52 protein-coding genes and 2 pseudogenes (1 of these 54 running past the window's edge) are annotated in these 56,024 nt (G+C 69.8%); 30 read left to right on the forward strand and 24 right to left on the reverse strand.

Annotated elements, in window-relative coordinates; genetic code table 11:
* Positions 1-184 precede the first annotated feature (184 nt).
* From ACFYR3_RS40175 to ACFYR3_RS40200, 6 genes are all read left to right on the forward strand, one after another.
* On the forward strand, positions 185-1,366 hold the full coding sequence (locus ACFYR3_RS40175) for an acyl-CoA dehydrogenase family protein (RefSeq protein WP_355854027.1): 1,182 nt from the start codon (positions 185-187) through the stop codon (positions 1,364-1,366).
* A gap of 412 nt (positions 1,367-1,778) precedes the next feature.
* Positions 1,779-2,819, forward strand: a complete 1,041-nt coding sequence (locus ACFYR3_RS40180) for a vWA domain-containing protein (protein ID WP_356785104.1) — start codon at positions 1,779-1,781, stop codon at positions 2,817-2,819.
* A 774-nt stretch (positions 2,820-3,593) separates the two neighbouring features.
* Positions 3,594-6,956: a S8 family serine peptidase gene (locus ACFYR3_RS40185; protein ID WP_389287062.1), complete on the forward strand. Its 3,363-nt coding sequence runs from the start codon at positions 3,594-3,596 to the stop codon at positions 6,954-6,956.
* 827 nt (positions 6,957-7,783) lie between these two features.
* Positions 7,784-8,776 carry a dihydroxyacetone kinase subunit DhaK gene (gene dhaK / locus ACFYR3_RS40190; protein WP_355854033.1) on the forward strand — a complete coding sequence of 331 codons (993 nt, stop codon included), beginning with the start codon at positions 7,784-7,786 and terminating at the stop codon, positions 8,774-8,776.
* 190 nt (positions 8,777-8,966) lie between these two features.
* Positions 8,967-9,566: a dihydroxyacetone kinase subunit DhaL gene (dhaL, locus tag ACFYR3_RS40195; RefSeq protein ID WP_389287064.1), complete on the forward strand. Its 600-nt coding sequence runs from the start codon at positions 8,967-8,969 to the stop codon at positions 9,564-9,566.
* Entirely contained in the window at positions 9,559-9,975 is a 417-nt protein-coding gene (locus tag ACFYR3_RS40200; RefSeq protein ID WP_355854039.1) for a PTS fructose transporter subunit IIA, read from the forward strand. Before dhaL ends, ACFYR3_RS40200 begins: the two co-directional genes overlap by 8 nt.
* Positions 9,976-10,069: 94 nt before the next feature.
* On the opposite strand, the gene ACFYR3_RS40205 is transcribed toward ACFYR3_RS40200, so the two are convergent.
* Entirely contained in the window at positions 10,070-10,735 is a 666-nt protein-coding gene (locus ACFYR3_RS40205) for a TetR/AcrR family transcriptional regulator (protein ID WP_355854042.1), read from the reverse strand.
* Positions 10,736-10,895: 160 nt separating this feature from the next.
* On the opposite strand from ACFYR3_RS40205, the gene ACFYR3_RS40210 reads away from it, so the two are divergent.
* Positions 10,896-11,660 carry a glucose 1-dehydrogenase gene (locus tag ACFYR3_RS40210; RefSeq protein ID WP_355854045.1) on the forward strand — a complete coding sequence of 255 codons (765 nt, stop codon included), beginning with the start codon at positions 10,896-10,898 and terminating at the stop codon, positions 11,658-11,660.
* Positions 11,661-12,028: 368 nt separating this feature from the next.
* Here ACFYR3_RS40210 and ACFYR3_RS40215 read toward each other — a convergent pair whose 3' ends face one another.
* Positions 12,029-12,739, reverse strand: a complete 711-nt coding sequence (locus ACFYR3_RS40215) for a glycoside hydrolase family 75 protein (protein WP_355854159.1) — start codon at positions 12,737-12,739, stop codon at positions 12,029-12,031.
* Positions 12,740-13,104: 365 nt separating this feature from the next.
* Between ACFYR3_RS40215 and ACFYR3_RS40220 the strand changes: the two genes are divergently transcribed.
* Both ACFYR3_RS40220 and ACFYR3_RS40225 read left to right on the forward strand, forming a co-directional pair.
* Positions 13,105-14,094: a fibronectin type III domain-containing protein gene (locus tag ACFYR3_RS40220; protein ID WP_355854048.1), complete on the forward strand. Its 990-nt coding sequence runs from the start codon at positions 13,105-13,107 to the stop codon at positions 14,092-14,094.
* Positions 14,095-14,394: 300 nt separating this feature from the next.
* Positions 14,395-14,949: a hypothetical protein gene (locus tag ACFYR3_RS40225; protein WP_355854051.1), complete on the forward strand. Its 555-nt coding sequence runs from the start codon at positions 14,395-14,397 to the stop codon at positions 14,947-14,949.
* Positions 14,950-15,005: 56 nt separating this feature from the next.
* Here ACFYR3_RS40225 and ACFYR3_RS40230 read toward each other — a convergent pair whose 3' ends face one another.
* From ACFYR3_RS40230 to ACFYR3_RS40245, 4 genes are all read right to left on the reverse strand, one after another.
* Positions 15,006-15,551, reverse strand: a complete 546-nt coding sequence (locus ACFYR3_RS40230) for a PadR family transcriptional regulator (protein WP_355854054.1) — start codon at positions 15,549-15,551, stop codon at positions 15,006-15,008.
* Between the two features lie 98 nt (positions 15,552-15,649).
* Positions 15,650-17,665: an NADPH-dependent 2,4-dienoyl-CoA reductase gene (locus ACFYR3_RS40235; RefSeq protein WP_355854057.1), complete on the reverse strand. Its 2,016-nt coding sequence runs from the start codon at positions 17,663-17,665 to the stop codon at positions 15,650-15,652.
* 280 nt (positions 17,666-17,945) lie between these two features.
* Positions 17,946-18,749 (reverse strand): alpha/beta hydrolase, encoded by an 804-nt coding sequence (locus ACFYR3_RS40240; RefSeq protein WP_355854060.1) that lies wholly within the window; start codon positions 18,747-18,749, stop codon positions 17,946-17,948.
* 110 nt (positions 18,750-18,859) lie between these two features.
* Positions 18,860-19,654 carry a putative protein N(5)-glutamine methyltransferase gene (locus ACFYR3_RS40245; RefSeq protein WP_355854063.1) on the reverse strand — a complete coding sequence of 265 codons (795 nt, stop codon included), beginning with the start codon at positions 19,652-19,654 and terminating at the stop codon, positions 18,860-18,862.
* Between the two features lie 387 nt (positions 19,655-20,041).
* On the opposite strand from ACFYR3_RS40245, the gene ACFYR3_RS40250 reads away from it, so the two are divergent.
* Positions 20,042-20,473, forward strand: a complete 432-nt coding sequence (locus ACFYR3_RS40250) for a MarR family winged helix-turn-helix transcriptional regulator (protein WP_389287101.1) — start codon at positions 20,042-20,044, stop codon at positions 20,471-20,473.
* Between the two features lie 111 nt (positions 20,474-20,584).
* Here the strand turns inward: ACFYR3_RS40250 and ACFYR3_RS40255 are convergent, their stop codons facing one another.
* Positions 20,585-21,355: a GNAT family N-acetyltransferase gene (locus ACFYR3_RS40255; protein WP_355854065.1), complete on the reverse strand. Its 771-nt coding sequence runs from the start codon at positions 21,353-21,355 to the stop codon at positions 20,585-20,587.
* Positions 21,356-21,663: 308 nt separating this feature from the next.
* Between ACFYR3_RS40255 and ACFYR3_RS40260 the strand changes: the two genes are divergently transcribed.
* Both ACFYR3_RS40260 and ACFYR3_RS40265 read left to right on the forward strand, forming a co-directional pair.
* The gene (locus ACFYR3_RS40260) at positions 21,664-22,269 is read left to right on the forward strand and encodes a sulfite oxidase-like oxidoreductase (RefSeq protein WP_356785096.1); all 606 of its coding nucleotides are present in this window, start codon (positions 21,664-21,666) and stop codon (positions 22,267-22,269) included.
* Positions 22,262-23,029, forward strand: a complete 768-nt coding sequence (locus tag ACFYR3_RS40265) for a ferredoxin reductase (protein ID WP_389287069.1) — start codon at positions 22,262-22,264, stop codon at positions 23,027-23,029. The genes ACFYR3_RS40260 and ACFYR3_RS40265 overlap by 8 nt, the downstream gene beginning before the upstream one ends.
* Positions 23,030-23,195: 166 nt before the next feature.
* Here ACFYR3_RS40265 and ACFYR3_RS40270 read toward each other — a convergent pair whose 3' ends face one another.
* Positions 23,196-24,080 carry a universal stress protein gene (locus ACFYR3_RS40270; protein WP_389287071.1) on the reverse strand — a complete coding sequence of 295 codons (885 nt, stop codon included), beginning with the start codon at positions 24,078-24,080 and terminating at the stop codon, positions 23,196-23,198.
* A 408-nt stretch (positions 24,081-24,488) separates the two neighbouring features.
* Between ACFYR3_RS40270 and ACFYR3_RS40275 the strand changes: the two genes are divergently transcribed.
* The 9 genes from ACFYR3_RS40275 to ACFYR3_RS40315 all read left to right on the forward strand — a co-directional run bounded on the left by ACFYR3_RS40275 (position 24,489) and on the right by ACFYR3_RS40315 (position 30,976).
* On the forward strand, positions 24,489-25,073 hold the full coding sequence (locus tag ACFYR3_RS40275; RefSeq protein WP_355854077.1) for a hypothetical protein: 585 nt from the start codon (positions 24,489-24,491) through the stop codon (positions 25,071-25,073).
* Positions 25,074-25,256: 183 nt separating this feature from the next.
* The gene (locus tag ACFYR3_RS40280) at positions 25,257-26,222 is read left to right on the forward strand and encodes an acetylxylan esterase (protein WP_355854079.1); all 966 of its coding nucleotides are present in this window, start codon (positions 25,257-25,259) and stop codon (positions 26,220-26,222) included.
* A gap of 8 nt (positions 26,223-26,230) precedes the next feature.
* A complete protein-coding gene (locus ACFYR3_RS40285; protein WP_355854082.1) occupies positions 26,231-26,632 on the forward strand; it encodes a nuclear transport factor 2 family protein in 402 nt (133 codons plus the stop codon).
* Positions 26,633-26,934: 302 nt separating this feature from the next.
* The gene (locus ACFYR3_RS40290; RefSeq protein WP_389287074.1) at positions 26,935-27,495 is read left to right on the forward strand and encodes a DUF6817 domain-containing protein; all 561 of its coding nucleotides are present in this window, start codon (positions 26,935-26,937) and stop codon (positions 27,493-27,495) included.
* Between the two features lie 291 nt (positions 27,496-27,786).
* Positions 27,787-28,104: a DUF1905 domain-containing protein gene (locus tag ACFYR3_RS40295; RefSeq protein WP_355854088.1), complete on the forward strand. Its 318-nt coding sequence runs from the start codon at positions 27,787-27,789 to the stop codon at positions 28,102-28,104.
* A 433-nt stretch (positions 28,105-28,537) separates the two neighbouring features.
* Positions 28,538-28,987 (forward strand): SRPBCC domain-containing protein, encoded by a 450-nt coding sequence (locus tag ACFYR3_RS40300; RefSeq protein WP_355854091.1) that lies wholly within the window; start codon positions 28,538-28,540, stop codon positions 28,985-28,987.
* Positions 28,984-29,322 carry a helix-turn-helix domain-containing protein gene (locus ACFYR3_RS40305; RefSeq protein WP_355854093.1) on the forward strand — a complete coding sequence of 113 codons (339 nt, stop codon included), beginning with the start codon at positions 28,984-28,986 and terminating at the stop codon, positions 29,320-29,322. The genes ACFYR3_RS40300 and ACFYR3_RS40305 overlap by 4 nt, the downstream gene beginning before the upstream one ends.
* A gap of 54 nt (positions 29,323-29,376) precedes the next feature.
* A complete protein-coding gene (locus ACFYR3_RS40310; RefSeq protein ID WP_355854096.1) occupies positions 29,377-30,186 on the forward strand; it encodes an SDR family oxidoreductase in 810 nt (269 codons plus the stop codon).
* Positions 30,187-30,193: 7 nt separating this feature from the next.
* Positions 30,194-30,976 carry an isocitrate lyase/phosphoenolpyruvate mutase family protein gene (locus ACFYR3_RS40315; RefSeq protein ID WP_389287077.1) on the forward strand — a complete coding sequence of 261 codons (783 nt, stop codon included), beginning with the start codon at positions 30,194-30,196 and terminating at the stop codon, positions 30,974-30,976.
* 212 nt (positions 30,977-31,188) lie between these two features.
* Here the strand turns inward: ACFYR3_RS40315 and ACFYR3_RS40320 are convergent, their stop codons facing one another.
* The 6 genes and pseudogenes from ACFYR3_RS40320 to ACFYR3_RS40345 form a co-directional block, all read right to left on the reverse strand.
* The gene (locus tag ACFYR3_RS40320; protein ID WP_355854102.1) at positions 31,189-32,268 is read right to left on the reverse strand and encodes a HAMP domain-containing sensor histidine kinase; all 1,080 of its coding nucleotides are present in this window, start codon (positions 32,266-32,268) and stop codon (positions 31,189-31,191) included.
* Positions 32,261-32,977, reverse strand: a complete 717-nt coding sequence (locus ACFYR3_RS40325; protein ID WP_355854105.1) for a response regulator transcription factor — start codon at positions 32,975-32,977, stop codon at positions 32,261-32,263. Before ACFYR3_RS40325 ends, ACFYR3_RS40320 begins: the two co-directional genes overlap by 8 nt.
* Before the next feature lie 139 nt (positions 32,978-33,116).
* A complete protein-coding gene (locus ACFYR3_RS40330) occupies positions 33,117-33,827 on the reverse strand; it encodes a VanZ family protein (protein ID WP_356785081.1) in 711 nt (236 codons plus the stop codon).
* 166 nt (positions 33,828-33,993) lie between these two features.
* Positions 33,994-34,249, reverse strand: a pseudogene (locus ACFYR3_RS40335) (IS5/IS1182 family transposase); the annotation flags it as partial.
* A 48-nt stretch (positions 34,250-34,297) separates the two neighbouring features.
* Positions 34,298-34,432 carry a hypothetical protein gene (locus tag ACFYR3_RS40340; protein WP_355854111.1) on the reverse strand — a complete coding sequence of 45 codons (135 nt, stop codon included), beginning with the start codon at positions 34,430-34,432 and terminating at the stop codon, positions 34,298-34,300.
* Positions 34,433-34,713: 281 nt separating this feature from the next.
* On the reverse strand, positions 34,714-34,899 hold the full coding sequence (locus ACFYR3_RS40345) for a hypothetical protein (RefSeq protein WP_355854114.1): 186 nt from the start codon (positions 34,897-34,899) through the stop codon (positions 34,714-34,716).
* 26 nt (positions 34,900-34,925) lie between these two features.
* Between ACFYR3_RS40345 and ACFYR3_RS40350 the strand changes: the two genes are divergently transcribed.
* The 4 genes from ACFYR3_RS40350 (at position 34,926) to ACFYR3_RS40365 (ending at position 38,034) form a co-directional block, all read left to right on the forward strand.
* Positions 34,926-35,267, forward strand: a complete 342-nt coding sequence (locus ACFYR3_RS40350; protein WP_389287080.1) for an ArsR/SmtB family transcription factor — start codon at positions 34,926-34,928, stop codon at positions 35,265-35,267.
* A gap of 3 nt (positions 35,268-35,270) precedes the next feature.
* A complete protein-coding gene (locus tag ACFYR3_RS40355; protein WP_355854120.1) occupies positions 35,271-35,777 on the forward strand; it encodes an SRPBCC family protein in 507 nt (168 codons plus the stop codon).
* Positions 35,777-36,412, forward strand: a complete 636-nt coding sequence (locus tag ACFYR3_RS40360; RefSeq protein ID WP_389287082.1) for a dihydrofolate reductase family protein — start codon at positions 35,777-35,779, stop codon at positions 36,410-36,412. Before ACFYR3_RS40355 ends, ACFYR3_RS40360 begins: the two co-directional genes overlap by 1 nt.
* A gap of 1,352 nt (positions 36,413-37,764) precedes the next feature.
* A complete protein-coding gene (locus tag ACFYR3_RS40365) occupies positions 37,765-38,034 on the forward strand; it encodes a hypothetical protein (protein ID WP_355854126.1) in 270 nt (89 codons plus the stop codon).
* A gap of 869 nt (positions 38,035-38,903) precedes the next feature.
* Here the strand turns inward: ACFYR3_RS40365 and ACFYR3_RS40370 are convergent.
* A complete protein-coding gene (locus ACFYR3_RS40370; RefSeq protein ID WP_355854129.1) occupies positions 38,904-39,509 on the reverse strand; it encodes a TetR/AcrR family transcriptional regulator in 606 nt (201 codons plus the stop codon).
* 104 nt (positions 39,510-39,613) lie between these two features.
* Here ACFYR3_RS40370 and ACFYR3_RS40375 point away from each other — a divergent pair, with 104 nt between their 5' ends.
* The gene (locus tag ACFYR3_RS40375; RefSeq protein ID WP_355854132.1) at positions 39,614-41,128 is read left to right on the forward strand and encodes an MDR family MFS transporter; all 1,515 of its coding nucleotides are present in this window, start codon (positions 39,614-39,616) and stop codon (positions 41,126-41,128) included.
* Positions 41,129-41,528: 400 nt separating this feature from the next.
* On the opposite strand, the gene ACFYR3_RS40380 is transcribed toward ACFYR3_RS40375, so the two are convergent.
* From ACFYR3_RS40380 to ACFYR3_RS40400, 5 genes are all read right to left on the reverse strand, one after another.
* The gene (locus ACFYR3_RS40380; protein WP_355854135.1) at positions 41,529-43,949 is read right to left on the reverse strand and encodes a SpoIIE family protein phosphatase; all 2,421 of its coding nucleotides are present in this window, start codon (positions 43,947-43,949) and stop codon (positions 41,529-41,531) included.
* Between the two features lie 938 nt (positions 43,950-44,887).
* Positions 44,888-45,580, reverse strand: a complete 693-nt coding sequence (locus ACFYR3_RS40385) for a response regulator transcription factor (protein ID WP_355854138.1) — start codon at positions 45,578-45,580, stop codon at positions 44,888-44,890.
* Between the two features lie 4 nt (positions 45,581-45,584).
* A complete protein-coding gene (locus ACFYR3_RS40390) occupies positions 45,585-46,814 on the reverse strand; it encodes a histidine kinase (RefSeq protein WP_355854165.1) in 1,230 nt (409 codons plus the stop codon).
* Positions 46,815-46,843: 29 nt separating this feature from the next.
* The gene (locus ACFYR3_RS40395; protein WP_389287086.1) at positions 46,844-47,722 is read right to left on the reverse strand and encodes a CPBP family intramembrane glutamic endopeptidase; all 879 of its coding nucleotides are present in this window, start codon (positions 47,720-47,722) and stop codon (positions 46,844-46,846) included.
* Positions 47,723-48,454: 732 nt separating this feature from the next.
* Positions 48,455-48,871 carry a hypothetical protein gene (locus tag ACFYR3_RS40400; protein ID WP_389287088.1) on the reverse strand — a complete coding sequence of 139 codons (417 nt, stop codon included), beginning with the start codon at positions 48,869-48,871 and terminating at the stop codon, positions 48,455-48,457.
* Positions 48,872-49,217: 346 nt separating this feature from the next.
* Between ACFYR3_RS40400 and ACFYR3_RS40405 the strand changes: the two genes are divergently transcribed.
* From ACFYR3_RS40405 to ACFYR3_RS40415, 3 genes are all read left to right on the forward strand, one after another.
* On the forward strand, positions 49,218-49,775 hold the full coding sequence (locus tag ACFYR3_RS40405) for a TetR family transcriptional regulator (RefSeq protein WP_355854147.1): 558 nt from the start codon (positions 49,218-49,220) through the stop codon (positions 49,773-49,775).
* A complete protein-coding gene (locus ACFYR3_RS40410) occupies positions 49,772-50,665 on the forward strand; it encodes an aldo/keto reductase (RefSeq protein ID WP_389287090.1) in 894 nt (297 codons plus the stop codon). Before ACFYR3_RS40405 ends, ACFYR3_RS40410 begins: the two co-directional genes overlap by 4 nt.
* A 90-nt stretch (positions 50,666-50,755) precedes the next feature.
* A complete protein-coding gene (locus ACFYR3_RS40415) occupies positions 50,756-51,775 on the forward strand; it encodes an NADPH:quinone reductase (protein ID WP_389287092.1) in 1,020 nt (339 codons plus the stop codon).
* Positions 51,776-52,161: 386 nt separating this feature from the next.
* Here the strand turns inward: ACFYR3_RS40415 and ACFYR3_RS40420 are convergent, their stop codons facing one another.
* From ACFYR3_RS40420 to ACFYR3_RS40430, 3 genes and pseudogenes are all read right to left on the reverse strand, one after another.
* Entirely contained in the window at positions 52,162-52,752 is a 591-nt protein-coding gene (locus ACFYR3_RS40420; RefSeq protein ID WP_389287094.1) for a DUF899 family protein, read from the reverse strand.
* A 139-nt stretch (positions 52,753-52,891) separates the two neighbouring features.
* Positions 52,892-53,071: pseudogene (locus tag ACFYR3_RS40425) on the reverse strand (DUF899 family protein); the annotation flags it as partial.
* A gap of 671 nt (positions 53,072-53,742) precedes the next feature.
* Positions 53,743-54,027, reverse strand: a complete 285-nt coding sequence (locus tag ACFYR3_RS40430; RefSeq protein ID WP_355858746.1) for a hypothetical protein — start codon at positions 54,025-54,027, stop codon at positions 53,743-53,745.
* A 283-nt stretch (positions 54,028-54,310) separates the two neighbouring features.
* Here ACFYR3_RS40430 and ACFYR3_RS40435 point away from each other — a divergent pair, with 283 nt between their 5' ends.
* Positions 54,311-54,904, forward strand: a complete 594-nt coding sequence (locus ACFYR3_RS40435) for a DUF4291 domain-containing protein (protein WP_355858749.1) — start codon at positions 54,311-54,313, stop codon at positions 54,902-54,904.
* Positions 54,905-55,133: 229 nt separating this feature from the next.
* Here the strand turns inward: ACFYR3_RS40435 and ACFYR3_RS40440 are convergent, their stop codons facing one another.
* Positions 55,134-56,024, reverse strand: partial view of a hypothetical protein gene (locus ACFYR3_RS40440; RefSeq protein ID WP_355858752.1) — the 3' portion only. It continues 213 nt past the right edge of the window; the window shows 891 of its 1,104 coding nt (coding positions 214-1,104); its start codon lies off the right edge, out of view — the gene reads right to left on this strand; the stop codon is at positions 55,134-55,136.

Below are 56,024 nucleotides of genomic sequence, written 5' to 3' on the forward strand. Positions count from 1 at the left end.
ACACCCCCCAGGTCATCCGTACGACAGGGGGCACACAGCCATACCGGACCCGGGGGCCAGGCGCCCCATTGCGGGGCCACGGAAAAGGTAACGGGACCATGGCCTGACGGTACCAAAAACGATACTGTTGTATCGCCTGGCGTATCAAAATCGTCCAGCGAACTGCCACCACCGAGGACATGCCATGCCCGCGACCCGCACGCTCCCCACGCCGGAAGCCGTCGACCTGATCGCTCTCACCCGCGAGCTCGCCGAGAAGGAGCTCGCCCCGCGCGTCGCCGAGGCGGAGGCCGCGGAACGCTTCCCCCGCGAGGTCTTCCGCACGCTCGGCCGGGCCGGGCTGCTGAGCCTGCCCTACCCCGAGGAGTTCGGCGGCGGTGACCAGCCCTACGAGGTCTACCTCCAGGCTCTCGAGGAGATCGCCGCCGTGTGGGCGAGCGTGGCGGTGGGCGTCTCGGTGCACGCGCTGTCCTGCTTCGCCCTCGCCTCGTTCGGCACCGAGGAGCAGAAGAAGGAATGGCTCCCTGACATGCTCGGCGGCGAGCTGCTCGGCGCCTACTGCCTGTCCGAGGCCCATGCCGGTTCCGACCCGGGCGCGATGCGCACCCGGGCGGTCCGGGACGGCGACGACTATGTGCTCAACGGCGCGAAGGCCTGGACGACACACGGTGGGCACGCGGACTTCTACACGGTCATGGCACGCACGTCCGACGCCGGCTCGCGCGCCATCTCCTGCTTCCTCGTCCCGGCCGACACCCCGGGCGTGGTGGCCGATCCCCCGGAGCAGAAGATGGGCCTGACCGGGTCCGCCACCGCCACCGTGCGCCTGGAGAACGTACGCGTCCCCGCCCACCGCCGGCTCGGCGAGGAGGGCGACGGGCTCAGGATCGCCTTCGCCGGACTGGACTGCGGACGCCTCGGTATCGCGGCGGTGGCCACGGGCCTGTCCCAGGGGGCGCTGGACCACGCGCTGCGCTACTCGCGGGAGCGGGAGACGTTCGGCCGGCCCATCATCGAGCACCAGGGACTGGCCTTCGTCCTCGCCGACATGGCCGCGGCGGTGCAGGTCTCCCGGGCCACCACGCTCGCCGCCGCCCGCCTCAAGGACGAGGGACTCCCGTTCCAGTCCGAGGCGTCGATCGCGAAGCTGATATCCACCGACAACGCAATGAAGGTCACCACCGACGCGGTCCAGGTGCTGGGCGGCGCCGGCTACACCCGCGACTTCCCGGTCGAGCGCTATATGCGCGAGGCCAAGGTCATGCAGATCTTCGAGGGCACCAACCAGATCCAGCGCCTGATCATCGGCCGCGCGCTCAAGGAGAACGAGCGCGGCAGCCTCCGGGTGCAGAACGCGGGGAAGTAGTACACCCGCGTCAAGTGGAACCGGTGAGTGCGGCACGCGCACTCACCGATGGCGGTCCGCGCACGTGACCATCACCGTCCGAGCGCCGATACCTCCCAGTGCCGGCTTGTCGCACGGCCGATCCGGTCGCAGGCCGGGCAGGCCGGCCGTTCGTTCACGTTCGCTCACGTTCGCGACAGACGGCGACGGTCCCTGTCGGCCGCCGCTCCGAAGCGGCGCCGCGCCGCGGTCGACGCCCGGCCGGCCCCGCTCCCGACGTGGGCACTTCCCGACAACGGCCCGGCGGCTCTTCTCACCAGGAGGTCGCGAACAAGCCCGGACGCCATGGCCGTTCCGTCTCCGGGAGCCAAGATCGATTGTCAGTGCTGGGTGACACAGTAGAGGCATCGAGTCGGAACGAGGGGGAGCTGCCATGGGCGGAAGCCAGAACTACATCAATCACGTTGCCCTTGTGCTGGATGCCAGTTCGTCCATGTCGCATCTGAGCCGCAAGGTCGTCGAAGTCGCCGACCAGCAGATTGCGTATCTTGCTCGCCGGTCGAGGGAGCTGGACCAGGAAACCCGTGTCACGGTGTACGTCTTCGCGGACAAGGTGGAGTGCGTCATCTATGACAAGGACGTGCTGCGGATGCCGTCGCTGAAGCAGTCGTACCGGGTCGGTGGAATGACGGCTCTGCTCGCAGCCGCGCTGAAGTCACAGCAGGAGCTGGCACAGACGGCCCAACTGTACGGCGACCACAGCTTCCTGACGTTCGTGCTTACGGACGGGCAGGAGAACGCGAGTCATCGCTGTCCGGATGCCCCTGTCAGGAATCCGCGTGAACTGGTCAAGGCCGTTGCCGAGATGATCGCGACGCAGGAGGACAACTGGACGCTGGCCGTCCTCGTGCCGGACCAGATGGGCAAGCGCGAGGCCATGCAGTGCGGTTTCCCGAGGGACAACATCGCCGTCTGGGACGCCACGAGCACACAGGGTCTGGAGGAGGCCGGGCAGGTCATCCGGGAGGCCACCGAGAAATTCATGGTGGGCCGCACCCAGGGCATCCGGGGATCGCGGGCAGTGTTCTCCGTGGGTGCGGAGGCGGTCAACAAGGACACCATCCAGGCGGCCGGCCTCGCTGCGGTCGATCCGTCGGGGTACCGGCTGATCCCGGTGACCCGTGACGCGGCGATACGGGACTGGGTCGTCGAATGCGGGCACACCTACCGTACCGGTGGCGCGTTCTACCAGCTGAGCAAGTCCGAGAAGATCCAGGCGCGGAAGCAGATCGCGGTGCTGGAGAAGAAGACGGACCGGGTGTACTCGGGACCCGAGGCCCGAGCCCTGCTCGGCCTGCCGGACGTGGAAGTGCGCGTCAAGCCCGACCACAACGACGACTTCACGATCTTCGTGCAGAGCACCAGCGTGAACCGGAAGCTCGTACCGAACACGCGATTGCTGCTTATGCTCTGACACCTTGTCGGCCCGTCGGATCCGGGAGCGCTCAAAAGCCGGCCACCGTGACCGGTCTCCGCCCGTAGCCCCGGCTCCCGGGTCCACCGTTTCCCCCCAGGGCTCTCGCTCGGATCACGCGGCGCCCACGCCGAGGGTGCCGCGCCACAGCTGCCTGACGCGACCTGACCGCGGCGGCACGTTCTGGCTGCCGGACCTGTGGCACGGTGGCGCGCCCGCTTCCAGGCCCGCCCGGAGGACGGCCGCGGGTCACGACGGCGCTCCCGTGCCCGAACGGCGACAGGCTCCACGCAGGTGACGATCCGGCCAATCGGAAGAGCATGCTCCGTCCGCGGATGTGCTGGTGTCCGAGGACGCACGGGCGCTCGCCGACTGGGCCCGGTACGGGCGAGAACGCCGATCCGGTACGGGGCGAGAACGCCGATCCGTTCTCGAACGCGATGGCGGTGCACCTCGGAACGCGATGGCGGTGCACCTCGGTTGGCTGCACCCCGCACCGAGCCGCTCGCGGTAGATCACGACCACGCAAGGGGTGGGCCGCCACATGGATGAGGGCCCGGCACGGCCGTCGGTCGTGCAGCCCCAGCTCGCCTGAAGGTCAACACTTCCAAAGGTGTCTTGAAGTCATGTCCTCGATTCTTCACTCCTGGCACGCCGTTGATCACGTATCCCTCACATCACATACTGCGCTGACCGGCGAGGGACGTTCCGCCCACGGCCGGAAACGACCACTCGCCTTCATCCCAAGCTCCTGGGGGAGACTTGCGCTCAACAGTGAAGAGGGCACCCGCCTTCACCATCGCAGCGGCCACGTCGGTGGCCCTCGTGGCAGGCATGACCGGCCCCACGACAGCGATCGCCGCGAACACGACGACCAGACCGAACACCACGCGCTTCGACGGCAATCAGCGGATCCAGCTCATCACGGGCGACCGTGTGGTGGTCGGCACCAAGGACCAGGTGGTGGGCTTCGAGCCCGCCAAGGGCCGTGAGCGCATACCCGTACAGGTGCAGCGCATCAAGGACCACACGCTGGTGGTGCCCAGCGACGCGCAGCGCCTCATCGCCACGGGGAAGCTGGACCAGCGGCTCTTCGACATCGGCGACCTCACCGACCCGCTGCTGCGCAAGAGCCAGCGCGACGGGCTCAAGCTGATCGTGCAGTACGCCGGGGGCGCCGCCGGCGCCGCACGGGCCGAGGTGCGTTCCGCCGGTGACACCCAGCTGCGGCGCACGTTCCCGACCATCGACGCCGACGCCATCAGTACGTCGCGGGACGACGTGGCCAAGGTGTGGGAGGCGCTGACCGACCAGCAGAAGAGCGGCGTGCGCGCCACCGCCTCCGGCATCCGCAAGGTCTGGCTGGACGGGGTGCGCAAGGCAAGCCTGGACCGCAGCGTCAAGCAGATCGGCGCCGACAAGGCGTGGGAGGCCGGGTACGACGGCACAGGCGTCGAGATCGCAGTCCTCGACACCGGCGTCGACAAGACCCACGACGACCTGAAGACCCAGGTCGTCGAGGAGAAGAACTTCTCCGGCTCGCCCGACACCGTGGACCGCGTCGGGCACGGCACGCACGTCGCCTCGATCGCCGCCGGAACCGGTGCCGAGTCGGGTGGCAAGTACAAGGGCGTCGCACCGGGTGCCAAGGTGATCAGCGGCAAGGTGCTGAACGACGAGGGATTCGGGGACGACTCCGCCATCATCGCGGGCATGGAGTGGGCCGCCGACGAGGGCGCGGACATCATCAACCTCAGCCTGGGCGGCTCGGACTCCCCGGGCGTCGACCCCATGGAGGAGGAGGTCAACAGGCTGTCCGCCGAGAAGGGGGTCCTGTTCGCCATCGCGGCGGGCAACGACGGCGAGTACGGCGCGTCGACGGTGGGCTCGCCGGGCAGCGCGGACGCCGCGCTGACCGTCGGCGCCGTCGACAAGGACGACAAGCTGGCGTCCTTCTCCAGCATCGGGCCGCGGGTCGGTGACGGTGCCGTCAAGCCGGACGTGACCGCCCCCGGCGTCGCCATCACCGCGGCCGCCGCCTCCGGCAGCTTGTTCGACACCGACCCCGGTATCCCGCACCCGGCCCCCGGCTACCTGCAGCTCGACGGCACCTCCATGGCCACCCCGCACGTCGCGGGCGCTGCGGCGATCCTCAAGCAGCAGCACCCGACCTGGAAGGCGGCCGAGCTCAAGGGCGCGCTGATCGCGTCGGCCAAGGGCGGCGACTACACCGTCTTCCAGCAGGGCTCGGGCCGCATCCAGGTCGAAAAGGCGCTGGCCCAGAGCGTGATCGCCGATCCGGTCTCGCTGAACATCGGCACCGCACAGTGGCCGCACACCGACGACCAGCCCCTCAGCCAGAAGATCGGCTACCGCAACCTCGGGAGCAGCGACGTCACCCTCGACCTGTCGGTGTCCGCGCTGGACCCGGCGGGAAAGCCGGCCCCGGCCGGGTTCTTCGCGCTCGGCGCCACCCAGGTGACCGTGCCCGCCGGCGGCAGGACCGAGGTCGACCTGACCGCCGACACCAGGATCGGTGACGCCGACGGCACCTACTCGGGCTACGTCAGCGCCACCGGCGCGGGCCAGTCCGTCCGCACGGCCGTGGCAGCCGTCCGCGAGGCGGAGTCCTACGACGTCACGCTCAGGACCATCGGTCGCGACGGCACCGACGCACGGAACTTCTCCAACAGCCTGATCGGCGTCGCCGGCCTCGCCAAGGGCTACCAGACCCGCATCGACAACGAGCCGGGCACGCACACCATCCGCGTGCCCAAGGGCACGTACACGTTCAACACGGCCGTCTACCAGGACCCGTCGGACCTCACCAAGGGCACCGACTGGATCGCCCAGCCGAAGCTGGACATCTCCGGCGACACCACCGTCACCGCCGACGCGCGCACCACCAAGCCGGTGGACATCACCGTGCCCGGCCTCGACACGGTGGACTACGGGGGGACGTACTACGAGCTCGCGACCGACATCGGCCGCGTCGGCAACGGCTGGGTCCTCAGAGGGTTCACCGGGTTCCGCACCGCACACCTGGGTCCGGCCGTCACGGACGGCTCGCTCCTGCAGACCTGGGACGCGCACTTCGTCAGGGACGCCACCACTCAGTACTCGGTGGCCTACGGCGGCAAGACGCAGGAGGTCGCGACCGGATACACCAAGCACGTGAAGGCGGACGAGCTGGCGACACTGAGGGTGAACGTCGGTGCTTCCGCTGCAGGGAAGACCACTCTCGCCTCCCCGTTCCCCCATCTGCCGGGTGCGCCGGAGGGCAACGGGTTCACGGCGCCACAGGCGGCCCCCGGCACGCGCACCTTCTACGTCTCCACTGCCGACGGCGTGAAGTGGCTGACCAAGGTCGATCAGCTGGGCGAGCCCGACAAGTGGGGCTACCCGGCCTTCGACGCAGGCTACGAGATGGCCGCGCCGAAGCGCTACGAAGCCGGCAGGACGTACCGAGAGACGTTCAACACCGGCGTGTTCGGCCCGCTTCTGGGCGAGAACATGGGTGTCTTCCGCACCGCACCGGACCCGGCCACGGGCGAGCAGCAGATCATCGGCTCCCTGCCGCTGGTCGCCGACGGCAAGGGCCACTTGGGTTCCTCTACGTACACCTCGGCCACGTCGGCGCTGTACCGCGACGGCGTCAAGGTCGGCGACAACGACGACCCGCTGAGCGGCGGGAAGCCCTTCACGGTCGACTCCACCGACGCCGAATACCGGCTGACGACCTCCGTCGAGCGCTCGGCGAAGGTCGCCGCGGCCTCAACCCGCATCGACACCAGCTTCACGTTCCGCTCCAAGGAGGTCTCGGCCACCACGGCGCTGCCGGTGTCCACCGTCCGCTTCGCGGCCCCCGTCGACCTCGCCTCGCGCGCCCCGGCGGGTAAGTCGGTCCAGGTCCCGGTGACCGTGCAAGGCTCGGCGGCCGGGAAGAACCTCAAGTCGCTCGTCGTGTCCGTGAGTTACGACGACGGAACGACCTGGCAGCTCGTTAAGGTCGAGAGCGGCAAGATCTCCGTGAGGAACCCGGCGAAGGACGAGGGCATCTCGTTCCTCGCCGATGTCACGGACAAGCAGGGCAACGAGTCGACGCTGACGATCCACAACGCGTACTACGGCAAGTGACGTCGCCCCGGTGACGAATTTCGCGTGACGACGTGCTGGAAAGCGTTCAAGGACGCTTTCCAGCACGTTCGTTCACCGATCCTTGTCAGACGGCCGCCCGGCCGCGACCTCACACCAACCGGGCGAACGGTCAACCACGCACTGTCCGCGGCGCGGACACCAGTGGAGCGCGGGTCGCCGACTGAAGTCATGGTGGATCTTCCGCGGTTCCCGATCCAGGCCGAATCGAATGACGTCAATCGCCACTGCCGCCTTCACCCTGTAGCTGCAACGATGACAGTGCTCTGTGTTCCCGAAGCGATCCTGCCTGCGGAAGCCGCTCTACCACGAGCAGACGAAGGACTCGCCGACGAACTCATGGCAGCTCGGTGTGGGTCCATTTGCCGCCCTCCACCGGTAGCTGGCCGAAGATCGGCACAAAGTACAAAAGGGCGCTTTGTCCACGGTATCGAGAGGATCGGGATCCCGCGCGCCGGACAGAGCGTCGGTAGGCAGGGGAAAGCTGGTGCCGACGTGCTGCGCCCTGCCCTCACACGTGGACGGCAGAGAGCGGTTCCAGTACGCGCGCACCTCCCCGAGCGTCCGCGCGCGTGACCTTCGCTGGCGCAAGGTCGATACTGGGGATGACAGCACTCCCGCCGGCCCACATCCAATCGTCCCGCGAATCTGACAGGCCGCCACGAAAGTCGGCATCGGGTCAGCATCAGTACCGCCGCAGTCCGACGACGAGCGCCACGAAGCGCCACGATCAAGAACCATCCACACCAGGCTTGACCAGGGAAAACGCAGGTCAGAAGCTCGACTGTCAATCTCGCCGGGAGGTTCCCATGAAGATGCTCATCAACGTGGCGGAAACGGTGGTGGCGGACGCGCTGCGGGGCATGGCGGCAGCGCATCCGGAGCTGACGGTGGACGTCGAGAACCGCGTGATCGTACGCAGGGACGCCCCGGTCGCGGGAAGGGTGGGCCTCGTCTCCGGCGGCGGATCCGGACACGAGCCGCTGCACGGCGGATTCGTGGGCCCCGGAATGCTGTCGGCGGCCTGCCCCGGCGAGGTCTTCACCTCACCGGTGCCGGACCAGATGCTGCGGGCGGCGGCGGCCGTGAACAGCGGCGCGGGCGTCCTGTTCATCGTGAAGAACTACACCGGCGACGTCCTCAACTTCGACATGGCGGCGGAGCTGGCCGAGGACGAGGGCATCCGGATCGCAAAGGTCCTAGTCAACGACGACGTGGCCGTCACCGACAGTCTGTACACGGCCGGGCGGCGCGGAACCGGCGCGACGCTGTTCGTGGAGAAGATCGCGGGCGCCGCCGCCGAGGAGGGCGCGCCCCTGGAGGCGGTCGAGGCACTGGCCCGGCAGGTCAACGAGAACTCCCGCAGCTTCGGCGTGGCGCTCAGCGCCTGTACGACTCCGGCCAAGGGCAGCCCGACGTTCGATCTGCCGCCCGGGGAGCTGGAGCTCGGCGTCGGCATCCACGGCGAGCCGGGCCGGGAGCGGCGCGCGATGATGACCTCGCGCGAGATCGCCGACTTCTCCGTGCACGCCGTCCTGGAGGACCTCGCACCGCGCAATCCGGTGCTGGTCCTCGTCAACGGCATGGGCGCCACCCCTCTGCTGGAGCTGTACGGCTTCAACGCGGAGGTGCAGCGGGTGCTGACCGAGCGGGGCATCCCCGTCGCGCGGACCCTGGTCGGCAACTACGTCACCTCCCTCGACATGGCCGGGGCGTCGGTGACCCTGTGCCAGGTCGACGAGGAACTGCTGCGTCTGTGGGACGCGCCGGTGAAGACGCCGGGGCTGCGCTGGGGCGTGTGAACCCGGTCGACGGGCCCGGCCGTACGTGAACGGGTCGACGAGCCCGCGTACGTGAACGGGTCGACGGGCCGGGGTAAGTGATCCCGGCCCGTGGACGGGTGCAGGTGAGCCCGGTCGACGGGAGGTCGGCTGCCGCCCGGCGTCCGCCGAACGGCACCAGGTCAACTTTCTTACCACGCAAGGAGATTCCGTGCTCGACGCCGATTTCTTCCGCCGTTGGATGACGGTGACCGCCGCGTCCGTGAACCGCGAGGCGGAGCGACTCACCGACCTGGACTCGCCCATCGGTGACGCCGACCACGGCAGCAATCTGCAGCGCGGTTTCGCCGCCGTGACCGCCACCCTGGAGAAGGAGGCTCCGGACACCCCCGGCGCCGTCCTCACACTCGCCGGGAGGCAGCTGATCTCGACGGTCGGCGGCGCGTCCGGGCCGCTGTACGGCACCCTGCTGCGCCGGACCGGCAAGGCACTCGGGGACGCCGCCGAGGTCACCGATGAACAGTTCACGGACGCGCTGCGCACGGGCGTCGACGCGGTCATGGCGCTGGGCGGAGCCGCGCCCGGCGACAAGACGATGATCGACGCCCTGGTGCCCGCGGTCGACGCGCTGGCCGAGTCGTTCGCCGCGGCGAAGTCCGCCGCCGAGTCGGGCGCCGTCGCGACGACGCCCCTGCAGGCCCGTAAGGGCCGGGCGAGCTATCTGGGCGAGCGCAGCATCGGGCACCAGGACCCGGGCGCCACGTCCTCGGCGCTGCTGATCGCGGCACTCGTGGAGGCGGCCGGTGAGTGACACCGAGGAACGACTCGTCGGCATCGTGCTGGTCTCGCACAGTGCCGCCGTCGCCGCGTCCGTCGCCGAGCTGGCGACGGGCCTGGCCGGTGGCGGCGCGATCGCTCCCGTCGCCCCGGCGGGCGGCACCCTGGACGGGGGCCTCGGCACCAGCGCCGAGCTGATCGCCGCCGCCGCGGCCTCCGTGGACCAGGGCGCCGGGATCGCCGTGCTCACCGACCTGGGCAGTGCCGTGCTCACCGTCAAGGCGCTGCTCGCCGAGGGCGACGAACTCCCGGACAACACGCGGCTGGTGGACGCCCCCTTCGTCGAGGGGGCGGTGGCCGCGGTCGTCACGGCCTCGGCGGGCGCCGACCTCGCGGCGGTGGAGGCGGCGGCCGCGGAGGCGTACACCTATCGGAAGGTATGAGGACCGAAAGCTCCGAGGCCCGGGAAGGGTCACGGCAGGCCCGGGGAGCGTGCGGACCAGGAGGCATGCGGACCAGGAAGCATGCGGACCGGGATCAGGAGATCCCGTTCGCCGCGACGGTCAGAGCCGATCGGATGGTCGCCGCCAGCTCCGACTGGGCCGTCGCGGGGTCGGGCTCCTCTTCGTCGGTGCGCCACGCGTAGTTCTCGACCGCCGCGCGCAGAGCCGCGTTGAGCATGGCGGCCTGGATCTCGGAGCGCAGATCGACGGCGCCAAGACCGGCGCGGTCGGCGAGAGCGCGGGCGAAGACCGGCTCGGCCTCGTCATGGGCCTGGAGCCAGACGGCGCGCAGTCCCGGCTCGGTGCGGGTGAGCCTCAACAGTGTGCGGACCCTCGGCGGCTGCGGTTTCGCCAGCGGGCCCTCGGCGCTCGTGGACGCCCGCTCCAGGGCGTCCTCCAGTGGACCGTCCGCCGGCCAGGCGCGCAGCGCCGCGGCGATCGCGTCGATCCCGGCCGCGAACAGCGGGCTGACGCAGCTTTCCTTGCTCGGGAAGTAGCGCCACAGGGTCCGCCCGGACAGGCCGACGGCCTGGGCGATCTGATCCCCGGTGGTGGCGGCCACGCCCTGGTCCACGAAGAGTTCCACCGCGGCGCGGGCGATCTCCAGCCGGATCTCGGCCCTGCGCTCGTCGGTCAGCGGTGGCCGCCCGGTACGGCCGCGGCCCCGGCCTGGGTGTTCGCCGATCGCGCCGTCCGGCACTGGTGACTCCTTGGTCCGTCTGCGGATCCTGCCCGGGACTGCGGTGATTCTAGCGATCTCCGTCACCACTCCGGGGGCTTTCTGTCATTCAGCGACATTAAGTCGTACTGTGGCGGCGCAGCACCTCGGCTGCACCCGTGCGCATCTCTGGGAGAACGTCATGACCACCACTGGACTGGACGGCCGCAGCGTCATCGTCACCGGCGCGGGCTCGGGCATCGGCCGTGCCACCGCCCTCGCCTTCGCGGCCGAGGGCGCGCGGGTGGTCGTGGCCGATCTCAACGCCGATGGCGCCGCGGGGGTCGTCGAGGAGATCGAGGCGGCCGGCGGCAGCGCCGTGGCCGTCACGGGCGACCTGAGCGAGCAGGCGGTCGTCGACCGGGTGGCCGCGACCGCCGTGGAGCGGTTCGGCGGAGTGGACGTGCTGGTGAACAACGCCGGGATCATGGACCGTATGTCGGCGGTGGCCGAGGTCAGTGACGCGGAGTGGGAGCGGGTCATCCGGGTCAACCTCACGGCCCCGTTCCTGCTCACCCGGGCGGTGTTGCCGCACATGCTCGCCGCCGGCAAGGGCGCCGTCGTGAACACCGCCTCGGAAGCGGGCCTGCGCGGCAGCGCCGCCGGCGCCGCGTACACCGCCTCGAAGCACGGCATCGTGGGGCTCACCAAGTCCCTCGCCGTGATGTACCGGGACAAGGGCATCCGCACCAACGCCATCGCTCCGGGCGGCACGGCGACCGGCATCGCCGTGGACATAGAGGCGGGCTCCCAGGGCCCCGCCGTCCTCGGCGCGTACATGGGCAACGTCGGCCGGCTCGCCGAGGCCGCGGAACAGGCCGCCGCGATCGTGTTCCTCGCCTCGGACGCCGCGAGCAACATCAACGGCGTGATCCTGCCCGTCGACAACGGCTGGGCAGCGGTCTGACGGCCGGTCCGGGCTCTGGCCGCGGACCGGAATGGGCAGCCGGAACGGGGACCGACGTCCGGGCCGCGGCCTGGCGGCGGACCGGGGACCGACGTCCGGGCCAGGATCGGACAACCAGACCCGGATCGGACTGCCGGACCGAGATCGGACGGCCGCACTGGGTCCGACGACCGGTCCGGGGACGGATGGCCGGACCGGGAACGGACGGCCGCACTGGGTCCGACGACCGGTCCGGGGACGGATGGCCGGACCGGGAACGGACGGCCGCACTGGGTCCGACGACCGGACAGGGAACGGATGGCCGGACCGGGGCGGCCAGGGGACCGGCCGTTCTGCCGTCGCGGCGGCCCTGCGCCGGGCCTCGGCGGCTATCCCTCGTCCAGGAGCTTTCGTGCCAGCCGCTCCCCCGCCGCCACAGCGGCGGCATGGTCCTCGATGGGTGACACCCGCGAGTTCTTGAACACGATGTAGGTGACCCCGGAGGGTGTACCGCCGCCGCGCGGATCGGGGCGGATACCGAGCGCCGCGGCCGTCGCGTACGAGGCCTCGCCGATGATGTCCTGCGGGCCGGTGTCACCGACGACGGCGTACTGGACGCGGTCCTGGTAGATCACGGCCGCCACCGAGCCGGGCTCGATGCCGTGGTCCCGGTAGTCCCAGATGTCGCCGGCAGCCGGGACGACGATGTAGGGCAGGGTCTCGGCACTCAGATAGCGGCCGTCGGACTGTTGGAAGGCCGTGGACTCGGAGAAGAGCGGGTCTGTACGGCTGTTGCACAGGAGGCCCGGTCTGCCGTCGCAGTCGATGTCCATGTCCGCCTTCCAGAAGACGGCCCCCTGGGTTCCGCAGACCGGGATCTCGGCACGCGTGCCGTCGTCGCTGCGGTAGCGCCCGTTCGAGACGGCGGCACAGGCCCCGAGCTTCGCCAGCAGGTCGGCGGCCCGGACGGAACCCTCCCGCACGGGCACGACGGGGCTTCCGGGGCGGCCCGTGGTGGGGGTGGTGGACAGGATCGCCGGGGCCGACGCGAGCAGGGCGGCTACCGCGGCCGCGGCCAGCGTCAGCGACTGGACACGCACGATGGGAGACCCTCTCCTGGGGGACATGGACGCTCATTTGGCCAAATCTGGTGGGCGTCCGACAGTGCGTCCACCGGGAGGGGGCCGGACGGTGCACGGCCACTTCCCCGGGCGCCGTACGGCCGAGGGCCCGAGCCACAGCCGGCTCCGGCCACTCGACCGCACGCGCCGGCGCGGGATCAGCGACGACAGCGTTCCGCGCCGTGGGCAGGAACTCCCCTGAAAGTGGGGCGAGTTCACACCGCGTCAGGGATCAGCATACGTACCTCCGGAACAGTGCGGCCAACGGCGTCCACCCTCTTGATGTGGCCGCGTCACCCGTGTCTTATAGGTACAGACCAATCCCGTCGAGGGAGGGCAGACCCGTGCGACGCGTTCCCCCCACCGTCCTGCGCGCGCTGCTGTGCGGCGCGCTGCTCGCGCTCGCGTCGTCCTGTGGCTGGGGCGCCGGGACGTCCGGCCAGGGCGAACGGCTACCCGCCGCGCCCATGGGCGTGACCGCCGCCGCGGGGAGCGCGACCAGCGTGCACGTCATGTGGAACCTGGCCTCCGAGAGCCCGAGGATCACCCGCTACGAGGTATATCGCGGCACCACCAAGGTCAAGGAAGTGCCCGGTTCGGAGCACATGGTGGACATCACCAGGCTCGAACCGTCCACTCCGTACGTCTTCACGGTCCGGGCCCGGAGCGCCGCCGGCGTGCCGGGGCCGCCCAGCAAACCGGTGCGGGCCACCACGCCGGCGGTGGTCGCCGCCGACGGCACTCCGCCCACCCGCCCCGGCCACCCGCACGGCAGGGCGGTCGGCGGCCGGGCGGTCCAGCTGTCCTGGGCGAGGTCGTCCGACGCGCGGGGCGTGGCCTCGTACGACATCTACCAGGGCACCTCGAAGATCCACAGCGTCGGCGGAGCGCAGACGGCCACCGTCGTCACCGGGCTGCGGCCCGGTACGGCGTACGCCTTCACCGTGCGGGCCCGTGACGCCGCGGACAACGTCTCGCCGCCGAGCAGCACGGTCCGGATCACCACCGCCCCGGGCTCGGACGACGGCCGGGGCACGGCGCCGACCGGCTTCCGGGCGACGACCCACCGGAGCGACGGGGCGTACTACATCGACCTGTCATGGACCGCGCCCGAGGTCGACGGAGTGATCACGGAGTACCGGATCCATCTCGACGGGCATGCCGTGACCTCGCTCGTCTGGGGCGACAGCCCACCCCGCGGCACCTGCACCTACAGCTTCTTCATCGGCCGAAAGGCGAACGTGACGCACCGGGTGCGGATCCTCGCGAAACTGCCCGACGGAACCTGGGGCGGTTTCTCCGCGGAGCGCTCTGTGACGACGGGCAGGCGGTGAAACATCCGGCAGCGGCCGGTCCGGCGGTGAAGGTCGCGGCTGTGACGGATCCAGCAGGCTGGTGAACGTCACGACCCGCACGCGCTCGACCCGCACGCGGCGACGGTGAACCCGCCGAGGAAGCGGGCCGCCGGCCGCGCCGGCAGTCCGCCGGACGATGGAATTCATCACCTGCCCGGTCCCCGTCCGCATGCGGGCCCGGCCCGGGACGCATTGGCTCGCACTGAGGCAGCACGGGCCCTCCGATCCTCGGCGGCGCATGGGATGTACCGCCAACCGTGCCGCTGGAGGGCAGTTCCTATGCGTACCACTCAGACACTTCTCCGCTCCGGCCTGACCGTGGCCGCCACCGCTGCGCTTCCGCTCGCCCTGGCCGCCCCGGCGGCCGTCGCGTGGGGTTCCGGGATCTCCGTGAGCACCAGCGGCACCTCGGTCTCGGTCACCACCAGTGCCTGCCCGAGCAACGGAAGCAGTTTCGGCGATGCCTCGCTGCTCTCCAGCGGGCAGTCGAACTTCGCCCAGGGGCGGCAGATGTCGCTCACCGGGACGAGCAACAACCAGTCGGCGGCCTGGACAGGCGTGGGCCCCGGCACCTTCACGGTCATCGTCGTGTGCCAGGACGGCACGACGGCGGGCACCCAGTCGATCATCGTGGCTCCCAGCGCGGCACCCGCGACCCCCACGATCTCGACGACGGTCTCACCTTCGCCGTCGCGCGGTGTCATGGGTGGGCTCGGCGGGGCCGTGAAGGACTACGGCACGGCCACGGTCGTGGGCGGCGCGGCCCTGGTCGTGACCGGCACGGTGGCGGCGGCGTGGTTCCTGCGCCGCCGGTCCAAGCCCCACCGGCTCTGATCCGAAGTCCGTCGCAACAGGCGGCCGTTCCGTCGACTCCGGTCACGGACGGCCGCCTAAGGGCTGCCCGGCATGTTCTCGAACTCCGCCAGGGCGTGGGTCAGCCACTGGGTCCAGAAAGTCTCCAGGTCGATACCGGCGCGCAGCACGAGGTGGCGCAGACGGTCTTCGGGGGTGCTCTTCTCCGGCGGGAAGTCCCGGTCCTGGATCTCCTCGTACTCGGCCAACTGTCGCCGGTGGAGGTCGAGATGGCGGCGCAGGTCCGCCTCGACACCCTCGGTGCCGACGACGGCCGCGGCGCGCAGGCGCAACAGCATGGTGTCGCGCAGCGGCTTCGGGTCCTGCGAGGTGGCGGTCCAGCGCGCGAGTTCGGCGCGGCCCGCGGACAGGACTTCGTACCTCTTCTTCTGGCCTCGGGACTGCTGCTCCGACGGAAGTGCCCGGATGTACCCCTCGGCCTCCAGTTTTCCCAGCTCGCGATAGATCTGCTGATGCGTCGCCGACCAGAAGTAGCCGATCGACTTGTCGAACCGCCGGGTCAGTTCGAGGCCGGACGAGGGCTTCTCGAGCAGGGCGGTGAGGATCGCGTGCGGGAGTGACATGAGGTCATCCTAGGGAGGGCCGCGGGCGCTGCCCGGTGCCCGGCCATGGTCGGCCGGACACCGCGACAGCCCTCCCGCGGTTCGTTTCCTGCAATGGCCTAGAGCGCCGCCGCCAGTTCGGTGCCCTGCTTGATGGCCCGCTTGGCGTCCAGCTCGGCGGCCACGTCGGCGCCGCCGATGAGGTGGACGCCCCGGCCGGTGGCGCGCAGCGCGTCGTACAGGTCGCGGCGCGGATCCTGGCCGGTGCACAGCACGATCGTGTCGACCTCCAGGACCTGGCTGTGCCCGTCGACGGTGACGTGCAGTCCCGCGTCGTCGATCCGGTCGTACTGGACTCCAGGGACCATGGTGACGCCCCGGTGCTTGAGCTCGGTGCGGTGGATCCAGCCGGTGGTCTTGCCGAGTCCGGCTCCGACCTTGGACGCCTTGCGCTGGAGGAGGTGCACGGTGCGCGGCGGGGCGGGTCGTTCGGGTGCGCCGAGACCGCCGGGCGTCCGGTAGTCCATGTCGACGCCCCAGTTGCGGAAGTACGTCTCCGGGTCCTCGCTCGCCTTGTCGCCGCTGTCGGTGAGGAATTCGGCGACGTCGAAGCCGATGCCGCCGGCGCCGAGGATGGCGACGCGGTCGCCGACCGGCGCTCCGTCACGCAGCACGTCCAGGTAGCCGACGACGCTCGGGTGGTCGACGCCCGGGATCTCCGGGGTGCGCGGGCTGACGCCGGTGGCGACGACGACCTCGTCGTACGCCTCCAGGGTGTCCACGGTGGCCCGGGTGTTCAACCGGACGTCCACGCCGTGCAGTTCGAGCTGCGTACGGAAGTAGCGGATCGTCTCGTCGAACTCCTGCTTGCCGGGGACCTTGCGGGCCACGTTGAGCTGGCCGCCTATGTCGCCCGCGGCGTCGAAGAGGGTGACGTCGTGGCCGCGTTCGGCGGCGCTGACGGCACAGGCGAGTCCGGCGGGCCCGGCGCCCACGACGGCGACGGTCTTGCGCAGCCGGGTCGGCGCGAGGACCAGCTCCGTCTCGTGGCAGGCGCGCGGGTTGACCAGACAGGAGGTGATCTTGCCGCTGAAGGTGTGGTCGAGGCAGGCCTGGTTGCACCCGATGCAGGTGTTGATGGCCTCCGGGCGTCCGGCTTCGGCCTTGGCGACGAAGTCGGGGTCGGCGAGCATCGGCCGGGCGAGCGAGACCATGTCGGCGTGACCGTCGGCGAGCAACTGCTCGGCGATCTCCGGGGTGTTGATGCGGTTGGTGGTCACCAGCGGGATCGAGACGGAGCCCATGACCTTCTTGGTCACCCAGGCGTACGCGCCGCGCGGCACCGAGGTCGCGATCGTGGGGATACGGGCCTCGTGCCAGCCTATGCCGGTGTTGATGATCGTCGCTCCGGCGGCCTCGACGGCCCGGGCGAGGGTGATGACCTCGTCGAGCGAGGAGCCGCCGGGCACGAGGTCGAGCATCGACAGGCGGTAGATGATGATGAAGTCGTCACCGACGGCCTCACGTACGCGGCGGACGATCTCGACGGGGAAGCGCATCCGGTTCTCGTACGAGCCGCCCCAGCGGTCGTCGCGCCGGTTGGTCTGCAGGGCGATGAACTCGTTGATGAGGTAGCCCTCGGAGCCCATGATCTCGACGCCGTCGTAGCCCGCCTGCCGGGCGAGCCGGGCGGCGCGCGCGTAGTCGTCGATGGTCTGCTCGATCTCGGCGTCGCTGAGCGCGTGCGGCGGGAAGGGGCTGATCGGCGCCTGCAGCGCGCTGGGGGCTACCAGGTCCTGGTGGTAGGCGTACCGGCCGAAGTGCAGGATCTGCATCGCGATCTTCCCGCCCTCGCGGTGCACCGCGGCGGTGATCCCGGCATGCTGCTCGGCCTCGGCCTCGGTGGTCAGCTTCGCGCCGCCCTCGTACGGCCGTCCGGCGTCGTTGGGCGCGATGCCGCCGGTGACGATCAGGCCGACGCCGCCTCGTGCGCGGGCGGCGTAGAACTCCGCCATGCGCTCGAAGCCGCGCTCGGCCTCCTCCAGGCCAACGTGCATGGAGCCCATGAGCACGCGGTTGGGCAGGGTTGTGAAGCCCAGGTCGAGCGGGTTCAGCAGATGCGGGTAACGGCTCATCGGGCCCTCCGTGCGCGGTGTCGTACGTCTGTTTTAGACGACCGGCCAGGCATTGTGCAACTAGTTGCACAATGAGGAGGATCACTCGGCACGGAGACTGAGGATCGCTCGCGCGGGGCCGGAGGATCACTCGGCGCGTGCGGAGGAAGCGTCGACTCAGGGCCGGAGCAGGGCTCCGCGCAGGACCGGAGCACGGCTCCGCGCAGGACCGGAACGAGGCTCCACACAGGCCGGAGGCTCGGAGCAGGACCGGAGGCTCGGCGCAGTGCCCGAGCAAGGTTCAGCCGAGAGCCACCCGGGACACGAGTTCGGCCACCGCCACGGGCTGGTCGACCATCACCAGATGGCCCGCGTCGGGTACCGAGACCATCGTCACGTTCGGGCTGGCCTCGAGTCCGGCCCGCTCCTCCTCCGACAGGCCGACGTCGTCGTGGTCGCCGCGCACGACCCAGGCGGGCACGCCCGAGTCACGGAGCCGGGAGACCAGGTCCCCGTACCGGTCCAGATAGTCGAAGTAGTGTCGGATCACCTGGCGGCAGAACGCCGGATCGTTCTTCTCGAACTCGGCGGTCAGCGCTTCGCGGCGGGCCGGTGGCAGATTGCTCACCATGACCCGGGGCGCCAGCTTGAGCAGGCCCGCCCAGGCCAGCATCCCGACGCCCGGTACCCGCCCGAGGCTGTTGGCGATCGCCAGCGCCTTGTCCTCGTCTGATGCCGAGAACGCCGGGGAGAGCAGGACGACGGGGCCGCCGAAGTGTCGGTCGGCCGCCATCTCCAGGGCGACATTGGCACCGATGCTGTGCCCGACCACGACGTCACAGCGCCGCTCGGCGGCCAGGGCGCCCGCAAGCGCCGCGTAGTTCTCCATGGAGAGATCGCGCGGCGGCGTGGTGCCCGCGTGCCCCGGGAGGGTCGCGGCCACCAGCCGCACCGGCGCGGTGGCGAGCGGCGGTGCGGCCATCAGGTCGTCGTAGAACGCGGTACTGCACATCCCGCCGGGCAGCAGCAGCACCCTGGCGCCCGCGTCGGCGGGCCCAGACTCCTTGATGTCCCATGCGTCGAACTTCTCGGGGGCACTGCTCACGTCCGGGCCTCCCTCTGGCAACTGCGGTCAGCCAGAGTGTGGCCCGCGGGGCGGGACAATCGGCCGATCAGGGTCCGAACGCGGCATGTCGTCGGCGTCGGCCCGCCCGGTCAGGGCTTCACGCCGATCACCACGTTGGCGTACCTCTCCTCCGAGGCGGCCAGCCGCGCGATCAGTCCGCCGCGGGCGAAGGCCTCGACGGCCGTGGACGCCTGGCGCTCGCTCGTCTCGACGAGGAGGCAGCCTCCGCGGGCCAGCCAGCGCGGCGCCTCGGCGGCGACCCGGCGCACGAGGTCGAGTCCGTCCACGCCGCCGTCGAGTGCGACGAGGGGTTCGTGGTCCCGGGCCTCCGACGGCAGCAGGCCGACCTCGTCGGTCGGGACGTAGGGCACGTTGGCGGCCAGGACGTCGACGCGGCCGCGCAGGGTGGCGGGCAGCGCGGCGAAGAGGTCCCCCTCGTGGACCTGGCCGGCGAACGGCGCGACATTGCGGCGGGCGCAGCGCACCGCGGCCGGGTCGATGTCGGCGGCGTGCAGTTCGGGCCCGCCGAGGGACGCGGCCAGCGCGGCGCCGACCGCGCCCGAGCCGCAGCACAGGTCCACCACGACGGACGCTTCGCGCGCGAGCGCGACGGCCTGCTCGACGAGGAACTCGGTGCGGCGGCGCGGCACGAAGACGCCGGGGTCGAGGGTGATGCGCAGCCCGTGGAACTCCGCCCAGCCGAGGACGTGTTCGAGGGGCAGCCCCGCGACACGCCGGTCCACCATCGCGGCGGCCTCGTCCGGGGTGCGGGCGGCGGAGAGGATCAACTCCGCCTCTTCCTCGGCGAAGACACAACCGGCGGAGCGGAGCGCGGCGACCAAGGGGTCTGCCGCGTCAGGAACATCAGGAGAGAGAGGAGGCATGAAGCCGAGAGCCTTTCGACGAGCCGAAGGGCGCTCCCACGGTCACCTGGAGACGGTGACCACGTTGCTCGGAGAGGAGAGCACCCGACCTGACACAGCGGTAATGGGTCTCACCTCCTCGGCAACTCATCGGCCGAGACGGTCCACGGCCGGAGCGGCCACATTACAGGAACGATCAGCCGACGGGCGCGGGCCTGCGACCATCGAATCCCCTTTGGTCGACCTGCGCAGCCCTCTCCCCTCCCCCGCCGAGTTGTACTATGCAACCAGGGAAGGAAGAGAGGTCCCGTGATGACATCCGAAGGGTCCGGAGAGCGCGCTGTCACCACCGGAACACCGGCCGACGGGGTGACGGCCGGCGCGGCCGTGGAGATCATCCAGCGGGAGATGACCGTGTTCGCCCGGCGGGCCCGCGCCTTGGCGGGGCGCATGCATCCCGAGCTGTCCCTGGTCTCGTACACCCTGCTCGGTCATCTGGAGGAGGTCGGCGGCTGCCGGGCCACGGACCTCGCCGCGCACTACGCGCTGGACAAGTCCACGGTGAGCCGCCAGGTCGCGGCACTGGAGCGGGCCGGGCTGATCGAACGGCGGACGGATCCCGAGGACCACCGTGTCCAGGTGCTGCATCCGACGGTCGCGGGCACGGAGATCCTGGCCCAGGTGACCCGCAGCCGCCGGGTGGCTTTCCGCGAGCGGCTCACGGGCTGGTCGGACGAAGACCTCGCCCGCTTCGCCTCGTATCTGCTGCGCTACAACACCACGGCCACCCCCACCGGCACCACCACGGAGAAACCGGAAGCGAGGCCACTGAGGGACTGACCGACGTCCCCGCGGCTCGGGCACCGACCGACGCACCCGCGGCCTCCTGCGGCTCAGCGGCGCGGTGTCATCCCACGGCGGCCTGAGGTCGTCCATTCGCCGCGCACGTTGTCACCCCACGCTCATGGTCCGGCCGTCGCCCAGGTGCTCGGGCACTCGCGCGGCCATGAAGCGGGTCGTGCGGCGCAGCCGGAAACCCAGCGACTCATAGAGACGGATGGCGCCGGTGTTGCCCGCGGCGGTGTGCAGGAACGGGGTCTCACCGCGTTCACGGATGCCGTGCGCGACGGCCAGGATCAGGCGCGTGGCCAGGCCCTCGCCCCGGTGGGCGGGGTCCGTGCAGACCGCGCTGATCTCGGTCCAGCCCGGCGGATGGAGCCGCTCGCCCGCCATGGCGATCAGGGCGCCGTTCCGGCGGATCCCGAGATACGTGCCGAGCTCGACGGTGCGCGACAAGAAGGGGCCCGGCCGGGTCCGTTCGACCAGGTCGAGCATGTCCGGCACGTCCGCGGGGCCGAGCACCACCGCCTCGGCGTCCGGCGCCGCGGCGAGTCCGTCGTCCACGAGCTGGACGCCCTCGAGGCTGAAGATCACCTCCCAGCCGTCCGGGGTCCGCCCGCCGAATCCGGCCAGCGGCGCTTCGCCCCCGGGGCCCACCAGTGCGGCGAGATCCGCCCAGTCACCGGCGTCGGGGTCGTCGGGCAGCGCCAGCCACGGAGACACGTCCACCGGGTAGCGCAGGACCCGTCCGCGCCGTTCGGCGAAGTGGGCGTGGGGCCCGGTGAGGGAGCCGAGGGCCGGGTTGTCGAGGGGATGACGGCCGGAAGGGTTCTCCTGTCCGTCCGGGCCCCCGGACCCTGTGAAGACATACGCCTCGGCCATCTGCTCCCTCACTCTCCTTCGCTGTCGTCACCGGTCGTCGCGGCCCCGCTCACCGGTTGTACATGTACGGGCCATCGGACTCGACTCCAGCAGCAAGGAAGATCGGGGCACGGCTATTCCCGGGCGCCGGGAGAGTTCATGCGTCCGCAATGATCAGCGCCCCTCACCGGCTCGGAGCACGGTCCACATGCGCGTACCGTTGAATGGCTCAGCACCGGTGCGTGCCCGGGTCACCGACCCGCGCGTTCGCGCCGATCACGCTCGATCCGCGGGCCGCCGCCCCCGGCGGTCCTGGAGGCACCACCCGTATGAACGTCACGCGAGGCTTCACCGGGCGCCCGCGCGCCCACAACTCGGGACTGCCGCCCGGCCAGTACGACGCGGGCGACGACTGGCCCGTCCTGTCCGCCGAGGTCACCCCGGACCTGGCGCCCGCCGACTGGACCCTGCGGATCGACGGCCTGGTGGCCGAGCCGCGCACCTGGGACTGGGAGCAGGCGCACGCGCTGCCCGCCTCGGCCTACGAGGGCGACATCCACTGCGTGACGAGCTGGTCGAAGTTCGGGGTGCGGTTCGGGGGTGTGTCGCTGGACGCGTTCCTGGAGGCCGTACGACCGGACCCGGCGGCCACCCACGCGGTCGCGTACGCGCACACCGGGTACAGCGCGAACCTCCCGCTGGCCGACCTCACCGGCGGTCGCGCCTGGATCGTGTGGGACTACGACGGCGCACCGCTGCCGGCCGAACACGGTGGCCCGGCACGGCTGATCGTGCCCCATCTGTACTTCTGGAAGAGCGCCAAGTGGATCGCGGGCATCCGGATCCTCGACCACGACGAGCCGGGCTTCTGGGAACAGAACGGCTACCACGCCCGCGGCAACCCCTGGGAAGAGCAGCGCTACTCCGGTGACTGAGACCACGACCGAGATATTCGTCCCGCCGACACGGTTCGCCGTGCCCGGCCGCATCGCGGTGAGCACGCAGACGGCCACCACCTGGCAGACCGCCACGCTCACCGAGATCCGCCACGAGACCCCCCACGCGGCGACCTTCCGGTTCGCCGTGCCCGCGTGGGAGGGTCATCTGCCCGGCCAGCATCTGATGCTGCGGCTCACCGCCGGGGACGGGTACGTGGCTCAGCGCCACTACTCCATCGCGTCCTCGCCCGACGACACCGGTCACATCGAACTGACCCTGGACCATGTCGACGGCGGTGAGGTCTCCGGCTGGTTCCACACCGTTGCCCGGCCCGGCGACTCGGTCAAGGTCCGGGGTCCGCTCAGCGGCTTCTTCGCCTGGCCCGGGGACCGGCCCGCGCTGCTCGTCGGCGCCGGCTCCGGTGTCGTACCGCTGATGTCGATGCTGCGGCACCACCGCGCACGGGACCTGGACACTTCGCTGCGCCTTCTCGTCTCCGCGCGGAGCCCCGAAGAGCTCATCTACGCACGGGAGTACGGCGACGAGACCACAGCCGTGTTCACGCGCACCGCCCCGGACGGTGTGCGCGTCGGACGTATGGCCGCCGCACATGTGGCGCCCCTCCTGGCCGAGCAGCCGCCCGGCGGGTGGGAGGCCTACATCTGCGGGTCCAACGGATTCGCCGAGCACGCCTCCCGGTTGCTGGTGGAGGCGGGACAGCCGGTGGACCGGATTCGGATCGAGCGGTTCGGCTAGGGCTGTCTGGCAATTCCCGCCGGGCTCCACGGGGTCCGCCAGGGTCCAACGGGGTTCGCGTAGCCGCCGGCGGCCGGGCCGAGCCACTTCGGGCGCTTCGGCCGACGCGTGTCCCGGGAGGGGAGCCCCGGGACCCCGGGGGCGCCGGAAAGGTGCGGGAGCGGCGTCAGCCGTGCGGCACCACGACGACCGGGCACGTCACCTGGCGGATGACGGCCAGCGCGGCGCGGCCCGGGCCCTCGGCCGCGCGGCGACCGACGATCAGCAGACCGGCGCCGGTGGAGGCCGTCAGCAGCTGGTCTCCGGGTCGGCCGTGGACGACCCGCTCCGAGACCGGGGTGTCCGGGAACTTGTGGCGCCAGGGCCGCAGCGTGCCGGTCAGGGCACGCCTTCGGCCGGTCTCCGGGTCGTGCGCGCCGCCGGGCGACGGGACGGCGGCCGCGCGATCGTCGAGTGGGGGCGGGGTCCAGGCGTGCACCACGATGAGCGGTGCCGAGCGGACCGCGGCGGTGTCGAAGGCGTAGCCGATCAGGTCGTCGGCGGGGTGCTCAAGGTCGAGGCCGAGCACCACGGGACGGTAGGGCGCGGCGCTCGGTGGTGTGCCGCCGGGGGTGGATATCCGTTCGCCCGCGTGGACGAGGACGACCGGGCATGTCGCGCCGGCCGTGACGGCCAGGGCGACGGAGCCGGCCAGGAAGCCGGCCGGAGCGGTGTGGCCGGTGCGGCCGCGGGAGCCGACGACGAGGATCTCGGAGTCGGCGGCCGCCGCGAGCAGTGCGGGTACCGCGGGCGTCTCTGTGTCGCCTGCCACGATCTTCAACGCCGGGTGTGCGTACGACAGTTGGATCGCCGCCCGGTCGAGCGTCGACCTGGTGCACCCGGCGGGTACGTCGACATCCGGAACGCGCGCCAAGACGCGGTGCCGTGTGCCCGCGTGCAGCAGACGCAGCGGGAGGCGGCGCCGTCCGGCCTCGCGGGCCGCCCAGTCCGCGGCGTCCAGACTGGCGCGCGAGCCGTCGATTCCTGCGGTGATGGTGGTGCCGGAGTTCATGACCTATGCCTTTCGGGGCTGGGATTGCCGATGCCGTGGTGCTTTCGCGCACGGCGCCGCCGGGGATTTCGGCGGGCGGGTGTATCCGGCCGATGTCGGGGCAGTCGGGGTGCGCCCGGGTGTCATGGGCGGGGACGGCCGGTGTTTCGCCATCGGAGCTCCTGTTCGCCGACGCGGTGGTGCACGGTTCGCGGGTTCCAGGGTTCCCGGGTTCCACGGCGGGCGGGGATCAGTCGTACGGCGCCGGAGTCGGCTCGGGACGGCGATGGAACCGCTGCCGCCTCGTCCGGCATACCTGGCGAGGCGAACCGAGCGCGTACGGCGGGGTGTTCGACGCCCGGGGCCGCAAGGCGCCGGGCGCCGAGAACGTCCGGGTGCCCGCGCGGCGCGTGGAGGTGAGGAGGGGACATGCGAATTCGGGTACGCGGCTGGCGTTGGCGCCGCAATCCGCTGCGGCGCCGCTCCGACGTCGTCGAGGCATGGTGGGCGCTGGCCGTCGGCGTTCTGCTGTTCGTCGGCGCGCCGCTCGCCGGGGCGGGAGCGGCATGGTGGACGTACGACGGCACACGGGAGCACGCGGCGGCGCAGCGTGCCGCCCAGCACCATGTCCGTGCCGTGCTCGTGGAGGACGCGCCGACGGCCGTACCCACGACGCCGGGCGGCAGCCTGCGTTCCTTCCGCGCGCCGGTTCGTTGGACGGGGTCCGACGGGACGGTGCGGACCGGTCTGGCGCGCGTGCCCTCGGGCACGCGGGCCGGTACGCGCCTCGATGTGTGGACCGATGCCCGGGGAGCGATCGTACGTCCGCCGTCGAGCATTGCGGTGATCCGTCAACGCGCCCTGGCCATGGGCGTCTTCACCACCGCAGGCGCTGTCTTCGTCGTGTTCGTCGCGCACCTCTGCGTACGCCGGGCCCTGGGGCGCCGTCGGCTGGTCCAGTGGGAGCGCGACTGGGCGCGGACGGAACCGGAGTGGACCCGGCGCACGGCCTGACGGGCACCCGTGAGCCGGGGCCCGTGCACAGCAGAACGAGCCTGCGGGCGACTTCCCGGAGGGGAAGCGGGCAGCCGGACGGCGGCGCCGAGAATGTCTTCGTTCTCGGCGCGGCCGTGGCGGGCCCCCGAGGGCGGACGTACCGTGTGATCACCGCAGCCGTATGCCGAAAGGTGGTCCTTGATGGCCCTGTTCGACCTCCCTCTCGACGAACTCCGCACCTACCGCAGCGCGTCCGCCGAGCCCGAGGACTTCGACACGTTCTGGGCCAAGACGCTCCAGGAGGCCCGTGGGTACGACCTCTCCGCCCGCTTCGAGCCGGTCGAGACCCTGTTGAAGACCGTCACGGTCCACGACGTCACGTTCGCCGGGTTCGGCGGGCATCCGGTCAAGGGCTGGCTGACCGTGCCTGCTCGGGCGAACTCGCCGCTGCCCACGGTCGTCGAGTTCATCGGATACGGCGGCGGCCGCGGGCTCCCGCACACGCATCTGCTGTGGGCCTCGGCCGGCTTCGCGCACTTCGTGATGGACACGCGCGGCCAGGCGAGCGGCTGGGGCGGCGGCGACACCCCGGACCCGGTGGGCAGCGCGCCCGCCTTCCCCGGTTTCATGACGCGGGGGATCGAGGAGCCCGAAACCTACTACTACCGGCGGCTGTTCACGGACGCGGTACGCGCCGTGGAGGCGGCCCGCTCGCATCCCCTGGTCGACGCGGCGCGCGTCGCGGCACTCGGCGGGAGCCAGGGCGGCGGCATCACCATCGCGGTCGGCGGTCTGGTGCCCGACCTGGCGGCGATCGCCCCCGACGTGCCGTTCCTTTGCGACTTCCCGCGCGCCACGGTGCTCACGGACCGCGCTCCCTACCGGGAGATCGGCAACTATCTCAAGACCCACCGCGGCCGCACCGAACAGGTGCAGCGCACCCTCTCCTACTTCGACGGGGTGCACTTCGCCGCACGCGGCCGGGCTCCCGCCCTGTTCTCCGCGGCGCTGGAGGACCAGACCTGCCCCCCGTCGACGGTCTTCGCGGCCTTCAACGCCTGGGCGAACGAGGAGAAGCAGATCGAGGTGTACGACTACAACGACCACGAGGGCGGCGGCCCCTACCAGCAGGCCGCGCAGTTGCGCTGGCTGCCCGCCCGCGTGTGAGGCCCGGGATGGACACGACCACAGCGGCACGACGCTTCGTACGAGTGTGGGAGCGGGCCTGGGCGGCCCATGACGTCGAGGCGATCCTGGAGCTGTACTCGGACGCGTGCGTCCACCGCTCCATGCCGTTCCGGGAGCCCCACCGTGGCCGGGACGAGCTCGCCGCGTACATCCGCTGGTCCTTCGCGTCCGAGACCACGACCGATGTCCGCTTCTCCGAACCCATGATCGGCCAGGACGGCCGCGCCGCCGCCGAGTTCCGCGTCCTGGCGGAGGAGGACGGCCGCCCGTCGACACTCGCGGGCTGCGTCTTCGTCCGCTTCGACGCGACGGGTCTCGCCGTGGAAACCCGGGACTACTGGCACAACACCTCAGCGTACGTACCCGCTCTCCCCTGGCAGGGGGCTTAGACGGTGTCGTCTTTCATGAGCAAGGTCGACGCCCGACGGCACAGCTCCCTTCCCGGCACCGAGGACAGGACAACGGCCGCCTGGAACCCACTCCACGGAGAGCCGAGCCGGCCTGCCCCGTCACAGCCCCAAGCTGCAGCTTGGACAGTGCTGGAAATCCATGGGATTGACCGGAGTTATGGGGACCACGATGATCGGTGCAGAGCCCGGACGACAGCCCGTCCAAGTGTCTTCCCGGGGTCCGGACCGCAGGCGAAGGCGCGGACGGGTGCCAACCACATGAGACGGAAGGACACCGCCCTGTGCCCGCTTCTCCCGCCCCTGCCGACCAGGCCGTCGCCCTTCTGCGCAGACTCGGTGCTGCGGACATCGCTCACCCGGGCGGCACTCTCCTCGCCCACCTCCAGCGCGTCCAGGGGCAACTCGCTGCATGGGGCGCCCGTCCCGCTCTCCAGGTCGCGGGTCTGTGTCACGCTTTCTACGGTACCGACGGCTTCCCCACCGCCTTGCTGTCCCCGGACAGCCGCACCGAACTTGCGGAGGTGATCGGTGCCGAGGCGGAAACCCTCGTGTATCTCTACGCGTCATGTGACCGCAGGGCCACGTATCCGACGCTCGCGAATGCCGACGGAGCATTTCGGAATCGGTTCACCGGCCAACTCCACACTCCGGAGCCGCACCTTCGACGGGACTTCGCCGAGCTGTCCGCCGCCAACGAACTCGACCTTGCCCGTACCGACTCCGTCTTCCGCGAGAGGTGGGGAGCCGAACTCCTCGCTCTGTTCACCCGATTCCAGCCCCTGCTGAGCCAACCTGCCTGGTCGGACTGCCGCGCGGTGCTTGCCGCGGCTCCGCAGGACTGAGTCGGCACCTCAACTCCCGACCAGGCAGGTGCAGCTCATGCGCAGGTCCAGCTGAATTCATAAGTCGCCTGAGGACATCGGCCACGACTTCCACGCCGGCTTCTCCGTATGGTCCATGGACTCACGCTGGGCCGGTGACCTCGCCCCCGAAGCCGACGATGACGACGAACGCGCGGTCTCGGAGGCAGTCTCGGTGGCGCCGTACGCTTACTTCGTCGAGGGGTGGGAGACCGGAGACCTTCGCCGGGTCGATCGCGTATCTTGGCCGCCATCGAGGAAGGAACGCGCCTCATGGAGTTTGTCTTTTCCGGCCCGGTGATCGAATGGCGCGGACCGTCGCCGTACTACTTCGTTCGTGTGCCGGACGAGGAGTCCTCCGACATCCGCGAGGTGGCCGCAATGGCCACGTACGGCTGGGGCGTGATCCCGGTCGAGGCCCGGATCGGCGAGGTCGCCTTCCGGACGTCGCTCTTCCCCAAGGACAGCGGTTACCTGCTACCGCTCAAGGTCGCCGTGCGCAGGCCGAGCGGCCTCTCGGCAGGAGACGACGTGACGGTGAGCATGACCGTCCGTCTCCACGAACCCCGACCCCGCCAGGGCGTGCGCTGAGTTCGGATCACTGGGTCCACGGTCCGGCGGCCGGGACGCCCGGGTCTCGAACTAGGTGTCACATACCAATGACCGGGCGGGGTCGCTGAACGCGGCTCGATGACCCATGCCCTGGCGTGTTCGCAGTCCTCCGTTGCCCATGGCATGGAGACATGTCCATGTCCGCGGTGCCCACTGACAGGCGTGGGCAGGGTCCGCCCGCATCTACCGGCGCTGACCCTCCTGAGGGCAGACCGACTGCTGACTGCCGTCGCGCCCGAGCGATCCGCACCGCAGCACGGCCGCCGCCCCTTCACCCACAACCGCTCGCGGCAGACGTGGACGAATCTCGCCTGCGCCGCCCTCCACGGTCGTTACGCAACACAAGGTTGCGGATCGTCGGCACGATCACTAGGGTCATACGCAACCGATGGTTGCTTATTGGAGGTCCGTAGTGGAGTTCGGAAAGCTGGAACGCGAGATCCACATCGACGCGACACCGGAGATCGTGTTCGACGTGGTGAGTCGTCCCGAGCACATCAGGATGTGGTGGTCCGACGACGCGTCGTTCGAGCCCACGCCGGGCGCGGTCGGTGAACTGGTGTGGGGCGACCGCGCCGCGGTCGAAGCGATCACGGTGGTCGACGTGGATCCGCCCCGCAAGTTCACGTTCCGCTGGGTCGCTCCCGATGGCCGGCTGCCCGACGCGGACAACTCCCTCCTGGTCACCTTCGAGCTCGAGCCCTCCGGCGACGGCACGATTCTGCGCCTGACCGAGAGCGGCTGGCGGGAGAAGGGCTGGGAGGCCGCGGTGCTCGAGGATGCCTTCCAGGACCACGAGCGCGGCTGGGACATGTTCCTGCCCAGGCTGCGGAGCTACGCCCCTTCCGTGGTGACGCAATGACCGTCGCCTTCGACGACGAACTCTGGTCGGCGATAGGCGACCCGAGCAGGCGCCGCCTGCTCGACCTGCTGCTCGCGGAGGGAGTCGGTACGCCGACCAGCCTGAGCGATCGTCTGCCGATCTCGCGCCAGGCGGTCACCAAGCACCTGGGCGTCCTCGATCGCGCGGGGCTCGTGCACTCGACACCGATGGGCCGCGAACGGCGCTACGAAGTCGACGAGGCGCAGCTCAGCCGGGCCGTCCGGCAACTGAATGAAGTGGGCAAGAACTGGGATGCGCGACTGAACCGCATCAAGCGCATCGCAGAACAGATCCAGCGCCAGAAACACGACTGATCAACAGGCCGCCGGAAGAGATCTCCGGCGCTCAATCACCTTGGGAGGACTCTCATGAGTGCATTGCTTGGCGGCAAGAACGCCGTGATCTATGGAGGCGGGGGCGCCATCGGCGGCGCGATCGCGCGGGTGTTCGCCCGTGAAGGCGCGAGCGTCTTCATCGCCGGGCGGACGCAGGCGAAGCTCGACGCCGTGGCGCGAGATATCGCCGCCACGGGCGGAACGGTCGAGACCGCTGAAGTTGACGTCCTCGATCAACAGGCGGTCGAAAAGCACGCCGATGCCGTCGCGGCGACGGCCGGCAGCATCGACATCGCCCTCAACGCCGTGAGTGTCATGCACGACCAGGGGACGGTGCTGGCGGACCTCTCGCTGGAGGAGTTCATGCGGCCGATCGACGGCTTTCTGCGGTCGCTGTTCATCACAAGCAAAGCTGTGGCACAGCACATGGGTCGCGAACGTCCCGGCGTCATCCTGACGTTGTCCGAGCCGGGTTCCAAACTGGCCGTAGGCGGCATCTTGGGGCACAGCGTGAGCGCGGCCGGCAAGGAGGCCTTCTCGCGGGTCCTGGCCGCGGAACTGGCACCCAGCAACATCCGGGTGATCTGCATCCGTCCACACGCCGTCGTCGACGCGCCGGCAGCGGGTTCCTACACCAAGGACCTTTTCAAGCACATGGCGGCAGCGGGCGGGCAGTCGGTCCAGGAAATGCTCGAAGGTGGGGGGATGGTGCAGGGGACGCTGCTGAAGAGGCTGCCCACGCTCTCCGAAATCGCGGAGACGGCCGCGTTCCTGGCTTCAGATCGAGCTGGAGCCATGACGGGCACCGTCGCCAATCTGTCCGCCGGCGCACTGGTCGACTGAGGCCGCCATGTCCGACCAAGCCGACTCTTTGTCCGATCAGGCCGAGAAGGCCGAGCTGCTTCGTTCCCTGCACATCCCGGGCGCTCCGCTGGTGCTGCCGAACGCCTGGGACGTCGGCAGCGCCCGTACCGTCGTCGACGCGGGCTTCCCGGTGGTCGCGACCGCGAGCAACGCGATCGCCGCCGCTCTGGGCTACGACGACGGCGAGGGTGCCCCGAGCGAGGAAATGATGTTCGTCGCCGGACGCATCGCAGCCTCTGTCGATGTGCCGGTCACCGTCGACGCCGAGGCCGGCTACGGCATGGCGCCGGAAGAGCTGGTCGAACTGCTGAGCGGGATCGGAGTCGTCGGCTGCAACATCGAGGACAGTGATCACGCCAACGGAGGCCTGACCGACGTCGATGTCCGCGCCGCCTACATCGCGCGGATGCGCGCAGCCGCCGACCGTACCGGGGTGCCCCTGGTCATCAATGCCCGGATCGACTCCTTCTTCCCCACCTCGCCTCTGGCCGAACATCAGAAGCGTGCCGATGCGATCAGCAGGGCTGAGGCGTACTGGTCGGCCGGTGCCGACTGTGTGTTCCCTCCCGGAGCCGGGCCGGACGACCTCCGGGCCGTCGTCGCCGAGGTCGGCGCGCCGGTGAACGCCGGTCTTTCGCTGAACCGCGGGTCGCTGGAGGAGCTCCGGGCAATCGGTGCGGCCCGGGTCTCCGTGGGACCCCAGCTGTACCGCAGCGCACTCCATCACCTGCTCACCGACCTCCAGCCCCTCTTCGACCCCCCGAAGTGACGGACGAGCTCGACGGCCACGGTCCGGGGCGGCGGCCACAAGGCCTTCACTTGCCGGCCGACCCGCGCGCGAGCCTGCCCGCGGCGCCCGCCAGGTGCCTCGGGCATGTCGATCAGCGCGGAACGTCGTGGTCGGCATGCCCGCATCAGCGCGGATGCCGTCGAGGACCTCGAAGGGCCCAGTCGTGAAGGGGCTCCGCTCGGGGACGATGCCTACGGCATGCCGGGAAGCCGGACCGTGACGAGGAGACCGCCGGTGGGGCGGGGGACGAGGTCGAGGGTCCCGTCGTGGGCGCGGACGATGCTGTGCACGATGGCCAGGCCGAGGCCGACGCCGACGTGCTCGTCCGTGCGCACGCGTTCCGTTCCGCGCTGGAAGGGTTCGGTGAGGGTCGGCACCAGTTCCGGTGGGAGCGGACGGCCCGTGTTCTCGACCCGCAGCACGCTCGTGTCGCCGTACGCCTCGGTGTGGACCGTCACGGTGCCGTCGGCGGGGAGGTTGTGGACGATGGCGTTCTGGACGAGGTTCGTCACCATCCGCAGCAGGAGCTCCGCGGAGCCGCTGGTCAGGGCAGCCCCGCCGGTGACGTCGAGCGTGATCCGGCGTCGTTCGGCGAGGGGAAGCAGCGTTTCGCCGGCTTCTTCGGCGATGAGGGACAGGTCGACCGGCTCGCGGGTGAAGTTCCCGCGGTCGCCGCGGCTGAGCAGCAGCAGGGCTTCCGAGAGGTCGATCGCCCGTGTATTGACCGCGTGCAGGCGTTCGATGAGTTCGCCCCGGTCCCCCGTCGGGTCCTTGCGGGCGACGTCGAGGAGCGTCCGCGAGATCGCCAGCGGGGTGCGCAGTTCGTGGGAGGCGTTCGCTGCGAACCTCTGCTGCTCGGCGACGTGGGACTCGAGCTGTTCGAGCATCGAGTCGAACGCGTCGGAGAGTTCACGGAATTCGTCCTGCCTGCCCTTCATACGGATCCGGTGGGACAGCGACCCCCTCCCGGCCATCCGGGCCGCATCCGTGATCTGGGTGAGCGGTGCGAGCATCCGGCCGGCGAGAACCCATCCCCCCAGAAGGCCGAACACGAGCAGGAAGACCATCGCCACGGCCGCGGGCGGGGCGAAGGTGTGCACAAGGAGGTAGCGGTTGGGCGAGACCCCGAGGAGGCCCTGGGAGTTGTCAGGTACATAGCGCAGCAGGAACACCCACACCACGGCCAGCAGGAGAGCGCCGGCGACGGCGAGGAATCCGGCATAGCTGAGGGTGAGTTTCAGTCGGGCGCTGAGCCCTGGGCGTCTATGCATGCGTGCTACCCGGGTCGGTGGCGTCCGTACCGGGGGCGATGATGTCCATACCGGTGTCGATCCGGTAGCCGACGCCGGGCACCGTGGCGATGATCCATGGTTCGCCGAGCCGTTTGCGCAGTGCGGAGACGGTGATGCGCACGGCGTTGGTGAGGGGGTCGGCATTCTCGTCCCAGGCCCGTTCCAGCAGCTCTTCGGCGCTGACGACACCGCCCTCGGCGGCGACGAGGACTTCCAGCACGGCGAACTGCTTCCGGGTGAGCGCGACGTAGCGTCCGTCGCGGAAGACCTCCCGACGGAAGGGGTCCAGTCGGACGCCCGCGATCTCCCTGACCGGGGGTCGGGCGTGCGCGCGCCTGCGGTCGAGCGCCCGCAGCCGCATGACGAGCTCCCGCAGCTCGAACGGTTTGGTGAGGTAGTCGTCGGCGCCGAGCTCGAACCCGGAAGCCTTGTCGTCGATCCGGTCGGCAGCGGTGAGCATGAGGATCGGGATGCCGCTGCCGGAGGCGACGATGCGCCGGGCGACCTCGTCGCCGGACGGGCCGGGGATGTCTCGGTCGAGGACCGCGAGATCGTATGAGTTGACGCTGAGCAGTTCCAGGGCGGAGTCGCCGTCGCCCGCGATGTCGGCAGCGATCGCCTCCAGCCGCAGACCGTCACGGACGGCTTCGGCCAGGTAGGGCTCGTCCTCCACGATCAGTACGCGCATGTGCGAAGCCTAAGCAGCACAACATATCGCCGACGTATGCAAAGACATGTGCACACCGGCCCCGGCGGGACGGAAGGCGACATGGCAAGGATCCGCCGAGCGATTCGGGCAGGGCTGCAGTCCCCGGGCGACACCCGACTCAGCCTGCCGGTGCCGGCGCGGGGCGAGGCTGGTCCGACGGCCCTTGCGCCGTGGTGCGCCACCACCGGCGCGACGCCAGCGCGGCCAGCACGGCGCCGGCGGCGTTGACCAGTACGTCGTCCACGGAGGACACCCGGTCCAGCCACAGGACGTACTGCGCCGTTTCGACCAGGACCGAGCAGCCAGCCCCGAGCGCCAAAATCCGCGGCACGGAGGCCGACGCCGCGAAACGCATCGGGGCGAAGAACCCCAGCGACGCGAAGACCAGCAGGTTGCCGACGATCCCGAGCGGCCCCATCGTGACCAGGTCCCGCAGCGGTACCAGACTCACCCGACGTGGAGCGGTGCCCGGCCCGGCGCCCGGCATCATGGTCAGCCACAGGAACGGCACCGTCCCGAGGACCATGCCCACCTCGGCCAGCGACTTGCGCCACGCCCACGCCGATGTGACGCCGGCGGCACGCCGAACACTCGCCAGAGCCCACACCACCAGCACGGCCAACGGCAGCGCGACCAACGTCATGAGCACCACACCGTTGAACGTGTCGAAGCAGCCGTGCCACCGCCCGGCCATGCACATCGGAGCGGACATCATGAGCGGCCGCCGCACGACGAACGCGCCACTCGCGATGCCGAGGATCGCCAGGCCGAGAAGCACGATCCCGCGCGTGCGACGGGGCGGTGCTGACAGGGATGCGTTGCGGTTCATGCCCCCATTGGAGACGGAACACTGTTGCGGTGGCGTATGCGATTTTCGATACGCCCGCGATACACGGAATCCCCGGCATCAAGGAACTGGCCCAAGCCGGCAGTGAGATGGCCCCGCCGCTCGTGATCGCGCCAGCCCAGTTACTGCAGTTGCTGGAGGAGCAGTCGGTGCCCCGGCAGCCGCTATCGGCGATGCCCGGAACTCCCCGACAGGCCCGTTCAACGCCGGATTCGGTGGAGGCCCGGCAGCCGTTGCGGGTGCCGGGCAGCGGAAGGCCGATGGCCACTGGCCACCACAAGGCGCCTGTTGGCTTCGGTGACGACCTGCGGGTTCGTCGAGTACCGGGGCCCGCAAGGGCCCAGCACGCCGTCGGTCAGCGGATGCGGCCGCTCCTCGGGCAACAGCACGGCGGCCCGGGCGAGTTCACCGGCCCGACCGACCCAGGGAGCGGACCTCCCTCGCGAGCGGCGTCACGCCCTCGAAGCCGACGGTCCACTCGTCGGCGTACCGGGCCGGGCGCCCTCCCCCGCCAGGCCGAGCTGGAGCCAGCGGTACGGCAGCAGCGCGAGCCGCAGATCCAGCTCGGGATCCCCGTGCACACGCATGGGCACCCTCCCCAACTCCCGCTCCAAGACAGCCCGGTTCTCGTGCAGCCCGCGCAACGCCTGTGCGACCGGCACCACTTCGGTGAGGTGCACCGCGTCCCGGGCCACCACCCGGCACGCCCCACTACCAGAAATCCGGTGCAGCCGCGCCGACCGGACCCGCACCCGCGTCTTCCCCCTCGCTGACACACCACCGCCCGCGCGAGCGCGAACACCCGCCCCGCATCCAGCCCCACACGGGGCGCCGTTGACGAGCGGCGAACCAGGTGTCAAGTAATCCGTCAGTAGCTTTCGGATCGAAGGGCGCCCTGTTCACTCGCCGGTGTCGTCGGACGCTTCGGCTCGGCGAGGAGGCGGTAGACAGTGGCGACTGCGCGGTGCTCGCCCTTGTTCCTGCCCGAGGGGATGACAAGCTTCCAGGCGATCTGCGGGACAGCGAGGCCCTGAATTCCTCCGGCTTGACGCATGCCGATATCGGAATACGATGGAATCCATGGCACGAGCAGCGACGACTTCGGACGTCTTCAACGCGATCGCCGAGCCGCAGCGCCGGGAGATCCTGGTGCTGCTGCGGGCGGGTGAGCGGCCAGTGACCGAGTTGGCCCAGGAGTTGGGGATATCCCAGCCGGGGGCGTCCAAACACCTGCGGGTGCTCCGGGAGGTCGGGCTGGTGCGGGACCGCAAGGCAGGCAAGCACCGCCTGTACGGCCTCGACGCCCGAGGGCTACGACCGGTCCACGAGTGGACCGGCGGGTTCGAGCGGTTCTGGAACGAGAGCTTCGACCGGCTGGACGAGTACGTGCAGGACCTCAAGCAGACGAGTCAGGAGGAATGACCGATGACAGCGACAGGACGGCACGCGCCGGCGCAGTCAGCGACGGCCGACCGCGAGATCGTGATCTCCCGGGTCATCAGTGCCCCACGGGAGCTGGTGTTCGAGGCGTTCACCGAGGTACGGCACCTGTCGCGGTGGTGGGGACCGGAGGGATTCACCACCACCACGCGGGCGTTCGAGTTCCGCGTCGGCGGGGAGTGGGACTTCGTGATGCACGGACCGGACGGGACGGACTACCAGGAGTGGATCTCCTGGACCGAGATCGCCCCGCCGGAGCGGATCGCGTTGCTCCACGGTGAGTCCCGCGGCGACCCGAACGCCTTCGAGTCGGTCCTCACGTTCGCGCCCGACGGCGCGGCGACCCGGATCGAGATGCACACGGTGTTCCCCACCAAGGAGCTGCGCGACGAGGCCGTCGAGAAGTACCACGCGATCGAGGGCGGCCGGCAGACCCTGAGCAACCTGGCTGCCTACGTCACCGAGATCGTTCGGAAGGGAGCGGAGGGCTGATGGCCCGAAAGGTGTTCTTCAGCGTGACGATGTCGCTGGACGGGTTCATCGCGCCCGAGGAGCGCATGGATGACCCGGATGGGCAGCGCTGGATGGCGCAGTGGATGGAGCTGCAGCAGTGGATCTTCCCGCTGCGGTTCTTCCAGGAGAACCTGAAGCTCGGCGAGGGCGGCGAGGAAGGGCGCGACAACGACATCGCGCGGGAGACGTTCGAGCGCACCGGCGCGAGCGTGATGGGCAAGCGCATGTTCGACCTCGGCGAGCAGGCGTGGCCGGAGGAGGCGCCGTTCCACACGCCGGTCTTCGTCGTGACGCACGAGAAGCGTGACCCCTGGGAGCGGCCGGGTGGAACGACCTTCCACTTCGTCAACGACGGCATCGAGTCCGCGCTCGACCAGGCCCGCGAGGCCGCCCGCGACCGGGACGTCCGCATCGCGGGCGGCGGCGCGACGATCCTGGAGTACGTGAACGCGGGCCTGCTCGACGAGTTCTCGATCGCGCTGTCACCCGTGCTGTTCGGCTCCGGAATCCGCCTGTTCGAGTGCGTGGACGCGGACCGCGTGGCCCTGGAGCCGATCCGCACGGAGCCCTCCCCAAAGGTGACGCACGTGACCTACACGGTCCGGGAACGGTAACTGTCCCGAACTCAGCGCCCTCCCGTCGAGGTCAGCTGCCCGCGGACGGCCCGGCCCGCCCTGGCGGCGACGACGGATGGCGATACGTGCTCGCCTATGGGCGCGGGGAGCCGGCCGTGTACGCCGCCCGGTGTCCGAACTGCTGTCCGCAGTGATCCCCGGCTACGACGAAGTGCTGTACACGGGCGCCACGAGGCTGGGCTTCGCCGTCCAGTTGAGGTTCTGACCTGGCCCGGCAGGTTTCCCAAGGTGCGTCTGGAGCTGCCGCCCGATGCGGTCGAGCATGTCGCCAAGCAGGTGGGTGTCGGCGGGAGGCGGCTCGGTGAGCGCGCCCGGCCCGTCCCGCCAGGTCGACGACGCCGACTCCAGCTCCTGCGCACGGGCGCTGCTGATCCGCTCCGGCGGGCCGCGTCCGGCAGCCCCTCCACTGCCTGGGCGAGCAGCCGGGTCCGGTTGCGATAGACGTTCTGGGCCCGGCGGATGCCCAGGTGCAGGGCCATCACCTCGCCCCTGCACAGCAGCACCACATCGCCGTCGGCGAGGTCGGCGGCCAGGTCGTCGAAAGCGTCCTCGCCACGTCTTCCAATGAGCGAATCACGCCGAGGTTGTCGGTGGCGCCAGCCGGGGGAAGTGGATGGCGAGGAAGTCGCGGATGATCTGCAGGGCCTGTTCCGGGGGACATCCGCGTTCGGGTCGTCGGGCAGACCGGTGATCCGGATGCCCTGCTGCCTCGCGCAGTCGAGGGTCCCGCCAGATGCAAGGGAGGAAGCGCTTTCCGGATGAAAAAGCGAGCGGGTCGTACCCCGCGTGTCCGCGGTTGAGGGCGGCGGCTCCGGGGGCCTCGCCGGCCGGTCGGTGCTGCTGGTCGAGGCGGTCCGCAGGTCCGGCCTGGACCCGCGACACCGGCGGGACTCACGCCGTGGCGCAAGCAGCGGGCGGTGCACTATCCGGGCAAGATCCCGCTGGACGCGGCCCTGGCCGTAGCGCTCGGCGGAGACCGCCTGGCCGACATCGGCGTGCCGCGGGCCGAGCCGGGCGTGTCCGGCCCGGCGGCTTCCGGTCCGACGGTTTCCCGCCTCGTCGACGCGCCCCCCGCTTGCGCCCCGAAGGCCCTTGCGGCCTGCGGCTGTTCTCTGTTGCCGTGCGGATCGTGAGCACCGGCGGCCACCACCTGCCGGCCCGGTGGCCACGGACGGGTCCGTTCGCATGCACTACGGCTTTCGGGTGCTCCTGCTACGCGATCATGAGACCCGGCGCGCCAATGCACGTTTCGGGATATTCCGAACTAATCTCCCATGATTGTAAAAGTCGATCTTCCATAGATCGCACCCACTCACTCCATCGGAGATGAAATGCGCAAGCTTCGCAACGTTGCCGTCCTGATCGCCGCGATCGGCAGCATCGGACTCGTGGGCGGCACGGCCCACGCCGGTGGCCACGGCGACGGGTTCGACATCAAGCAGCACTCCTCCTGCAAGTCGCACGACCTGAACCTGGACGTCCTCGGCCAGGTCGGCCTGCTCAACGGCCTGGGCGGCAACCTGCTGGGCGGCGAGGGCAACCCTGGTGCCCAGGTCACCACCCTCGGCTCCACCGCGGGCTGCAACAACAGCGCCTTCTGAAGTCCTGGCCGACGCGGAGTTACCGGCCGATAGACGGTCCCGGCCCCGGGTCTCAGGCCCGGGGCCGGGGCCGGGACCATATGCGTGCGCCGGCAGGGTTCCGAGGTGAGCTTGTTCCGCTTTTGACGAACACCATCGGCGTGGTGGTCGGGCTGCGATGGGCGCCGACCAGGTGGCGCTGTCTGGCCGACATACCGCAGAGCAGGTGGACCGGTTCGAAGGACTTCACCCCGTGCCGCTGCGCCCCTTCTGACCGTGGGCCCCCACGCGTTTCTACGTCGCCCCAGGGCTTGTCCCGCACATCTCGGACGAAGTTGACGACAGCTTCAGCATTTGGGCCCGCGCCACCCTCCGCAGCGCTCCCGCCCCGCCGGCCGACGCCGCGGCGGAGTGTGCCCGGTTCGACGACCGACATCGCGTCCCAGCCCGATTGCCTCCATCACTGGACTAGGGACAAGGGACCGTCTTGGGGGCGCGCGACCTCGACCCGAAAGCTGGCGAGGACGACGAACGCGCGGTCTCCGAAGGGGTCTCAGTGGCGCCGTGTATACCTACTTTACCGATGAGTAGGGACAGGACGGGAAACCCTTTCCCTGCTTCCGTCCCGCCGAGAGCTCGGCCTGTCTGGTGCTCGCTCCTGGCCGTGCGAGCAGTCGGCGCACCTCTTGGCCATGTCACTGGCGGCTCATCGCTTTGCTGCTGGCCGGGCTTCGTGGACCGCGCTGCCCCTCGAGGGCGGCTGGGCGGGAGCGGATCCTATGGATGTGGACGGCTCAGGGGGAGATCACGCCCGGGATGCGTGACTGCATGACGGGCGGCACACAGGGTTCCGGTGTGAGAGCCGGAGGGGACATTGCCGGCCGGGAGGGCTAGCGAACTGGGCCGGCGGAGATGAGGGGCATGAACAGGTCGTCCACAATCGTGATGAGTCGCTCGCGCGGGATCGGCTGGTAGGTCATCAGCATGTCGTGACGCATCAGGTCGAAAGGCAGGGCCAGCACGGCCGGCGGGATACGGTCGAGTTCGATCTCGCCCCGTTCGTGCGCGCGGGCGAAAATCCGGTCCGAGGCGAGCGGGCGATCGGCCATGAGCTGCTCGCGGGCCCGGGCGGGGGTGAGACCGGAGTCGGCCAGCAGGCCGGCGAACGCGGCGCTGACAATGGTGACGAAGCCGATTCGCGCGTCGGCCGCATTTTCGAGCAGCGCGAGCAGGTCGTCGCGCAGGCTCCCGGTGTCGGGGATTTCGACGGGGTGCGTCAGGCGGAAGTGGCGGATGGCGGCAATCGTCAAGTCGGTCTTGTTGGACCAGCGTCGGTACAGCACCGCCACGCCCGTCCGGGCCCGAACCGCGACCGACTCCATCGTCAGCTTGGCGAAGCCGACCTCGACGAGTTCCTGCCATGCGGCCTCCAGCAGGGCAGCCTCCAGCTCCTCCCCGCGCCGTCGCTGCCGGTTGCGTTGTTCCACTTCACCCATGGCGACAGGATAACGACGACGAGCGTAAGAGAGGTTTACATTCCTTACCCTCCACCTCTACTCTCCGTAAGAGATTAATACCTCTCTTACGGAAGGGGTGTGGCATGTCCGCACCACCGGCCAAGCCCGCGGCCGAGAAGCTGGACCCTGCGGTGGTCAAGGCCGCCCTGATCCTGATCGTCGGCGCCATGGCCGTCGTCTTCGACACCACCATCGTCAGCGTCGCCCTGGATTCACTCGCGTCGAAGTTGGACACCGCGGTCACGTCGATCCAGTGGGTGACCACCGGCTATCTGCTGGCACTTGGCATCGCGGTCCCGCTCAGCACCTGGGGTCTCGAGCGGTTCGGCGGCAAGCGGCTGTGGATCTTCTCGCTGGCCGTCTTCCTGGTCGGCTCCGTGGGCTGCAGCCTCTCGTGGAACGTCGGCTCGCTCATCGGCTGGCGAGTTGTCCAGGGTCTCGGCGGCGGCCTCATGCTCCCGCTGATGACCACGCTCATCTTCCAGGCAGCGGGCGGCAAGGCGCTCGGGCGGCTCGTCGCCTACGTCTCGTTGCCGGTACTGCTCGGCCCCGTCCTCGGTCCGGTGATCGGTGGCGCCATCCTCACGCACCTGAGCTGGCGATTCATTTTCTGGGTGAACGTACCGTTCTGCGCCATCGGCCTCCTGCTCGCCGTGCGCTATCTGCACATCGACGCGCCCACCCCTGCCGATCGCGCATCCGCCAAACCGAAGCTGGACGTGCCCGGACTCCTTCTCCTCGCACCGGGCATTTCCATCGTTCTGCTGGGTCTCGCCAACGCAGGCACCGCCGCCGGCTTCGCGCACGCGGACGTCGTCGTCCCGCTCATGGTCGGCGTCGCGCTGCTGGCCGCCTTCACCGGCTACGCGCTGCGCAACAGCCAACCCCTTGTCGAGGTCCGGCTGTTCGGGCAACGCCCGGTCGCCTCTTCCAGCGCGGTGCTGTTCTTCTCCGGCTTTTCCCTGTACGGGGCGATGCTCCTGATCCCGCTGTACTACCAGGATGTACGCGGCAGCACCGCGCTGGCCGCAGGCATCATGCTCGTCCCGCAGGGCGTGGGCACCGTCTTGTCCCGCATGGTGGTCGGAAGCAACATCGACCGATTCGGTCCGCGCGTCTTCGCTCTGTCAGGCTTCGCCATCGTCGCCGCCACATCCGTTCCGTTCGCCCTGGCAGGACCGCACACCGACGGGTGGTTGCTCGCCCTGTGGCTGATCCTTCGCGGGTTCGGCCTCGGCGCCGTCACCATGCCGGTGATGATGGCCGGCTACATGGGCTTGGAGAGACACCAGATCCCGCACGTCAGCGTGCTCACCAGGACGGCCCAGCAGCTCGGAGGTTCTTTCGGTACCGCCGTCCTCGCGGTGATCCTTGCCCATGCCCTCGCCGCCCATCCCGCCGAGCCGGCCAACGCGTTCCATCTGGCGTTCTGGTGGTCCGCAGGCTTCTCCGCCATCGCCGTGCTCCTCGCCCTGTGGCTGCCCGGCACCCAGCCGGAGGCCGAATCCGGCCACGACGGACCCGACGGCCGACGCGCTCATCCCGTCGGGACTTCGGACAGTCGGGGGATGCGCAACAGTGCGCCGGGGGCATCGTGAACGACATAGGGACACCACCAGCAGTACCCGTCAGGCAGCAAAATCCCGTACGGGTACTGCAACGAGTACTGCAGGATCAGCGCCGCACCAGCTCCGACCGAGAATTGAAGCGGCCGACTCAGGCTGGGCGATTGACGGCACACGTCGGCTACGCCGCCTGACCACATATGGATACGTTCGCAGACATCTGCCCGGCCGGTGAGAAGTCGCTGCGGACTGCGACTCCGCCCGTTCTCAACCCCGGGGGCGAGTTGAGGCGTTCAACGCCCATCGCTCGCCATCGGCTTCGGCATCGCCCGTGCCCGCGAACTACGGCGGGGCCGTCGCTTCGGTCCCGTCCGCCGGCCAGTCGGCTGTCTCGGTGGGCCGTGGTCGTGGAAGTCGCGGAGGCTGCGGGCGGTCAGGAGGGCGGCAGAGGCTGCTCCGTCCAGACTGTCTTGCCGTCGCGGGTGTAGCGGGTGCCCCACCGCTCCGTGAGCTGCGCGACCAGGAAGAGCCCGCGTCCGCCCTCGTCCGTGCTGAGCGCCCTTCGGAGGTGAGGGGACGTGTGGCTGGCGTCGGACACCTCACAGGTCAGACAGTGTGTACGGATGAGGCGCAGGGTGACGGGGCCGTCCGCGTACCGGTAGGCGTTGGTGACGAGCTCGCTGGCGACCAGCTCGGTGGTGAAGGCCATTTCCGACAGCCCCCATTCGGCCAGTTTCGCCGTGGCCAGCTCCCTGGCGCGGGCAGCGGCGGTAGCTTCCAGAGGCAGGTGCCAGGTGGCGAAGTTCTCCGGCGGCAGCACCCGGGTACGGGCCATGAGCAGCGCGATGTCGTCGGTCGGGCGGCGGTCCGCGGGCACCAGCGCTTCGACCACCCCGTCGCACGTGCGCTCCAGAGCGCCGGCACTGTGGGCGAGACATTCCTCCAGGTTCTCCAGCGCGGCATCGATGTCGCCGTTGCACGCCTCCAGGAGGCCGTCGGTGTAGAGCGTGAGCAGGCTGCCCTCAGGGAGGTCCAGGTGGTACATCTCGAACGGCAGTCCGCCCAGGCCGAGCGGTGGACCCGCGGGCAGGTCGAGCACGGTCACCTGGCCGTCCGGCGTGGACACCAAGGGTGCCGGGTGGCCGGCGCGTGCCAGGGAACAATGCCGGGAGACCGGATCGTAGACCGCGTAGACACAGGTGGCCCCGATCATCTGTTCGATCGCCGACTGGTTGCCCTCCGCGTTGGTCTCCAGCTCGGCGGCCAGCAGACTGACCAGATCGTCCAGCCGGGCCACCACCTCGTCCGGTTCCAGGTCGAGGCTGGCCAGGGTGCGCACGGCGGCGCGCAGGCGCCCCATCGAGGCCGCGGCGTGGATTCCGTGGCCGACCACGTCTCCCACGACGAGGGCGACTCGGGCCCCCGACAACGGGATCACGTCGAACCAGTCACCACCGATGCCCGATTCACCGCTCGCCGGCAGGTACCGGCAGGCCACCTCTACGGCCGGCAGGTCGGACACCGTGCCCGGCAGCAGACTGCGCTGCAGAGTCAGAGCGGCGCTCTGTTGCTGGGTGAAGCGGCGCGCGTTGTCGATACAGACGGCCGCACGCGAGGAAAACTCATGGGCCACCGCGGCATCGTCGTCCTCGAAAGGCTCCGAATGGCGCACTCGCCACAGACTCACTACGCCCAGTACCAGGCCGCGTGCCATCAGGGGCACCGCGATCAGGGAATGAACGCCGAGACCCACCACGACCTCGATCCGCCGCCGGTCCATGGCGTACCACTCGGGGCGGAGGGACAGCACCCGTTCGAGAACCGGGCGACGCTCGGCCAGGCACCGCGCCTGTGGAGACTCCGGAAGGAGCGGGACCACGTCGCCCTCCTGGAACGGGACCCGTGGTTCCGGGGGCGAAAGGGCCACTCGCAGCAGAGCGCCTGCCATGTCCGAGGGCAGTTCGTCACCGAGTGCCACCGGCTTCAGGAGGTCCACCGAGCAGTAGTCGGCCAGGCCGGAGACGGCCACCTCGGCCAGTTCCCGGGCCGTCTGCGTCACGTCCAGTGAGGTTCCGATCCGGGCGCTCGCCTCGTTCAGCAGGGTGAGTCTGCGGCGGGCCCGGTAGCGCTGGGTCACGTCCTCGATCGTCTCCGCCACGCCGAGAACCCGGCCCGAGGGGTCTTCCATCCGGAACGCGGAGACGGACACCATCCGTTCCCGCCCCGGAGCATGGCGTGTGCGCGCAGACTGCTCCGTGAAGATCAACGGCTCGCCGGTCTCCAAGACGTGACGTACCCGCTCATCGGCCGGACCCGCGTCCTCGTCGACCAGGAACTCACCGGAACGACGGCCCACCGGCGCCTCGGCTGTGATGCCGCTTGCCTTTTCGATCGCACGGTTGACCCGAATCACCTTCCTGTCCGTGCCGTGGATGGCCAGACCGATCGGGGACCGGTGGTACAGGCCGTCCAGCAGCGCACGGTCCCGCTGCCAGGCAACGATTTCCGTGGCAGGAGCACCGACCAGGAACCACTCCTGACGATCTCCGTCGCGGGTGATCGCGCGGGCCCGGAAACCCATCTCCACACGCCGTCCGTCGTGGTGCCGGACGGGCAGGACTCCGAACCAGCCCCCTGTCCTCATGGCGTCCACGACGACGGACCGCGCGACAGGCAGGTCACGGGCGTCGACCAGGAGGTCCCGCCACGCCCGTCCGATCACTTCCTTGGCCCGGTAGCCCAGCAGCTCCTGCGCACGTGCGCTCCAGCCGACCACGGTGCCGTGATCGTCGAGCACGGCCGAAGCGGCATGCCCCAGGGCGAACGGATCCTCCGGGCTCTCACTGAAATGCATCGAGGGCGTCCCCATAACCACCACTTTGTCTCTGTGACTCCGATCTTCCTCCTCCCGGTCTCCGTCCGCGACTCTCCCGTTCCTCTCGGCTCGGCGGTTCGACAGGAGTGACATGGCGGCGCTCAGCGTGTGCAGGCAAACGCCCGCAGGGAAGGGGGTGGCCACGGCTCGGGACCACTTCGTCACGGAGGCCGGCGAGGCGCTTCGGCGGGAGTCGCCATGGCGCGTGTTCACAGCCGCCCCCTTCCGCTTGCCCGAACCAGCCAGGACGACTCGGCCGCGGCACCACCCCAACGACGGCGGGGGCCAGGCAAGTCCGTGCTGCCGTGTGCCCCATGGGTCGCAGCCGGCCGTCGGGGAACCCGGGCCGAAAGCACGGGTCCCGTTGAAGTCTGCGAACGCGACTTGGTGATCCAAGTCAACCCACGTTCACAGACCTTTGCGGGGACGGTCCAACCGTCCTGCGCCGATGCGGAGCGACTGCGTAGCCCGCGTGTGAACGAACGGCAGTAGCGTGCTTCCGCGGAGAAGAACGGGGGAGGCGGAGTGAGGTCATGGTGGCTCACGCGCGGAGACGTTCGGGTCGGTGAGCTTCGCGAGTATGGGGTCGACCAGCCGACGTTCTTGTGCCATGTCGTGCCCGGGCCGGGCTGGGAGGCCGCCAGGACACTGTTCGAGGCGTGGGCGGCTGTACAAGGCCCTGACCCCGACGGACGTCTGAACGCGTAGGCCATACGCCCGCTGATGGCTCTGGCACTGACCCTGCATCCTTCGGACGGGGGTGCGCCGCTGACGTGCTTCAGAGGCCGCATCCTGCGTGTCTGCGGGGACAGAGCCCGCCTCCGCTGCCGACCTGCAATATTCGAATCTGTCCGGCCGGGCGTTGCCAGAGGGCATCAGGCATGTCCCGGGCCAGGCGCAGCAGGGTCGGCCCCCAGTCAGTCGGCCGCCGGGATCAGCCCGACCCGGTAGGCGAGGACGACCGCCTGGACCCGGTCGCGCAGGCCGAGTTTGGCCAGGATCCGCGAAACGTAGGTCTTGACCGTTTCGGGGGTGATGAACAGCGCCGTGGCGATCTCCGCGTTCGACAGCCCCTCGGCGATCTGCCGGAGGACGTCGAGCTCGCGGGGGGTCAGCGCGCGTACGAGGTCTTCCCTGCCCTGCCGGGAGGTGTCGGCCGGCCGCAGGTGTTCAGCGAAGTGACCTATGAGGTGGCGGGTGACGGCGGGCGCCAGCAGGGCCTCGCCCCGGGCGACCGTACGGATCCCGTTCACCAGCTCTGCGGGAGGCGCGTCCTTGAGGAGGAAGCCGCTGGCTCCGGCCCGCAGCGCGTCGTAGACGTAGGCATCGACGTTGAACGTGGTGACGACCAGCACCTTCGGCGGGAACTGGGCATCGGGACCGGCCAGTTGCCGGGTCGCCTGGATGCCGTCGAGCAGGGGCATCCGGATGTCCATCACCACCACGTCGGGCCGCAGCCGCCGTGCGGCTTCCACCGCCACGTGCCCGTTCTCGGCCTCTCCGACGACCTCGATGTCGGGCTGCGCGGAGAAGATGGTGACGTAGCCGGTCCGCACCAGTGCCTGGTCGTCGCAGACGAGTACACGGATGGGCTGCGGCGCATCGCTCACGGGGTCACTCCTGAACGGGCTTGGACGGAATCGTCGCGCGGACCTCGAACCCGCCCTCGGGCCGGGGTCCGGCCTCCAGTTCACCATCGAGCATCGACACCCGTGCACGCAGCCCGGCCAGGCCTCGTCCGCCCGCTGGGCCAGGCTTCCGCGTGACCGGTACGGTCGCCGGGGAGGAGGCGGGTGCATCGGTCGTCACCTTGATCTCGACGTGCTCCTCGCGGTGCCGGACCAGGACGTGTGCCGGCTGCCCGGACGCGTGCTTCATCGCGTTGGTGAGCGCCTCCTGCACCACGCGGTAGGCGGCCAGCTCCACGTCCACGGACTGCGCCCGCCGCTCGCCCTGCTCGCTGAACTCGACCAACTGACCCGACCTGCGGGCCTGTTCGACCAGGTCGACCACCCGCCCCAGGGTCGGGGCCCGGTCCGCACTCGCCGGGTCGGCGAACGCGGACTCACCGGTCGCCTCCAACACGCCGAGCAGGTACCGCAGTTCCGTCAGAGCCCGGCGGCCGGTGTCGCTGACGGCCGCCAGTCCCTCCCCGGCCCGTTCCGGCGCGGACGTGAGCAGGTACTGCGCCGCGTCGGACTGAACCACCATGGCCGTCACGTGGTGGGTGACCACGTCGTGCAGTTCGCGGGCGATCCGTGCCCGCTCGGCGGCCGTGGCCACCTCGGCGGCCAGCCGCCGCCGCTCCACCTCTTCCCCTCGCCGCATGCGCACCGCACTCCCCACCAGCCAGATCGCGGCCAGAGTCAGATAGAACGCGAGGTAGTCCGGGATTTCCTGTGGTGAGCCGAGGTGGTGCAGGACGACGGCCAGTACGGCGTAGGCCGCACTCGCCGCGACCCTCACAGCGCGGCGGAGGCCGACCTGATGGGCCCCGGCGGAGTACAGGGCGAGATACAGCCCCACACTCCCGAACGTCGTCGCGAAGCCCAGCGACTGGTGCACGGCGAACGCGCCCGCGACGACGGCCAGACAGGCTGCGGGCCACCGGCGGCGGGCTGCCAGCGGCAGGGTCTGAGCCAGGGTCAGCCCGATGCCCAGCGCGTTCGCCGGCCGCTCGGGCAGATCGCCGATCTGCCCTCCGATGTTCGACAGGGTCGGCACGAAGGCCAGCAGGGTGAGCACCAGGGCAAGGACGCCGTCCTTGACGGAGGCATCCCGCTCGCTCCACCAGTCAAGTGGTGCCCGGAACAGCGGGGTACCCCAGAGCGCCTGACGGGACATCACGTCCGTTTTCCTCCAGTCGGCCTGTCTCAGTGCCGGGCCCGCCGCCGGGGCAGCAGTCGGCCGTTCCGGTGGGCGAGGACGGCCATCGGGACGGTGATCAGTACACCGAGGATGATGGGCACGATCGACGTCTCCAGGCCGAAGCCGTCGCCGGTCAGCAGGGTGGAACCATGGACGTCGACGGTGTACAGAGCCTCGGGGGTGTGTCCGGAGACCGGGACGCCGAGCAGCTGCTCGACAGTGTTCCAGGCGAAGTGCAGACCCACGACGAACCAGATGCTACGCCGCCACAGGAACGCGGCACCGAGCATGACGCCCGCCTCGAGAGCGATCGCCACCAGGCTCCGCCCACTGGCACCCGGAGCCCCCAGGTGGGCGACGCCGAAGAACAACGCGGTGATCGCGACGGCGGCCCGGCTGCCCCACAACTGCTCCAGGGCCTGCAGGGCAAGACCGCGGAACAGCAGTTCCTCGGTGACCGCGGCGCCGATCTGCACCATGACCGCTGACCACACGACCGACACGAAGCCGTTGCCCGCCCAGGAGAACGAGTAGCCCCCGAAAGCCGTGATCAGGAGTGCGGACACGAGGATGAAGCCCAGACCGATCCCGCCGCCGAGCAATACCTCCCGGCCGGCCCCGCGCCGGGCGATCTCCGGCGTGGAACGTCGTGCGACGAAGCGCATGACCGCCCAGTACACGGCCACCGCGGCAGCCGCTCCCAGCGCCGGCACCGGACCGGGGCCCGTCGCGGTCAGGCCCGAGACGAGACCGACACCGACCATGCCCGTCAGCATCCAGCCGAGCGGAGATCGAACGATCCGGCCGAAACGGCCGCCCCAGCGGTCGCCCTCTTCCTCCGGGCCGGAGCCTGTGTCGTGCGGTGCGGTGGACGTCGTGTCCATCGTGGCCTCCCCCTGTGGTGGTGGTCGCACCGGTGGCGACCTGACAACCACGCTAGGGACGCGCCGACGTCCGCGAGTCACCCCCACATGGACAATCCCTGTAGCTCGCAAGGGGGATGCGCCACCCCTGCCCGCCCATCCAGGGCAGGTATCGAGTCGTGATCGATCTGGCGGACCGTTCCGCGCCATGGAGCGGATCCAGTAGCGCATCCTGCATGACGCGGGTGCAACTGATGGGCGATGAACGGGATTTCATCGGACGGTACATGCCGATCGGCAGGCACCGCCCCTGTCCCGAGCTACCCGCACGATGATTGAGCGGCTCCTGGACCCGGTCAGCTCACGGGACATTTTGCCGGCCATCGCCCAGTGGATCACTGTCCGCTATCTCTGTGGCAGGGCTTCGTGGTCTCGCGCCAGGCGGCGGTGCTGCATGATCCATGTCAAAGCGCGTTCACAGACTTCTGCATCGACGCCGGTCCTCACCGATCCGAAGGCTCTGCCACTGTCAGCACAAGTACTCGCTCCGCATGGTGCAGTACGACCACGGATCGCGGGGAGAGCCTCCAGGCCGTGTGCGCCCGCCCCGGTCCCTCGGCCGCAACTGGGGCGTCGATGGCAGCGGTTGTCACGGTGCCTCCTCGCTGTCGCCGACCGTGGGAGAGCAGACCGTACAAAATGCAGATCCACGTCGTTGGTCATGCAGGCCGTCATGCCGCGTCGACGCGACGCTCAGGTCGTGTCCCGCTTCGCGGCCGACGAAGAGAGCGGTTGCTCGTCGCGGCTCTCCGGGGTGAAGGCGTCGCGGCGAGCGAGGGTCACCGACAGGGGCAGACCCAGCCGCTCGGCCGCGCGTCGCCGGACACGCACCTGCGCTCGGGTCCGGGGCCGGAAGGAAGGGAGCCGCGAGCAGCCGCAGCCGGGGCGGTGATCGTAGGTCAGCCCCTCCGCGAGCACGGTCGCGACGACGGACCATGCCTTCGTGTCGCGTCGCCGGGGCGCGGCGAAGTCGTAGCCGGCGAAGACGAGCTGTTCACGACAGCAAGGACAGATGCGCTTCCGGATCGGCCACGCGCTGCCCTTGAAGGCGAGCCGACATGCGACGCACACATAGTGCCGAAAGGCGCCGTTGAACGCGTGGTAGCACATCGTCCGACAGGGTACGCATCGTCCGCGGGTGGGTCCAAGCGGATTCCTGGTGCCCGATCTGGCCAGTCAGCCGCCGGTCGGTCGCGGTAGCGCACGAGGGGTGTGGATGAGCGAATAGCGGAACAGCCCTGGGTTGCCGCGTCGTGGCGGGTGACCGGCTCTGCCATCTGTCATATGGAGTCGCTTCCGCCGCGGCCGGGACTCCTGGCCGCGACCTCGCCATCCGCTTCATCGTCCACGGCCGGGCTTGTCCACCCGTGACCCACCTCAAGCTAAACAGAGCAGTGACTCTGTATGGTGGGAGCTGCAAGCAGAGCAGCGATTCCTTTTGCTGGAGGAGGGTGCAGTGCCGCGGCTTACGGACGCACGCAAGGAACTTCGGCGCGCCCAGATCACCGAGGCCGCCGTACGCTGCTTCAGCCGCAACGGCCTGGAGCGGACCTCGATCGCCGACATCACGGCCGAGTCGGGCCTCTCGAACGGCTCGATCTACGCCCACTACCGCAGCAAGGCCGACGTGGTCCAGGCCTCCGCCCACGCGGTGCTCACCAAGCGCGCCGAAGCCCTCGGCGACTACGCCGCGAGCGACATCCCGCCCGACCCCGACGAACTGCTCGCCCGCCTGATCGCCGCGATCGACCCCGCCGAGGCCCGCGTCGGCGTGCAGACCTGGGGCGAGGCGACCACCAACCCGGCCATCCGCGCCATCGTCGTCGACACGATCGACCGGATGCGCGCCATGGTGCACGACTGCGTCATGGCCCACCTGGTCAAGGTCGAGCACCTCGACCCGGCCGAGGCCCAGGAGCAGGTCATCCCGATTGCGGACCGGGTGATGGCGCTCTACCTGGCCGAACTGCTGCACACCGCCTTGCGATCACCGACCGAGGAGACGGCGTCATGACCACCGCGACCGCTTCGTTAGCCGCCTGCACCGTTACCCGGATCGGTTACGGCGCCTTGCAGCTCGAGCGCCTGCACGACCGCCGCAGCGACGCCGTCGCGCTGCTGCGCCGCGCGGTCGAACTGGGCGTCGACCACGTGGACACCGCCGAGTTCTATGGCTTCGGTTTCGCCAACGACGTGATCCGCGAGGCGCTGCGCCCCGAGGACGGCGTCCTGGTCGTTACAAAGGTCGGTGCCGATCCCGACCCGGGCGGGCCGCTGCCGCTGCGTCTGGCGCAGCGGCCCGAACAGCTGCGCGCCAGCGTCGAGGACAACCTGCGAAGCCTCGGCACCGACCAGCTCCCGGTGGTCAACCTGCGCCGTCTCGACTCCGGCCCCGGCCTGCGCCCGGACGGCGATCAAGTCGTCGACCTCGACGACCAGCTCGCGGTGATGACCGCCCTGCGCGACGAGGGCAAGATCGGCGCGATCGGCCTGAGCAGCGTCACCCTTGACGGCCTGCGCCGCGCCCTGCCCGCCGGCGTCGTCTGCGTCCAGAACGCCTACAGCGTCGTCTCCCGCGACGACGAGGACATGCTGCGGCTTTGCACGGCCGAGGGCATCGCCTGGGTGCCGTTCTTCCCGCTCGGCGGGGCCTTCCCGAGCCTGCCCAAAGCAACCGACGAGCCGACGGTGCACGCCGTGGCCGAGTCCCTGGGCGTCACACCCTCCCAGGTCGGCCTCGCCTGGCTGCTGCACCACGCCCCGAACGTGCTGCTCATCCCCGGCACCGCCAACGCCGCCCACCTGGAGGCCAACATCGCGGTCGGCGAGATCACCTTCGACGCCGCGACCCTCGCCACCCTCGACGCCATCGAGTCCCGCTCCAACGAAGTCCCCATCGGCTGACCGGAACCAACCGGGCCCGGCTCGCGGCCGCAGCCCGTGCACCCGGCCACGGCGCACAGTCCATATCGGCCAAGGATCTAAGGACAGATCATGAAAGCCATCATCTACCGCGACAGCGGCGGCCCCGAGGTTCTTCAGCTGGTCGACCGTGACCTGCCCGTGCCTGGCCCAGGCGAGGTCCGCGTCCGGGTCGCCGTGTCCGGAGTCAACCCGACCGACTGGCAAGCCCGCTCAGGCGTCGCCCATGCCAAGCTGTTCGCCGAGGTCACCCCGCACCTGGACGGTGCCGGCGTGATCGACGCCGTGGGCGATGGGGTCGAGCAGAGCCGGGCCGGCCAGCGGGTCTGGCTGTACATGGCCGCCGCCGGGCGCCCCACCGGCACCGCCGCCGAGTACACCGTCGTACCCGCCGAGCGGGCCGTGCCGCTGCCCGACGGTGCCGCCTTCGACCTCGGTGCCTCACTCGGCGTCCCCGCGCTGACCGCTCATCGCGCGCTCACCGTCGCCGAGGACGGGCCTGGCCGTCTCCATCCCGGGGCGCTCGACGACCAGGTCGTGCTTGCCGCGGGCGGGGCCGGGGCGGTCGGGCACGCCGTGATCCAACTCGCCCGTTGGGCCGGCGCCACCGTGATCAGCACGGTCAGCGGCCCGGAGAAGGCCCGGCTGGCCACCGCCGCCGGTGCCCACCACGTGATCAACTACCGTGATGGCGACCCGGCCACCGAGATCCGCAAGATCGCCCCGGACGGCGTCGACATCATCGCCGAGGTGGCGCTCGGCGCGAACCTCGCACTGGACCTGGCCGTGCTGCGGGCGCGCGGCACGATCGCGACCTACGCCAACGACGGCGGCAAGCCGGTCGAATTGAACGTGCTGCAGAACATGGTCCTCAACACACGTCTTCAGTTCCTGGTGCTCTACACAGCCGGCCCGGAGGCACGCGCCGCGGCCGTCGAGGACGTCGCCGCCGCGGTCCGCGACGGCGCCCTGCCGGTCGGCGAAGAACACGGCCTGCCACTGCTCCGCCTCCCGCTCCACCGCACCGCCGACGCACACCGGGCAGTGGAAAGCGGCACGGTCGGCAAAGTCCTGGTGGACATCACGTCCTGACCCATAGCCAGCCGCCGTGCCGACATCTGCGCGTAGCCGCAATCGGCACGCCGCAGCTCCCCCAGCCGCAGGCTCGCCGTGAAGATCCGACCCGGACCGGCGCTGGCAGGTTCCGACCAAAACCCCGCCATCACCTCCCGGACAGCCTGCCTGGCTCACGTCCCCAACATGCCGGAAGAACCCAAAGACATCAGTGGATCTTGAGGGCTGTCTTGCACGCGGTGCTGGTCGACCCCGAGGCAGTCGAGCAATGGGCGAAGGGTCGCCTGACCAGCCGCTGAACGCTCTGGTCGGCTTCCAGCCCCCTCCCTGCCGCCTGCACCGGCCCCGCTGGCGGGCCGCGCTGCCCGGGCCCGCCAGCGAGGTGGCCAAGCTATGCAGGTCGTTCAGCCGCCGCCAGAGCCCGAGGCATAGAGCGCAGCGATGTCTTTGGACGTCGCCCACCGACTGTAGGTGGGCGACTGAGGCCATCCCTCGGGTGAATCCTGCCATTCCTCCTGCCGTCCGTACGGCAGGACGTCGATCAGCGCGAAGGTGTGACTGAGCTGCTCAGTACCCCGACCGTTGGTGTGCCAGGTGCGATAGACGGTGTCGCCGTCGCGCAGGAACACGTTGACCGCGAATCCTCCGTCGGGCGGTGCGCCGACGTCGGCCCCGAACGAGCTGTTGGCAGTCGAGTACCACGTCATCTGGTTGCCGACCCGCTGCTTGTAGGCGAGTGCCTCTTTGATCGGGCCCTGGGTGACGATGACGAATCGCGCATCGTAGTTGTCCAGGAACTCCAGGCGGGTGTATTGCGAGGTGAACCCCGTGCAGCCCGAGCACTGCCATTCCTTGCCCGCGAACCACATGTGGTTGTAGACGATCAGTTGCCTCTTGCCTTCGAAGACGTCCGCCAGCCGAAGGTCGTGTCCCGCTTCGTGGTGTAAGCGACCTTGCTCGACGCGTTCCGGTAAGCCGCGCGTCGGCCACCCCATGGGACACGGCTCCCGGGTCGCGAAGCGGCTGACCTGCCGTCAGCGCCATGCGCGGTCCCGAGCCGCGCCGATGCGGCGATGACCTGCGGATTCCGGTGTCTTGATCCGCTACACCACCTGGCGGGACGCCACCCAGCCGAACGGGGCCGTCCTTGCCCTCGAGGGTGTAGTCGGGCATCTCGACCATCGGCAGGCGACGACGCTCGGCGGCGATGGCGTCAAGCTCCCGCGTCGCGGCCTTCTCCCGGGCTCGCAGCGCCTCGAGTTGGCGATCCCAAGTTGCGGCGTCGACGACGGGTGACAGTGCGTGGGTAGTCATGGTCCCCTCACAGAGCTCGTGCGCAGCTTTCGCTTGTGCGGAGGTAGACCCCACCGGGCCCCGGAACTCATCGGTCGCCACAGGGGAATGCGGCTGACGCGGTGGGTCCACCGACGCACCCTGGCCGAGATCACCACTGAAGAACCGGCGCGTCCTCGTCCTCGGCAAGGTACGCACCGACCCGAAGTGGGCGACCGCGCTGGTGAGGGCCCTGCTGGTACTGACGAACCGCGAAGTCGCCCGCTGACCGACGATCTTGATGGGAGCCATCCGCCCGCAACCAGCCCGAGCACCCCGAAGCCCACACACACCAGACCCGCGACCAGCAACTTCACGATGCACACCGCTCATTGCTTGGCAGAGGCTGTGCCCAAGTGCCTGGCCAGCCAAGTCACGGGCACGAATGTTGGCTCGGTCCACGCTCAGCCGGAGGGGCCGAACATGGACCGCGGCCGCGACCTCGCGCTCATCAGCACTCACTCGTCTGTGACCTGTGTCGCTGGTGACGGACAGAGGTCTGTCAACGCGGGTTGATGACCGATGTCAAGCCGCGTTCACAGTCCTCTTTGCGGCCGACCCCACCTCGCGGGATCAACGCTGTGAAGGGCGACCACGTGGGCACTGCAGGCCGGTACAGCCCTGGAGGCTTCATGTGGCCGGTCCGAACGCTGTCATGCGGAAGCCACCACCTCGCCGGCCATGACCCGGGGAGGGTTGGGGAGCAGTGACGCAAGGTTGTCCCGCACGAAGTCCGCAGCCCTCGAGATCGATTCCTCGGCACCGGCCCGGTCCTGGAAGACGCTGGTCGAGACCATCACTCCGTCCCCGGCATCGATCCAGTAGTAGGCCACGAAGCCGGAGACCTGGCGCATGAGCGCCACGAACCCCTCGTTCACGAGACGTGCCGCCTCGACCGTATCGGTCACGCCTTCGTACCGCCGGACTGCTGCGTACATCGCCAAGCTCCTCACGGCGTTCTGGGTTCGTCCTCTGCTGAGACGTCGTACCCCTGCGACGGCTGCCTGGCTCATGAGGCGTCCGCCAATCACCTGAAGGGCCGCCTTGGATGATCCGAACGGCGGCCGCCGGCCCGGACACACGGCCCTGCGCATGTCTGCCACGAGACGGCATCGACGTGGAGTAGAGCAGCCTCGGACGGTGACTGCCCGCAGCACGGAAGAGGCTGTGCGGGTCGAAAATCGGTGGTCACCTGAGCTGACCGAGCTCACGCTGTACACCATGGAAGAACCGCACCGCAGGATCCGCGCGCTCCACACGGCGTCCACGATCACCGTCTACCAGGCGTACCGCCCAGAGATCGGCGGACCCGCCGCCAGTAAGGGCCGTTTCCCCGCCGCGTGGAAGCCTGGCCGCATGACGTGGATCAAACCCAGTTTCATGTGGATGATGTACCGCTCCGGCTGGGGCACGAAGGAGGGTCAGGAGACCGTCCTCGCCGTCGAGATCACTCGCGACGGCTTCGACTGGGCGCTGCGTCATGCCTGCCTGTCGAGTTACGTCCGAGGACTGCATCCGGATCGCGGCACCTGGCAGCGTGACCTCAAGCGCGCACCGGCCCGTGTGCAGTGGGATCCCGAACGCGATCTGCACCTGCGTCCCCTGCCACACCGCTCGCTGCAACTGGGGCTCTCAGGTGAGGCATCGTCGCATTACGCGGACGAGTGGATCGTGTCCATCAGCGACGTGACCCCGCTCGCCCACGAGATCCACGCACTCGTCAGGGACGGCGAACTGGACTCAGCTACCCGACTGCTCCCCCAGGAGCAGGGATACCCCGCCGGTGAAGAACTGCTGGCCCACCTGCGTCCCTGACCGGCAATCCGGGCACAACCGGGTCACATGGACCACAGGTCTGTGAACGATGCTTGATGATCCATGTCAAGCCGCGTCCATAGACCTCTTGGTCTCAGCCGAACTCCTCCGCGTCGACGTGGAGGACCGATCCTCAAGGCTTGAGTGGAATTCAAAGGAGCTTACTCTGCGAGTCTCGATACCCAGTTCGTCCCGACACGGGTTGCGGTCCCGGCAGGCAACGGTCCTCCTACATGTGTCGAATGACTTGCGCCCTCGCTCTTTCGACCGGTGCACGGCTGAACACATGCACCAATGAAAGATAGAACAATGCCGGCGCGAGAGGAGCCCATCGGTGAATTCGATCGGGACGTAGCATGTATTTGACGACGGTCGTGGGCCGGAAGGGTACGTAGTCGATGGTCTGATGTTCCCAGCGATCTGATACTCCTCTGCTCATGCGTTCCTGTAGATCCTCCCGGTTCAAGTCGTTCAGTCTGGCGTAGAAGTGGGCACTCCAGTGGCGCTTCTCGATGTCCAGCACAAAGGCGAGCAACTCGATGGAGTAGTCGAGTGGTTCGATGGACAATTCCTCCCGCATCCCACGACGGGCGACTGCATACAGGTCCGGGGCACTCCTGCCGGACGAATCGATGTGGCGTGACATACCCTCGTTGACGGAGGAGTTCCAGACGCCAGGTGCCATGCGGACCCGGTCGCTGCGTTGGCTGATGACCAACATGTCGTCGGCGGTCACAACCGCGACGTTGACGGCAAAACTGCATTGCAGAAATGCGGGCGCCGCCAGCGGATCGTCAGGGTCGAGGTAGCGTGAACGGGGACTTGTCCCGTCGGCCAGTCGACGGTCGAGTTGTTGAGCCGCGAGAAAAGTGTAGTAGTCCGTTGGGCGCAGACGCAGGTGGACTTCGGGTTGCTCGTCGAGTGCGGTCCGCGAGACGTCGAACGACTCGACCGCGTAGCGAGGACCATTCCACAAAGGTGTCCGGCCCTCTGTTCGTAAGTGCGTGCTCTCCGCCTCGATTTCAGCCCGCCAGCCGACCATGTCCGAAGGTAATTCGATTGGTTGGTCGAGCACTTGGATGTAGACGGCTTCGGCGAGTATGGCGGATTCGCCGTCCCC

It is taken from the genome of Streptomyces sp. NPDC005784 (genome assembly GCF_042871525.1).
Classification (GTDB): domain Bacteria; phylum Actinomycetota; class Actinomycetes; order Streptomycetales; family Streptomycetaceae; genus Streptomyces.

What these genes read in the sequence shown, in the direction of transcription:
- ACFYR3_RS40310 (WP_355854096.1), top strand. Translation starts at nt 29,377, where the DNA reads ATGAGTGCATTGCTTGGCGGCAAGAACGCCGTGATCTATGGAGGCGGG.
- ACFYR3_RS40340 (WP_355854111.1), bottom strand. Translation starts at nt 34,432, where the DNA reads ATGCGTGTGCACGGGGATCCCGAGCTGGATCTGCGGCTCGCGCTGCTG.
- ACFYR3_RS40360 (WP_389287082.1), top strand. Translation starts at nt 35,777, where the DNA reads ATGGCCCGAAAGGTGTTCTTCAGCGTGACGATGTCGCTGGACGGGTTC.
- ACFYR3_RS40395 (WP_389287086.1), bottom strand. Translation starts at nt 47,722, where the DNA reads ATGGACACGACGTCCACCGCACCGCACGACACAGGCTCCGGCCCGGAG.
- ACFYR3_RS40330 (WP_356785081.1), bottom strand. Translation starts at nt 33,827, where the DNA reads ATGAACCGCAACGCATCCCTGTCAGCACCGCCCCGTCGCACGCGCGGG.
- ACFYR3_RS40370 (WP_355854129.1), bottom strand. Translation starts at nt 39,509, where the DNA reads ATGGGTGAAGTGGAACAACGCAACCGGCAGCGACGGCGCGGGGAGGAG.
- ACFYR3_RS40270 (WP_389287071.1), bottom strand. Translation starts at nt 24,080, where the DNA reads ATGAACTCCGGCACCACCATCACCGCAGGAATCGACGGCTCGCGCGCC.
- ACFYR3_RS40285 (WP_355854082.1), top strand. Translation starts at nt 26,231, where the DNA reads ATGGACACGACCACAGCGGCACGACGCTTCGTACGAGTGTGGGAGCGG.
- ACFYR3_RS40375 (WP_355854132.1), top strand. Translation starts at nt 39,614, where the DNA reads ATGTCCGCACCACCGGCCAAGCCCGCGGCCGAGAAGCTGGACCCTGCG.
- ACFYR3_RS40430 (WP_355858746.1), bottom strand. Translation starts at nt 54,027, where the DNA reads ATGTACGCAGCAGTCCGGCGGTACGAAGGCGTGACCGATACGGTCGAG.
- ACFYR3_RS40390 (WP_355854165.1), bottom strand. Translation starts at nt 46,814, where the DNA reads ATGTCCCGTCAGGCGCTCTGGGGTACCCCGCTGTTCCGGGCACCACTT.
- ACFYR3_RS40250 (WP_389287101.1), top strand. Translation starts at nt 20,042, where the DNA reads ATGACCGTGTTCGCCCGGCGGGCCCGCGCCTTGGCGGGGCGCATGCAT.
- ACFYR3_RS40355 (WP_355854120.1), top strand. Translation starts at nt 35,271, where the DNA reads ATGACAGCGACAGGACGGCACGCGCCGGCGCAGTCAGCGACGGCCGAC.
- ACFYR3_RS40315 (WP_389287077.1), top strand. Translation starts at nt 30,194, where the DNA reads ATGTCCGACCAAGCCGACTCTTTGTCCGATCAGGCCGAGAAGGCCGAG.
- ACFYR3_RS40230 (WP_355854054.1), bottom strand. Translation starts at nt 15,551, where the DNA reads ATGTCACTCCCGCACGCGATCCTCACCGCCCTGCTCGAGAAGCCCTCG.
- ACFYR3_RS40180 (WP_356785104.1), top strand. Translation starts at nt 1,779, where the DNA reads ATGGGCGGAAGCCAGAACTACATCAATCACGTTGCCCTTGTGCTGGAT.
- ACFYR3_RS40305 (WP_355854093.1), top strand. Translation starts at nt 28,984, where the DNA reads ATGACCGTCGCCTTCGACGACGAACTCTGGTCGGCGATAGGCGACCCG.
- ACFYR3_RS40380 (WP_355854135.1), bottom strand. Translation starts at nt 43,949, where the DNA reads ATGCATTTCAGTGAGAGCCCGGAGGATCCGTTCGCCCTGGGGCATGCC.
- ACFYR3_RS40245 (WP_355854063.1), bottom strand. Translation starts at nt 19,654, where the DNA reads ATGCCTCCTCTCTCTCCTGATGTTCCTGACGCGGCAGACCCCTTGGTC.
- ACFYR3_RS40275 (WP_355854077.1), top strand. Translation starts at nt 24,489, where the DNA reads ATGCGAATTCGGGTACGCGGCTGGCGTTGGCGCCGCAATCCGCTGCGG.
- ACFYR3_RS40175 (WP_355854027.1), top strand. Translation starts at nt 185, where the DNA reads ATGCCCGCGACCCGCACGCTCCCCACGCCGGAAGCCGTCGACCTGATC.
- ACFYR3_RS40210 (WP_355854045.1), top strand. Translation starts at nt 10,896, where the DNA reads ATGACCACCACTGGACTGGACGGCCGCAGCGTCATCGTCACCGGCGCG.
- ACFYR3_RS40400 (WP_389287088.1), bottom strand. Translation starts at nt 48,871, where the DNA reads ATGTGCTACCACGCGTTCAACGGCGCCTTTCGGCACTATGTGTGCGTC.
- ACFYR3_RS40420 (WP_389287094.1), bottom strand. Translation starts at nt 52,752, where the DNA reads ATGGGGTGGCCGACGCGCGGCTTACCGGAACGCGTCGAGCAAGGTCGC.
- ACFYR3_RS40255 (WP_355854065.1), bottom strand. Translation starts at nt 21,355, where the DNA reads ATGGCCGAGGCGTATGTCTTCACAGGGTCCGGGGGCCCGGACGGACAG.
- ACFYR3_RS40280 (WP_355854079.1), top strand. Translation starts at nt 25,257, where the DNA reads ATGGCCCTGTTCGACCTCCCTCTCGACGAACTCCGCACCTACCGCAGC.
- ACFYR3_RS40350 (WP_389287080.1), top strand. Translation starts at nt 34,926, where the DNA reads ATGGCACGAGCAGCGACGACTTCGGACGTCTTCAACGCGATCGCCGAG.
- ACFYR3_RS40345 (WP_355854114.1), bottom strand. Translation starts at nt 34,899, where the DNA reads ATGCGTCAAGCCGGAGGAATTCAGGGCCTCGCTGTCCCGCAGATCGCC.
- dhaK (WP_355854033.1), top strand. Translation starts at nt 7,784, where the DNA reads ATGAAGATGCTCATCAACGTGGCGGAAACGGTGGTGGCGGACGCGCTG.
- ACFYR3_RS40435 (WP_355858749.1), top strand. Translation starts at nt 54,311, where the DNA reads ATGGAAGAACCGCACCGCAGGATCCGCGCGCTCCACACGGCGTCCACG.
- ACFYR3_RS40260 (WP_356785096.1), top strand. Translation starts at nt 21,664, where the DNA reads ATGAACGTCACGCGAGGCTTCACCGGGCGCCCGCGCGCCCACAACTCG.
- ACFYR3_RS40320 (WP_355854102.1), bottom strand. Translation starts at nt 32,268, where the DNA reads ATGCATAGACGCCCAGGGCTCAGCGCCCGACTGAAACTCACCCTCAGC.
- ACFYR3_RS40225 (WP_355854051.1), top strand. Translation starts at nt 14,395, where the DNA reads ATGCGTACCACTCAGACACTTCTCCGCTCCGGCCTGACCGTGGCCGCC.
- ACFYR3_RS40325 (WP_355854105.1), bottom strand. Translation starts at nt 32,977, where the DNA reads ATGCGCGTACTGATCGTGGAGGACGAGCCCTACCTGGCCGAAGCCGTC.
- ACFYR3_RS40410 (WP_389287090.1), top strand. Translation starts at nt 49,772, where the DNA reads ATGACCACCGCGACCGCTTCGTTAGCCGCCTGCACCGTTACCCGGATC.
- ACFYR3_RS40235 (WP_355854057.1), bottom strand. Translation starts at nt 17,665, where the DNA reads ATGAGCCGTTACCCGCATCTGCTGAACCCGCTCGACCTGGGCTTCACA.
- ACFYR3_RS40295 (WP_355854088.1), top strand. Translation starts at nt 27,787, where the DNA reads ATGGAGTTTGTCTTTTCCGGCCCGGTGATCGAATGGCGCGGACCGTCG.
- ACFYR3_RS40415 (WP_389287092.1), top strand. Translation starts at nt 50,756, where the DNA reads ATGAAAGCCATCATCTACCGCGACAGCGGCGGCCCCGAGGTTCTTCAG.
- ACFYR3_RS40365 (WP_355854126.1), top strand. Translation starts at nt 37,765, where the DNA reads ATGCGCAAGCTTCGCAACGTTGCCGTCCTGATCGCCGCGATCGGCAGC.